This is a genomic window from Tahibacter sp. (assembly GCF_032229445.1).
In the GTDB taxonomy this organism is placed as follows: domain Bacteria; phylum Pseudomonadota; class Gammaproteobacteria; order Xanthomonadales; family Rhodanobacteraceae; genus Tahibacter.
Genome location: NZ_JAVTWC010000017.1, coordinates 57,304 through 108,123, shown reverse-complemented (window position 1 = coordinate 108,123; position 50,820 = coordinate 57,304). Strand labels below are relative to the sequence as shown.

General features: G+C 66.4%; 38 protein-coding genes. 23 read left to right on the top strand and 15 right to left on the bottom strand.

Going from position 1 to position 50,820, the window contains the following annotated elements:
* Positions 1-388: 388 nt before the first annotated feature.
* Both RUU78_RS03865 and RUU78_RS03860 read right to left on the bottom strand, forming a co-directional pair.
* On the bottom strand, positions 389-1,534 hold the full coding sequence (locus tag RUU78_RS03865) for an integrase (RefSeq protein ID WP_313913858.1): 1,146 nt from the start codon (positions 1,532-1,534) through the stop codon (positions 389-391).
* Between the two features lie 32 nt (positions 1,535-1,566).
* The gene (locus RUU78_RS03860) at positions 1,567-1,779 is read right to left on the bottom strand and encodes a hypothetical protein (protein ID WP_313913856.1); all 213 of its coding nucleotides are present in this window, start codon (positions 1,777-1,779) and stop codon (positions 1,567-1,569) included.
* A gap of 58 nt (positions 1,780-1,837) precedes the next feature.
* Here RUU78_RS03860 and RUU78_RS03855 point away from each other — a divergent pair, with 58 nt between their 5' ends.
* Positions 1,838-2,557, top strand: coding sequence for a hypothetical protein (locus tag RUU78_RS03855; protein WP_313913854.1), 720 nt, complete (start codon positions 1,838-1,840; stop codon positions 2,555-2,557).
* A 62-nt stretch (positions 2,558-2,619) separates the two neighbouring features.
* Here RUU78_RS03855 and RUU78_RS03850 read toward each other — a convergent pair whose 3' ends face one another.
* Entirely contained in the window at positions 2,620-3,036 is a 417-nt protein-coding gene (locus RUU78_RS03850; protein ID WP_313913852.1) for an ASCH domain-containing protein, read from the bottom strand.
* Positions 3,037-3,328: 292 nt separating this feature from the next.
* Between RUU78_RS03850 and RUU78_RS03845 the strand changes: the two genes are divergently transcribed.
* Positions 3,329-3,901 carry a hypothetical protein gene (locus RUU78_RS03845; protein ID WP_313913849.1) on the top strand — a complete coding sequence of 191 codons (573 nt, stop codon included), beginning with the start codon at positions 3,329-3,331 and terminating at the stop codon, positions 3,899-3,901.
* A gap of 11 nt (positions 3,902-3,912) precedes the next feature.
* Here RUU78_RS03845 and RUU78_RS03840 read toward each other — a convergent pair whose 3' ends face one another.
* Positions 3,913-4,128 (bottom strand): hypothetical protein, encoded by a 216-nt coding sequence (locus RUU78_RS03840; protein ID WP_313913847.1) that lies wholly within the window; start codon positions 4,126-4,128, stop codon positions 3,913-3,915.
* A complete protein-coding gene (locus tag RUU78_RS03835; protein WP_313913846.1) occupies positions 4,128-4,889 on the bottom strand; it encodes a hypothetical protein in 762 nt (253 codons plus the stop codon). The genes RUU78_RS03840 and RUU78_RS03835 overlap by 1 nt, the downstream gene beginning before the upstream one ends.
* A 157-nt stretch (positions 4,890-5,046) precedes the next feature.
* On the opposite strand from RUU78_RS03835, the gene RUU78_RS03830 reads away from it, so the two are divergent.
* From RUU78_RS03830 to RUU78_RS03820, 3 genes are all read left to right on the top strand, one after another.
* Positions 5,047-6,126, top strand: coding sequence for a right-handed parallel beta-helix repeat-containing protein (locus RUU78_RS03830; protein ID WP_313913844.1), 1,080 nt, complete (start codon positions 5,047-5,049; stop codon positions 6,124-6,126).
* An 86-nt stretch (positions 6,127-6,212) separates the two neighbouring features.
* On the top strand, positions 6,213-7,895 hold the full coding sequence (locus RUU78_RS03825) for a GAF domain-containing sensor histidine kinase (RefSeq protein WP_313913842.1): 1,683 nt from the start codon (positions 6,213-6,215) through the stop codon (positions 7,893-7,895).
* On the top strand, positions 7,892-8,536 hold the full coding sequence (locus RUU78_RS03820) for a response regulator transcription factor (RefSeq protein ID WP_313913840.1): 645 nt from the start codon (positions 7,892-7,894) through the stop codon (positions 8,534-8,536). Before RUU78_RS03825 ends, RUU78_RS03820 begins: the two co-directional genes overlap by 4 nt.
* A gap of 287 nt (positions 8,537-8,823) precedes the next feature.
* Here RUU78_RS03820 and RUU78_RS03815 read toward each other — a convergent pair whose 3' ends face one another.
* Both RUU78_RS03815 and RUU78_RS03810 read right to left on the bottom strand, forming a co-directional pair.
* Complete coding sequence (locus tag RUU78_RS03815; RefSeq protein WP_313913838.1) at positions 8,824-9,981, bottom strand: c-type cytochrome; 1,158 nt, start codon at positions 9,979-9,981, stop codon at positions 8,824-8,826.
* The gene (locus RUU78_RS03810) at positions 9,978-10,586 is read right to left on the bottom strand and encodes an SCO family protein (RefSeq protein ID WP_313913836.1); all 609 of its coding nucleotides are present in this window, start codon (positions 10,584-10,586) and stop codon (positions 9,978-9,980) included. Before RUU78_RS03810 ends, RUU78_RS03815 begins: the two co-directional genes overlap by 4 nt.
* A 442-nt stretch (positions 10,587-11,028) precedes the next feature.
* On the opposite strand from RUU78_RS03810, the gene RUU78_RS03805 reads away from it, so the two are divergent.
* The 10 genes from RUU78_RS03805 to RUU78_RS03760 all read left to right on the top strand — a co-directional run bounded on the left by RUU78_RS03805 (position 11,029) and on the right by RUU78_RS03760 (position 27,486).
* Positions 11,029-16,596, top strand: a complete 5,568-nt coding sequence (locus tag RUU78_RS03805) for a hypothetical protein (protein WP_313913834.1) — start codon at positions 11,029-11,031, stop codon at positions 16,594-16,596.
* The gene (locus RUU78_RS03800; protein WP_313913833.1) at positions 16,593-18,386 is read left to right on the top strand and encodes a YncE family protein; all 1,794 of its coding nucleotides are present in this window, start codon (positions 16,593-16,595) and stop codon (positions 18,384-18,386) included. Before RUU78_RS03805 ends, RUU78_RS03800 begins: the two co-directional genes overlap by 4 nt.
* A 20-nt stretch (positions 18,387-18,406) precedes the next feature.
* Positions 18,407-20,326: a hypothetical protein gene (locus tag RUU78_RS03795; RefSeq protein WP_313913831.1), complete on the top strand. Its 1,920-nt coding sequence runs from the start codon at positions 18,407-18,409 to the stop codon at positions 20,324-20,326.
* Between the two features lie 10 nt (positions 20,327-20,336).
* Positions 20,337-21,911: a hypothetical protein gene (locus RUU78_RS03790; protein WP_313913829.1), complete on the top strand. Its 1,575-nt coding sequence runs from the start codon at positions 20,337-20,339 to the stop codon at positions 21,909-21,911.
* Between the two features lie 10 nt (positions 21,912-21,921).
* Positions 21,922-22,749 carry a hypothetical protein gene (locus RUU78_RS03785; protein WP_313913827.1) on the top strand — a complete coding sequence of 276 codons (828 nt, stop codon included), beginning with the start codon at positions 21,922-21,924 and terminating at the stop codon, positions 22,747-22,749.
* A 98-nt stretch (positions 22,750-22,847) separates the two neighbouring features.
* Positions 22,848-24,563, top strand: coding sequence for a hypothetical protein (locus tag RUU78_RS03780; RefSeq protein WP_313913825.1), 1,716 nt, complete (start codon positions 22,848-22,850; stop codon positions 24,561-24,563).
* A 214-nt stretch (positions 24,564-24,777) separates the two neighbouring features.
* Positions 24,778-25,530, top strand: a complete 753-nt coding sequence (locus RUU78_RS03775; RefSeq protein ID WP_313913823.1) for an SCO family protein — start codon at positions 24,778-24,780, stop codon at positions 25,528-25,530.
* A 118-nt stretch (positions 25,531-25,648) separates the two neighbouring features.
* Positions 25,649-26,083, top strand: coding sequence for a hypothetical protein (locus RUU78_RS03770; RefSeq protein ID WP_313913821.1), 435 nt, complete (start codon positions 25,649-25,651; stop codon positions 26,081-26,083).
* A gap of 255 nt (positions 26,084-26,338) precedes the next feature.
* On the top strand, positions 26,339-26,701 hold the full coding sequence (locus tag RUU78_RS03765) for a hypothetical protein (RefSeq protein WP_313913820.1): 363 nt from the start codon (positions 26,339-26,341) through the stop codon (positions 26,699-26,701).
* 164 nt (positions 26,702-26,865) lie between these two features.
* Entirely contained in the window at positions 26,866-27,486 is a 621-nt protein-coding gene (locus RUU78_RS03760; protein ID WP_313913818.1) for a dihydrofolate reductase family protein, read from the top strand.
* Between the two features lie 108 nt (positions 27,487-27,594).
* On the opposite strand, the gene paoC is transcribed toward RUU78_RS03760, so the two are convergent.
* Genes paoC through paoA form a run of 3 tightly spaced genes read right to left on the bottom strand, consistent with a single transcriptional unit; the run spans position 27,595 to position 31,408 of the window.
* Entirely contained in the window at positions 27,595-29,814 is a 2,220-nt protein-coding gene (gene paoC / locus RUU78_RS03755) for an aldehyde oxidoreductase molybdenum-binding subunit PaoC (protein ID WP_313913816.1), read from the bottom strand.
* A complete protein-coding gene (locus RUU78_RS03750; protein ID WP_313913814.1) occupies positions 29,811-30,767 on the bottom strand; it encodes a xanthine dehydrogenase family protein subunit M in 957 nt (318 codons plus the stop codon). Before RUU78_RS03750 ends, paoC begins: the two co-directional genes overlap by 4 nt.
* Positions 30,764-31,408: an aldehyde dehydrogenase iron-sulfur subunit PaoA gene (gene paoA, locus RUU78_RS03745; protein ID WP_313913812.1), complete on the bottom strand. Its 645-nt coding sequence runs from the start codon at positions 31,406-31,408 to the stop codon at positions 30,764-30,766. Before paoA ends, RUU78_RS03750 begins: the two co-directional genes overlap by 4 nt.
* Before the next feature lie 609 nt (positions 31,409-32,017).
* Here paoA and RUU78_RS03740 point away from each other — a divergent pair.
* On the top strand, positions 32,018-33,439 hold the full coding sequence (locus RUU78_RS03740) for an MAC/perforin domain-containing protein (RefSeq protein WP_313913810.1): 1,422 nt from the start codon (positions 32,018-32,020) through the stop codon (positions 33,437-33,439).
* Positions 33,440-33,526: 87 nt separating this feature from the next.
* Here RUU78_RS03740 and RUU78_RS03735 read toward each other — a convergent pair whose 3' ends face one another.
* Positions 33,527-34,519, bottom strand: coding sequence for an aldo/keto reductase (locus RUU78_RS03735; RefSeq protein WP_313913808.1), 993 nt, complete (start codon positions 34,517-34,519; stop codon positions 33,527-33,529).
* Between the two features lie 445 nt (positions 34,520-34,964).
* On the opposite strand from RUU78_RS03735, the gene RUU78_RS03730 reads away from it, so the two are divergent.
* Genes RUU78_RS03730 through cydC form a run of 5 tightly spaced genes read left to right on the top strand, consistent with a single transcriptional unit; the run spans position 34,965 to position 41,280 of the window.
* Positions 34,965-36,581 carry a cytochrome ubiquinol oxidase subunit I gene (locus RUU78_RS03730; protein ID WP_313913806.1) on the top strand — a complete coding sequence of 539 codons (1,617 nt, stop codon included), beginning with the start codon at positions 34,965-34,967 and terminating at the stop codon, positions 36,579-36,581.
* Positions 36,582-36,603: 22 nt separating this feature from the next.
* Positions 36,604-37,746: a cytochrome d ubiquinol oxidase subunit II gene (gene cydB / locus RUU78_RS03725; protein WP_313913861.1), complete on the top strand. Its 1,143-nt coding sequence runs from the start codon at positions 36,604-36,606 to the stop codon at positions 37,744-37,746.
* Positions 37,747-37,758: 12 nt separating this feature from the next.
* Positions 37,759-37,872, top strand: a complete 114-nt coding sequence (gene cydX / locus RUU78_RS03720) for a cytochrome bd-I oxidase subunit CydX (protein ID WP_313913803.1) — start codon at positions 37,759-37,761, stop codon at positions 37,870-37,872.
* A gap of 19 nt (positions 37,873-37,891) precedes the next feature.
* Complete coding sequence (gene cydD, locus RUU78_RS03715; protein WP_313913801.1) at positions 37,892-39,625, top strand: thiol reductant ABC exporter subunit CydD; 1,734 nt, start codon at positions 37,892-37,894, stop codon at positions 39,623-39,625.
* A complete protein-coding gene (cydC, locus tag RUU78_RS03710; RefSeq protein ID WP_313913799.1) occupies positions 39,622-41,280 on the top strand; it encodes a thiol reductant ABC exporter subunit CydC in 1,659 nt (552 codons plus the stop codon). Before cydD ends, cydC begins: the two co-directional genes overlap by 4 nt.
* A gap of 2 nt (positions 41,281-41,282) precedes the next feature.
* On the opposite strand, the gene RUU78_RS03705 is transcribed toward cydC, so the two are convergent.
* On the bottom strand, positions 41,283-42,110 hold the full coding sequence (locus RUU78_RS03705) for an exodeoxyribonuclease III (protein WP_313913798.1): 828 nt from the start codon (positions 42,108-42,110) through the stop codon (positions 41,283-41,285).
* 151 nt (positions 42,111-42,261) lie between these two features.
* On the opposite strand from RUU78_RS03705, the gene RUU78_RS03700 reads away from it, so the two are divergent.
* Positions 42,262-42,516, top strand: coding sequence for a DUF2188 domain-containing protein (locus RUU78_RS03700; protein WP_313913796.1), 255 nt, complete (start codon positions 42,262-42,264; stop codon positions 42,514-42,516).
* A gap of 121 nt (positions 42,517-42,637) precedes the next feature.
* Positions 42,638-43,057: a response regulator gene (locus RUU78_RS03695; protein ID WP_313913794.1), complete on the top strand. Its 420-nt coding sequence runs from the start codon at positions 42,638-42,640 to the stop codon at positions 43,055-43,057.
* Between the two features lie 125 nt (positions 43,058-43,182).
* Here RUU78_RS03695 and RUU78_RS03690 read toward each other — a convergent pair whose 3' ends face one another.
* The 3 genes from RUU78_RS03690 to RUU78_RS03680 form a co-directional block, all read right to left on the bottom strand.
* Positions 43,183-48,069: a GEVED domain-containing protein gene (locus tag RUU78_RS03690; protein WP_313913793.1), complete on the bottom strand. Its 4,887-nt coding sequence runs from the start codon at positions 48,067-48,069 to the stop codon at positions 43,183-43,185.
* 88 nt (positions 48,070-48,157) lie between these two features.
* The gene (locus RUU78_RS03685) at positions 48,158-50,191 is read right to left on the bottom strand and encodes a hypothetical protein (protein WP_313913791.1); all 2,034 of its coding nucleotides are present in this window, start codon (positions 50,189-50,191) and stop codon (positions 48,158-48,160) included.
* Between the two features lie 290 nt (positions 50,192-50,481).
* The coding region (locus tag RUU78_RS03680) for an EF-hand domain-containing protein (RefSeq protein WP_313913789.1) at positions 50,482-50,820 on the bottom strand (339 nt) is incomplete at its 5' end.

Here is a 50,820-nt window from a genome sequence, read left to right as displayed (position 1 = left end):
ACGTGACAGCAACTACTGGATGCCGGAATCACCCACACGATTCCGCGATGAGCCGGTTTTCCAGCCAGCTCCATACCGCAACGACTGCGAATGAGTGTAGGTGTGGAAAGCCTGCGGTGACCTCGGTTGAAGCAAGCCGTGCCTCTTCCTCCGCTTGCAGAATTCGCGGATCGTCCTCAGCTGATCCCTTAACGGCCAGCAGTGCCCTGGTGAGGTTGGGCATTGCAGTAGCTCGCGAAATACCGACGCGGCTTAGATGAATTATCTGGAAAAGCCGTTGGTGCGAATCAAACGCTTCTTGAAAATGATCGGTAAGGTACTTGGGAACTGGCTGCGACACGATAGCTCGGCCCTTTCATATCGACGCGTGAATGGCTGGACAATACTGTCAGGGAGACTCGTCGTTGGCGTCCGCGGATGCGACCAAAGCAATACTGTGATCGTAGGTGTCCAGCATAGCGGCGGATCTGAGTCCCGACGCATCTTGTTTATCCGCCCCCCTGCCGCGCGTATCTGTTATTCCCCGATGCTTGTAGCCATGTGGAGCAAAGCGCTGTTCTTGCGTGATGACGCCTGCGCGGATCGCGCTGTGGATAATGCGCTGCCACGCGCTATCGAAACCGCTCTTTGTGAGCGGTCCGCCGTTCTCGTTGACGATGGCCAGGCGCTTGCCGGGATTGATCGGCGCCGGCGCCGAAGGTGGGGTTACCCGCTTGCGGTAGTCGAGCGCGGCATCCCACGCGGCGCGCAGCCGGGGCGTCCAGCGCACGGTATTGCCCTTGCTGCCCTTGCTGCCCTTGCTGCCCTTGCTGCCCTTGAGGCGGTTCACGGCCAGGCCGTTCGGGGTTTCGCAGGCATCGGTCAGGGTGATCGCCTCAGCGCCGCGCAGCCGGCACAGGTGAGCGAGTTCGGATACAAACCAGAGGTACGGCGAAACCGAGCCCTTGCTGTGTGCGGGCAGCGCTCTGCGGACGCGCGCGAACGCGATGACCTTGTCCATGACCTCGGGTGTCGGTACTGCGACGCGCCCGCGCTCTTTCGCCTGCTCGACACGCTTGGCCGGGTTTGCCTCGCAGTGGCCGCGGCGAACGCCCCAACTAAACACCAGTCGCAGGTAGCGGTGCAAGTGATTCGCCTTCGTTTGGTGCCTTTCGGCACTCTTGTCAATGATCCTTTGTATGCCCGCCGTCGTGAGCTTTCGAAAGCCGAGCGCGCCAAGTGCGCCGAGCTTCGTCGGGTACTCGATCAGCGCGAGCCGGTAGCTTTCGCGATCCTTCTGCGTCCGCGGTGACTGTCCCTTGAGTTTGGGGCTGGCGTGGTACTGGTCCAGCAGCCATTGCAGGCTGCCCGTGTCGACGCTGCCGCGATCCTCGATGATCGAGTGCAGTTCCGAAGTGCGAGCGGTCGGGCCGGTAACCTTGCGCCGTACGCGCTTCCCTTTCGTACTTTTCTCGAACACGTACCAGTGGCCGGCGCGGCTGCGATCCCAGTAGATCCCTCGCGGCAGTGCCGCCTGGTCGATGTGCTTCGGCATCGACGGATCGTGTTTGCGCTTCCTACCGCGGGTCATACCAAGTCCTCCGGACGGTAGGTTTCGGTCTGCGCGGCGGGCGCCAGCAGGCCGCCGGCTGCGTTAATGAGTTCCAGGGTGGTCCAAGGGCCGTCCTTTCCATCAAACACCCGTATGCACTGGGCGCGCAAGCAACGGGCGGCGTCGCCTGCCCCGGCATAGCCGGTGATCGCGAGTAGATCGGAGGTGTCGAGAACGGAGCCGCGCATACTAAGCTCGCCTCCGGACAATCCGAACCACACGGGCGCCAGCTACAGGGGGAAAATCATGTTCACACGCGCAAAAATTGCAATTTGGGAGTACGTTCTGGGTGGTCTTGCGGTGCTCGCGCCCTTGGCTGCAGGAGTGGTTTACTGGAGCCGGTTTCACGCAAGCCCGCCGGGAAACCCTGACGCTTGGGGTCAGTTCGGCGACTTCGTTGGCGGCACGGTGAACCCTTTGATCGGAATAATTACGGTCATTTTTGTTCTGGTGACGCTCAACGAAACTCGTTCCCAGGTGGAAAGGGCTCGGGTAGATGCCGAGGCGGCCGATATTCGACGCAAGGTCGAAGGGATTCTTGAGACTTGGAACCAGCACATCACGGCGGCACGCTTTAACGGAGTTATCGGGGTAGACCTCGGCGATGGCCCGGTTGACGTGGACCTGACGTTGTCGCGCTTGTTCGAGGACGACAGTTATACGCTGCTCATGCAGCGGGCGAGGGAGACGGATCAGCGTCTGATTATCCGAAGCTGGCATGCTCGCTTCGACCGCGCTGTAAATTTGCTGATCGAGTTCGAAAACGCATTGCTTGAGTATCAAGATTATGCTGACAGTAGAAGTTTGACCGACTACTACCGGCGAAGGGTCTCGACCGCTGCTGTATTTCTGAAAAAGTGCGGTCTGCTTCCTGATGAAACGGCGAAGGGACTGTCGGTCCTGAGCATCAGAGACGCGAAGGAAAGGGCCGCTCGAATCCTTGGCACTCAGTGGCAGGAAGGCTGATCGCTTCATGGCTGCAGAGATTTGACGTAGCGCGCGCCCTTCGCGCGCAAGCTGTTCCGCGACTACGTCTTCCGCCACGTCAAGCAGTCCGAGTGCGCCCGTAAAGGGGACGGGGCTTCAAAAGCTCGACGATTGCCCAGCAGCCAGCACCACGGCCCGCCGGTGTGGTCGTGGTCGCGCAGCCAGGGGAAGCGCTTGTCGTGGCGGCCTGCGCGGATTGTGTCGATGTGGACGCAGTCGATGACGACGGCGGCGCCGACAATGGCGCCGAAGGGCATGTCGGAAAGTGGAATGTTGTAGTACGCGTCAATCGGCGTGCCGTCTGTCGCCCGGCCGACGTCGAGCCACTTCCGCGACATGCCGGCGTGGATCAGCAGCGGGCCGCGGAACCGCGTCGCCCAGGTGCGGTTTTCGATGCGCTTTTCGCGCTTCGCGCAGATCAGGTGCGCATACGGTTGGCAGATCGTGAGGGCTTTCATGGGCGCGCCCTCGGCTGCCCCGTCGTTTCTGCCTCGGATGCCAGCCGGCTGTACGCCGCTGACGTCCGGCTCAGTGATCGAGCTGTGGCGCGGAATTCCGCAACCAACGCGGCTGCCGCCGTCGCCGGTTTTTCGTTCGGGTTGTACTTCGCAATCTTGGCTTCGAGTCTGCACGCCGCAGCGCGGAGCGCGCATGCTTCGGCCATGCCTCAGAAGTATCGCGCCGCGTTCATTGGCCGCTCCCTGGAGCTGCGAGTAGTATTGGATGGGAATGCGCTAGGAGGTTCGGGACATGGCAAACGTCGATAGCCGCGACAAAGCCGTCCACCTGCGGTCGCCGGTGGACTTGTTCAAAAAGCTGCTCTGGGAAGTGGACGGAATCAGCAAGACCGTGATCAAGAATCCCGTAGCGCAGGCAAATCTGACGATAGGCGCCGCGCTGAGTCTTTGGCATCTCTGCGACTGGCTTGCGGTCGACCTCGGCAACGACGGCGCGCGATGGAAAGCTGTTTCGGCGCACCTGCGCGCAAAGGTTTCGAACCATCGCGAGCTGCAGGACGTGGCGCGTGCCGTGCGTAGCGTCCGCGCCGCGGAACAGATCGCTAACGCTTCGAAGCACGTCCAGTTGTGGAGTAACGTCGCGGATGCGGGCGTTTCGTCCGAACTTCGAACTTTGAAAGGGGCGGCCATCAACCTCGATGACGACAGCCCGACTGTGAAATTTGAGCACCAGATTGTGTTGATCGAAATTGACGGCGACTTTTTCAGTCCGCTGCAAATAAGTGACGAGGGTGCCGATTGGTGGCGCGGAGTGCTTGCCGCTGCCGGCTACGATGTGCCGCCGGGTCCGAATTTCATCGAGTAGGGGTGTGCGGTTCATGCTGCCTCGACCGTTGTGGGCTGCAGTTCGCTCATACCGCCGGACGTCGTCCTTTCGACGGTCACAGTGGCCGCGGCGGCCTGGGGCTGGTTGCGGCTCCAGATCGAGTGCGCGCGCTGACGTGAAAAGCCGAAGGCGGCGCCGATGCTGGAAAAGGTTTCGCTCGCACTCCGGCCGGCGAGGATGAGCTTTTCGCGGTTCCAGTCGCGCATCACGCCATTGCTAGTTCGAGATCGCGCTGCACCTTGAAGCTCGACGCCTGGGCGTGTCCGCCGCCGCCGTACTGCGCGGCGATGGTGCTGACGTCGGTGCCGCTCTCGATGGTGCTGCGCAGGCTGAAAACGTGACCTTCCGGCGTGTCCCAGTAGCACGCCGCGAACGGCTCGCCTTCCGCCATCAGCAGCCCGGCATCGCTGGTCAGCTTGTAGGGCAGGCTTGCGACGGGCACATCTCGGCCGGCGATGGTCATGCGCCGTTTGCAAACCTTGACCAGCTCGAACACGTCCTTGTGGTGCTTGCGCTCGATCGCCGCGCCGGAGACGACGAGGACCGACGGGCTTACCGTATTCAGGTATTCCCAGTGTGCAAACGTATATTCGTATCTGAACACGGCGGCCTGAAACTCGCGCGCGCCGGGCAGTTCGAAGCGCAACAGGTCGCGGTCCTCGACGTGGTTGACCAGCGCCGGCCGCTGCACGCTTGGGCGGAAAAAATCCCAGGTGATGCCGGCGCCGCTGCGCTCCATGTCGAAAAGCGCGTACACGTTCGCGAACCAAAGGCCATCACGGCCACCACATTTTTGTTTGACTTCGATGTTCTGCACAGCTCGCGTCATTGAGCTATTCGCTTGGGCGTCCACAGCTCCGACATCGCCCCGGTGCCGGACGACCGCTTCCGAGCGACATGACGCCGGAAGAAACCATGGGCAACCAGTCTGGCCGAGCCGAACAAATGTTTCCCGTTGTGGGTGCATGGGGCGAATGCGGGCCGAAGAAGACAGTGCGTTCTTCGCGCGGTGCTCCGGTCGCCGACCACTAACTTTAGTCAGTGCTGCCCCCTGACTTCGTCAAGTTCTGGCGAAGCGGGCCTGTCCCTACAGTGCCGCCTCCTTCACGACAACGGCTCCGCTCATGGACATCCGCTATCTCGTCCGCGCATTCGTATCGGCAGGCGCGCTGCTCGCTGCTCCTTCGGTATCCCATGCCGACTCCGCGCAAGCGCGGGGCTGCGCCACGACCGTACAGGTGGAAAACGCAAACAATGCTGGCGCCGGTTCGCTGCGCGACGCCGTGCTTGCGGTCTGCGCTGGCGGCACGATCACGTTTGCCAACCGTTTCGTGATCGACCTGGAAAGCCCGCTCACGATCAGTTCGACGCTGACGATCGACGGCAGCAGCCAGGCGCGCGACGCGTCCACGGGTGACGGCAACCTCGTGCAGATCATCGGCGGCCCTGCGCATCGCAGCTTCGTCGTCAACGCTGGCGGCAGCCTGACGCTGCGGCGCGTGCGGATCAGCAACAGCACGACCAACGATCGCGGCGGCGCGATCCTCAGCCAAGGGCATCTTGCCGTGCACGATAGCCGCTTCGACGGCAACTCGACCGGCACCGCGGGCGGTGGCGCGATCAACGCCCAGTTCGGATCGACGCTGCTGGTCGTGGGCAGCACGTTCGATGCGAACAGCTCGTTCCGCGGCGCGGCGATCTACAACGAAGGCGATGCGCAACTGGAGAACAGCACGTTCAGCGGCAACGCCGGCGCGACCAGCGAAGGTGCGATCCAGAACCGCGGCCACCTGGTCGCGATCCACATCACCGTCGCCAACAACGGCGGGCCCAACGCGAGCAGTGGCGGCCTGTTCGCGTTCAACGCCGACACGGTGCTGATCAACAGCGTGATCGCCGACAACGTCGGCCAGAACTGCCGCATCAACAGCGGCACGGTGACCGCGATCGCGCTGCTCGCCGAGTCGGGCACCTGCACGCCACAGTTCACTGCCGATCCGCAGCTCCTGCCGCTGGCTGCGCGCGGTGGCGTCACCAGGACCCATGGCCTTGCGGCGACAAGCCCGGCCATCGATGCCGGCGACGCCGAGTTCTGCCTGGCGACGGACCAGCGCGGTGTGCTGAGGCCGTTGCAAGCCGGCTGCGATCTCGGTGCGATCGAGAACGAGGACATCTTCGGCGACGGCTTTGACGGTCCACTCTGACGGGTCGGTTTAAATGCCGCTGTCGACGCGCATCGGCGAAGGCTGTCCGATATGCTCGCAGGCTCGCACGTCTGACAGTTCCGCGCATGAACGACCCCACGCCGACCGTTCCGGACTCGCCGCAGGAGTTACTGCGACATTTCGTCGAAGAAATGAGCAGTGAGCTGCAGCTCCAGCCGCTGCTGTCGCGAATCGTCGAATACGCGTGCCGCCTTATCGGCGCCGACGACGGCACCATCGGCCTGTACGACTGGCGGCGCGATGTCATCCGCACCGCGGCGGTCTATCACATGCCGGACGGCGAGCTCGGCTCGGAGATGGGACGCGGTGTCGGCCTCGCCGGCAAGGTGTTGCAGACCGGCGAGCCGGTCGTCGCGCGGTATGGCGACATCGCTGGCATAACGCTACCCGAGCTTGCTGACAATCAGGTAATCGGTATGCCGATCCACTGGAAGGGCGAGCTGACGGGTTTCTTCGGCATCGGCGTGGCTCCCCCGCGTACATTCGCCGACGACGCGGCGGAGTCCCTCCAGGTGTTCGCCCGGCATGCCGGTATCGCGATCGAGAACGCACGCCGTTACGAACACGCGCGCCGTCGCACCGCGCGCTTTGAACTGATCGCGCGTGTCGCCCAGATCATCAACGCCGGTGCCGAACTCAAGTCGATGCTGCAGCAGACTGCCGATGCGATCCACGACGTGCTGGAGTTTCCGAACGTGGACATTCCATTGATCGATCCCGACGATCCGGGCGTGCTGATCGTCGAGATCCGCGGCGGTGGCTACAAGCACCGGATCCAGGGCATCGACCGATTGCCGGTCAGCGAGGGTGTGATGGGCGCCGCGGTGCGCGAGCGCCGCGCGCAGCGTGTCGACAGTGTGCACGCCGACCCGCGCTACGTGACGCCGCGCACGACCCAGGGTGCGCGCGCCGAGCTCGCGGTGCCGATCCTCGCCGCGGGCGACGTCGTCGGCGTCGTCAACGTCGAGGGTGACCAGGTGTACGACGAACTCGACCAGCGCACGATCGAGATCATCGCCGACCACCTCGGCATAGCGATCCAGAACGCGCGCCTGCACGAGCAGAATCGCAAGGCAGCGGTCTGGCAGGAACGTGCGCGCCTGCGCCGGGAGCTGCACGACTCGGTGACCCAGATCCTCTCGAGCATCAGCTTGCTCTCGCAGGCGCTGCCCTCTGCTTGGCGTAACAGTCCCGAAGAAGGCGAGCGGCGCGCGCGGCGGTTGGCCGAGCTCGCGCAGACCGCGTTCGCGGAAATGCGAGCCTTGCTGCGTGAGCTCCAGCCCCCGCACGAGAACGACACGTCGATTTCGCGGCAGGGGCGCAGTTTTCTCGGCCTGGAGCGTCTGCGCGACGGCGGTCTCGGCGCGGCGCTGCCGCGCCTGCTCGATGCGATGATTCCCGAGACGCTTGCGCGACGCTATCGCTTCGATCGCTACGTACCGCAACACTTGCCGCACGAGGAAGCGCTCTACCGGGTCTGCCAGGAGGCCGTCTCCAACGTGATTCGCCATTCCGGCGCCCGCAACGTGACCGTCGAGGCGCACATCGATCATTCTCGCGCCTGGCTGTTCGTGCGCGACGACGGCGGAGGGCTGCCGTCGGAATCCCAGGGCGGCATCGGGCTCAGAAGCATGCGCGAGCGTCTTGCGCGACTCGGCGGCGATCTCGCGCTGCGACCAGTTCAGCCCCATGGCCTCGAAGTGCTCGCGCGGCTCCCACGCCGCGACCGGCCGCTGGAGGAGTCATGAGCGAGGACGCGTTGCGTCTCATGCTGATCGACGACCATGCGATCGTTCGCGAGGGTCTGCGTGCCGTGCTGGAAGACGACAACGGCTTCGTCGTCGTCGCAGAGGCGGGCTGTGGCAACGACGCGCTGCGCCAGTTCGCCGCGGCCACGCCCGACGTCGTGTTGATCGACCTCGTCATGCCGGGGCTGTCTGCGGCCGAGACCATTCGCCTCCTCAAGCGAATCGACCCACGCTGCAACTTCATCGTTTTCACCAGTTTCGCTGAGGGCGAGATGCTGCGCGAGACGGTACAGGCCGGCGCGATCGGCTACCTGCTCAAGGATGCGTCGCGGGACGATCTGGTCAGCGCGGTACGCGCGGTGGCGCTAGGCCAGCCTTGGCTGCACGAATCGACGCAACGTCTGCTGGTGGACCTGTTGCGCAAACCGCTGCCGTCCGATCCGTTTGCCGCACTTACGCCGAGAGAACTCAGCGTGTTGGAGCTGATCGGCGAAGGGCTCAGCAACCGGCGCATCGCGCAGCGGCTGAACCTCACGGAGGGTACTGTGAAGGGCTATGTCAGCACGGTGCTCGAGAAGCTCGATGTCGCCGACCGCACCCAGGCGGCGTTGTATTTCACGCGCCAAGCGGCGCGCGACTGAGCGGCGCCAGATTCCTGTCGTAGCGATCGACGACAAGCGCGGGGGCGCCGCCGAACGATGTACAAAGGCCGATCACAGAAACTCATGAAGGTGCCCGCGTGGTGCGCCGGCGTCGACAGCGGTCCTCAACACGACTGAGGCAACGGTTCCAGGCGGAAAGCCGCGGTCGATAAAAGTAGACAAAACATCACATGTTGCGCTGCGATGTTGGGCCTCGACGACGAACCTGCCGCCGACGCGCGACCTTTCGAGACCACGTCTACCCGCGGAGCGCCACGCACATCCCCCTACGGCACCGCAAGCCATCCGGGCGCCGGCATCAGCCGGCCATCCGCGCTATCCAGCCGCAGCACCCAGACCTGATCCAGCCCATACCGCCGCGCGGCGCTCCAGCGCAGCGGGGGCAGCGTTGCCAGCGAGATGTCGCGGACGGTCTGGAGTCTGGCAACCAGTCCTGCGCGTGTGATCTCGCGGCCTGTCTGCTGTAACAGCGCCACCACCTGAGCCAGTACTTGCTCGGCCACGGCCTCGCGCAGCGATGCGTCGGGCGGCGCCGGTAGTGCGATGCGCAGGCTTTGTCCTGCGGGCCAGGCCAGCTGTGTCACGTCGCAGCGGGCGGCGACGCGATCGGTCAGCAGCACCGTGTGTGCCGTCGTCAGTGTCGCGGCCTCGTCGCAGTCTTCGATCAGCAGCGGTGCCGGCACGGATGCGGCCAGTGCTTCGAGCGCGCGTTGGCGCGTAGCTGGCGATGCGGTGATGACGAAGCCGCTGTGGCCGGGATCGCCGTTGTCGGCGGCGAACACGATGGCGGGGAGGTCCTCGGCTGCCGCTGCGGGCAGGCTGTCGCTGCCGTCGGCGCGGGTGTCGATCAGCAGCAGCAGATCGTCGCTGCGCTGCGGCGGCCGTGACAGTTGCACCAGTTCCACGCGCCGGCCGTAGATTTCCTGCGTCGGCGCGGTCAGCGCCGCGCCGCGTACGCCGATACGCAGTCGCTCTGTCCCGACGCCGGCTTCATGTCGCTGCTCCAGGGCAGCCAGATAGGCGAGCAGATCGTCCGCATCGGCCAGGCTCAGGGCGTAGCGCGGCATCGCGGTGTCCAGCAGCTGGCCGCCAGCGTCCATGCCCAGGGTGATGGCGCGGCGCAGGCGCGAGCTATCGTAGGCGGGCCGTCGGCGGCGTTCGTTGTGCAGCGGCCGCCGCAACGCGGATGGGCTGATATCGGCCGGACGCACGCCGCCTTCGCTGCGGCCGCGGCCGTCGGCGCCGTGGCAGGTCACGCAGGGCAGCAGCGTTGCAGGCACCGCATCGTTCGCTCCCAGCGTCGCCACGATGGGCGTGCCGCGTGGCGAGAGTCCTTCGCGGAAAATCTTCTCGCCGCCTTCGGTCGAGCCGGCGCCGGCTTGCAGGGCGATCAGCGCTGTAGCGAGGAGGGCGGCAAGATTCATTCGACCGGCTGTGCCATCGCGCCGCGCAGCGCCGCGGTCAGCACCGTGGCGTCGGCCAGCCCGTCGAGCCGGCGCCAGGGCCGCGGCTTGCCGCGTTCGTCGATCAGCAGCACCAGGGGAACATGGGACGCTGGATCGGCGGCTGATGCGCCCAGCGAGCGCGCCAACTGGTCGATATCGGCGCGCGCGCCGGTGACCAGGCTCCAGCCGGGTGCGGCACCGAAGGCGCGGCCCCAGCGTGCCAGCTCCTGCGGCGTGTCGTTGGCGGGGTCTATGCTGACCGAGATCAGGGCGACGCGGCCGGCATCGTCGCCCAGCTGCTTCTGTACCTGGGCGAAGCGTGCGCCCAGCAGCGGGCATACCGTGGTGCAGCGGGTGAAGACGAAATTGATCGCGACCAGCCGGCCCTGCACCAGGTCGCGATGGAAATGCAGGCTGCGCCCCGACTGGTCCTGCACAGGCACATCGGCGACCGTGCCGGCGGCGGACTCTCCCTGCAGGGACTGCGCCTGCGCGGCGGCGTGTGCCGCATGCGCCGCATGGTCCTGCGCCTGCGCGCCGACGGCGCCGAGCAGCAGCACCGCCGCCCAAATCCCCTTGCCCATGAGCAGACCCCGGTTGCTATCGAGCGCGAACTTATCCCGCCGCCTACAGGCTGGCAACAACAGGCCGGACACTTTGCCGCGTTGAAGCCGCCCGACGGCACGGTCGACTTTTCCTGATAGGCGGAAGCAGTGTTTTGCGCCTGCCTCTGCAGGCTTCTGAACAAATGCACTTCTGACTGGGGAGTCCGAAGACCAGCTAGCCAGCGAGAGCCGGTTGCCGCGCGCCGGTGACCGGTGCGGCCGCGTCGCCAGGATGCGCCGGCGTCGCGCGACCGGCCTGTGTCGGCACGGGCCGACATAAAAAAGTTCCGCAAATCGGGTATTGTCCAGCCCGGTACTTGTAAACAAAATTCCTGGCCAGTCGCCAGCTTTGCCCTTTGCGAGGTGGACCATGCGTTTGCCGTTGCGGTCTTGGTCGTGTGCCCTTGCCCTGTTGATCCCCATGCTCTGCGCAACACCGCTATCGGCGGCCGAGATGCCGGCGCGTGGGCATTGCGACAGCACCGTGCAGGCCGATGTCGTCGCGCTGGACCACGCCTTCCAGGTCAACCGCCTGGGCACCACGCGCACCGACGGCGAGATCTACGCCTTGCGCGCCGACGTGGTCTCCACCGACGAAGCCAGCGCGGACCTGAAGCCCGGCAAAGTGATGCTGAGGCCGGACAAGCGCCCGCGTCCGCTGGTACTGCGCGTCAACGCCGGCAGCTGCCTGGAGATCCGCTTTACCAATCTGCTCGCGCCCACGCCCAAGGACGTGATGCAGCCGGTCACGCGCACGGCGTCGATCCACGTGGCGGGCCTGCAGCCGCTCGACACCATTGCCAGCGACGGCACCTGGGCAGGGCAGAACCCGGAAATCGGCAACGGCCAGCACTCCGGCCTGGTGCAGCCCGGCGCGGGCATCACCTATCGGCTCTACGCCCAGGAGGAGGGCAGCAATCTCCTCTACAGCACGGCCGGGCAATACAACAATTTCAATGAAATGCAGTTGTCCACGGGCCTGTTCGGTGCGGTCAATGTCCAGCCGCGCGGCAGCGAGTGGTATCGCAGCCAGGTCGGCGAGGAGGATCTGCGCCTGGCCAGCACCGGCACATTGCCATCGGGCCATCCGCGTCTCGACTACGACGCCGTCTATCCGCCGGGCCACGCTCACGCGGGTCTGCCGATACTGCGCATGCACGATCGCGACAACCGGATCGTGCACACGGATCTGACCGCGCTGATCACCGGTCCCGGCCGTGGCCCGCTGACCATCCCCGCGGGCGACAACCCGATGCTGCCGGAGCGCAATCGCCCGTTCCGCGAAGTGACGGTGATCTACCACGAATCGCAGGACGTGGTGCAGGCGTTCCCTGACTTCATGTCGGCCAGGAACAGTCAGGTGCCGCGCGAGGACGCCGGTGCCGATACGTTCGCGATCAACTACGGCATCGGCGGGATCGCGCCGCAGGTGCTCGCCAATCGCATCGGCGTTGGGCCGGCGGCCGACTGCCCGGAATGCAAGTTCGAGGAATTCTTCCTGAGCTCCTGGGCCATCGGTGACCCCGCTCTGGTGGTCGATGTGCCGGCCAACGCGCCCTGCACCACGGCGGAACTGCAGGACCTCACCGTCAAATTCAACGCCGACCCGCTGACTTTCGAGCCGACCAACCCGTGCAAGCCACGGCCGGGACGCAAGGCGAGCAAGGCGTTCTATCCGGACGATCCGTCGAACGTCTATCACGCCTACCTCGGCGACCACGTGCGCTTCCGTGTGCTGCATTCCGGCGCTGCGGTGCATCACGTCCATCACCACCACGCGCACCAGTGGCTGCGTTCGCCCGAGACCAGCCAGAGCAACTACCTCGATTCCCAGGCCATAGGTCCGGGTTCGTCGTTCACCGCGGAACTCGTGTTCGGCGGCAGCGGCAACCGCAATCTGACCACGGGCGATTCGATCTTCCATTGCCACTTCTATCCGCATTTCGCCGCCGGCATGTGGGCGCTGTATCGCGTCCACGACGTGTTCGAGGCCGGCACCGCGCTCGACGCCGACGGCCGCCCGCGCCCGGATGCGCGCGCGCTGCCGGACGGGGAAATCCAGCGCGGTACGCCGATTCCCGCCATTGTGCCGCTGCCGCAGTACGCGATGGCGCCGCTGCCGGCCAAGGTGCGCATCGTCGAGGGTCAGGCCCAGGTCGACGGCGAAGGGCATCCGGGCTTTCCGTTCTTCGTTCCGGGCGTGGCCGGACACCGGCCGCCGCATCCGCCACTGGATTTCGCCGTCGACCAGAGAACCGGCGAACGCCTGGACGGCGGCCTGCCGCGCCACCTGATCAGTGACGCGACGATTGCGAACGAACAACACACGGCGCTGGACTGGTCCAAGGATCTGCACACGATCAAGGCCTACGAGCTGCCCGAAGACGGCACACCCGCCGAGAAGCGCGCCATGGCGTTTTTCGGTCAGCCGCAGCATGCGAGCTATACGCCGGAAGCCACGCCGGCACCGTTCAAGGTCAACGGCTTGCCGCGCGGTCCGCAACCGGGTGCGCCGTTCGCCGATCCGGCCGTCGTCGACGGCGAGGCCGTGGGCAACGAATTGCGCCGTTACAAAGGTGCAAATCTGCAATTGGACGCCGTGTTCAACAAGGCGGGCTGGCACTACCCGCAGCAGCGCATCCTGTCGCTGTGGGGCGACGTCAAGGACTACGTCGAAGGCCGCCGCCCGCCCGAGCCGCTGTTTTTCCGCGCGCACAACAACGATGTGATCGAGTACTGGCACACCAATCTGGTGCCCGCTTATTTCGAACTCGACGATTTCGAGGTGCGCACGCCCACCGACATACTCGGCCAGCACATCCATCTGGTGAAGTTCGACGTGATGGCCTCCGACGGCGCGGCCAACGGCTTCAACTACGAGGACGGCACCTTCAGTCCCGAGGAAGTGCGCGAGCGCATCGAAGGCATCAACAAGACCGGCGGCCTCTGGGATCCGGCGCGGCGCAGGCAGCGCCTGCTGCATCCCAAGGCCATTGCCGAACTGGGCAACGGTCCCGGCGGTGAGAGCCGCGCCTGGGTCGGCGCCCAGGCCACCGTGCAGCGCTGGTGGCTGGACCCGCTGATGCAGCAGCCCGCCGCGGTCGGCGAGAAGGACCGCACCTACATGACCGTGTTCACGCACGATCATTTCGGCCCTTCCACGCACCAGATGATCGGCCTCTACGGCGGCCTGCTGATCGAGCCGGCCGGTTCGACCTGGACTTCGCTCGACGGCAAGACCGAATTCGGCGTGCGCGACGATGGCGGCCCTACCAGCTATGCCGCCAACATCCTGTTCAAGTCGCCGGCCAGCCAGGGCGACAACTACCGCGAGTTCGCGCTGGAATGGGGCGATACCCAGCATGCCTACACCGCCGGCAGCCGCCACCGGCCGGACTGCTATCGCTATACCGATCCCGACGGCCACGTCGTTGAACAACGCCCGCCGGATTTCAACTGCATTCCGCTTGCGCCCAACCAGAGCTACTACGGCTGGGCCGACCCGGCTCATGTGCTGAATTGCCTCAACTGCCCGCCCCAGCCCACGGCGCAGCTGCCGCAGTCGCTGATTCCCAATCTGCCCGGTTCGGCGCCGTGGCCGCCGCAGCCGCTGCTGGTGTCGGACTTCGGCGCCGGCATGATCTCGATGAACTATCGCGGAGAGCCGCTGCCGCTGCGCGTGTTCAAGCCGCTGGTGACGAATCCCGCCGCGGCCCCGGATGCGGCCGACCTGTCCGCCTCGTTCCGTTCGATCGAGCGGCTCGATCCGGCCTTCTCGCGCCAGCCCGTCGGCGGCGCACAGATCAATCCCATGTGCAGCGGTACCGGCTGCTTCACCTTCCCGCGCGATCCGATCGCTGCTGGCATGGGACCTACCGATCCGTACACGCCGCTGCTGCAGGCTTACGAAGGCGACAAGGTGCAGATCCGCCTGCTCGCCGGCGCGCATACCTCGATGCACGATTTCACCATGCACGGCGTGCGCTGGCTGGCCGAGCCGTTCGAGCCGGATTCGGGCTATCGCAGCACGCAGTTCATCATTTTGTCCGAGCACTACGAGCTGCTGATGCGCATGCCGCGGCTCGGTGCCAAGGCGCCGGTCGACTACCTGTACAACCCGGATGCCTCATATGAAGGCCTGACCAACGGCGCCTGGGGCCTGCTGCGGTCCTGGAACACGACGCAGCGCCAGCCTTTCCTCAAGCCACTGTACGGCGAGCCGGCGGCTGCGCCGACTGACGCCATCGGTCCGCCGCCGGGCATGACCACCGACTGCTCGGGCGGCAAGCCCTGCATCCGCGAATACGAAGTGCATGCGATGACCGTGCAGCAGGCGCTCGGCCGCAAGGACGGCGCGCTGATCTACAACAGCCGCGGTGCCAACCTCGGTCACGGCCGCAGCGACACGGCCAATCCGCTGCAGGACCCGCTGGGCCTGGTCTACGTCGCCGTGCCCAAGGGCGGCACGCACACGCCGCGCGACACGGTAGAGCCGCTGGTGCTGCGCGCCAACGCGGGCGACTGGATTCACGTCACGCTGGTCAACACCTTCAGCGGCCAGGAGCCGGCGTTCTCCGCCTACGAGGCGGCTTCGCGCTTCGGTCTCACCTATGCCTCGCCCTACAACTTCGTGCAGATCGCGCCGTCGCCCAATGTCGGCCTGCATGCCCAGCTCCTGAGCTACGACCTGCGCACCAGCGACGGCGCCAGCGTCGGCGCCAATCCGGTGCAGACCGCGCCGCCCGGCGGCCGCGCCGAGTACTGGTGGTATGCCGGCACCATCGACGGCGCCGCGCAGACGCCGGTCGAATTCGGCCCGGTCAATCTGCTGCCCTCCGATCCGCTGATGCAGGTCTACCACGGCCTGTTCGGCGCGCTCGTGGTCGAGCCGGCCGGGTCGCGCTGGCAGGCCGATCCGACCACGCAGGCACAGGCCACGGTCTGGGCTGGCGACAAGGTCTACCGCGAGTTCGTGCTGATGTATCAGAACGACGCGAACATGCTGACCAACGGCCACTCCTGGTGGGAAACCGGCAATCCGCTGGCCGGTTTCAACTACCGTTCGGAACCGGCCTGGTTGCGCTTCGGCACGGAACTCGACAGCGCCATGGGCATCGATGCGCCCAAGGACTGGCGCAACCTCAGCCAGGCCGACCTGAGCAACATCTCGCTGCTGCCGATGTCGCTGGTCGACGAGACGCGGACCACTGCCAATGTGCTGGTCGGCGCCGAACCGCAGACGCCTATTCTGCGTGCCCCGGCCGGTATGCCGTCGCGCGTGCGCCTGCTCATGCCCGGCGGCGACGGCGACAACCAGATCACCTGGGAACTGACCGGCCATCTGTGGCAGGAGGAGCCGTATACGGCCGACTCCACGCGCATAGGCCACAACCCCAAGTCGGCCACGGTCAGCACGCTGACCGGCTACGGCGCGGCCAGCGTCTACGACGTGGTGCTCGACGAAACGCCGGGCTCCACCCCGGCCGGCGGCCGCTTCCGCGTGCCTGGCGACTATCTCTACCGCGGCTGGACCGCGAACATGTTCCAGGCTGGCGCCTGGGGCCTGTTCCGCGTCGCGCCCTGGGCACCGCAGGCCGGTGGGCCGGCCTGGCCGGACACCGTGGGCATAGACGCGGTAGAGACGTTACCCAATGGAAGAAAAGTCATTCGTGGATTTGTCACGCCTTGCCCCGTCGCGGTCGACGACGCGGCGGGCCGCCGCGTCTGCGACGCTGGCGGCAGCGTGCGCCATGTGCAGCTTGGCAATGCGGGCAAAGTGCCCGTCATCGGCGGGCGCTGGAGCCTGGCCGCGCCGCGCGGCCTGCCCGATGAATTCGAGGTGCGCTCTCCGGCCGGCGGCGTAGCGCGCTGGGGCGATACCCGCGCGCCGCATGTGGGCGAGACCGGGCCCGCTGCAATGCGCGCCAAAAGCTCAGCGCCTCTGCGAGACACCATTCCGAACAGACCCAAGCGGTTGCCGCGGCAATGAGAGCGCTGTCGCTCGCCCTGGTCCTGCTGCTGCCGGCCGGCGTCGCGTCGGCCGCGTCGCCGCAGCAGGCCCTGGACCAGGGCATCCGAGTCACCTTCGACACGCAAGCCGGCACGCAGCCGGGTGATGCGACCGCATTCCACTTCGAGCTACGCGACAGCGCCAGCGGGCGGCCGCTCAGCGGCGTGCGCCCCGCCGCCTGGCTGGGCCTGCGCCGTGATCCGGCCAAGCCGGCGGCCGACTGCAAGCGGCAGATCGCCGGTTATCTCGCCGGCGATCTGTTCAGCCGTGCCGAGGTCGATCTGAACAGCTATTTCGTGCTGGCCATGAACGACGAAGCGTCGATCAGCGTGGTCGATCCGCTGTTCGGCTTCGGTGGCAGCAAGCTGCTGGCGCTGCTGGAACTGGAAAAGCCGGGCGCCGACTGGCAGTTGACGCCCGAACGCGACCGTCTGTTCGTGTCGCAGCCGCTCGCCAGCAAGGTCGCCGTGGCCGATACCAGTGGCTGGCGCGTGACGGCACAGGTGGCGACCGGGCCGAATCCCCGCCAGCTGGTACAGAACGCCGACCACATCTGGGTCGCCGATGACGCGGGCGTCACGCGTATCGACCGGCGCAGTCTCGCTTCTCAGGCGGTGCCGCTCGGCAAGGTCGCCGGCATCGCGCTGGACGGCGCCGGCGAGCGGCTGGTCGCCGCGGTGGGGGACAGCCTTCAGGTGATCGACGCGCATGATGCGCGCCGCCTCGGCAGCATCGGGCTGGATGGCCGGCCGCAGCGGCTGGCCTGGTCTGACGCGGCCAAGGCGTTCTACGCGCTGGATGCGCAGCAGGGGCGCGTTTTCGTGTTCGACGCCAGCGAACGGCGCCTGCGCGGCGAGATCGCGGTCGACAGCGGTGCCAGCCAGATCCGCTTCGCCCCCGGCGGCCGCTTCGCCCTGCTGCCCAATCCGCAGCGCAATCGGCTGCAGGTGCTGGATTCGTCCACGAATACTATTGTGCAAAATGCCGATATTTCGGGCGGCCCCGATCAGGTCAGCTTTACGCCGCTGCTGGCCTATGTGCACCGCCGCGACAGCGAGACTGTGCAGATGATTGCGCTGGAGCAGCTGGGCCAGGCCGGAAGGCCGTTGAACGTGGCCGAATTCCCGGCCGGGCAGAGCGCCCTGGGCGCGGCGCCGGAAGACGGTGCCGACAGCATCGTCGCCGCGCCCGAAGGTCCGGCCGTGCTCGTGGCCAATGCCAGCGACAAGATGATCTATCTCTACCGCGAAGGCATGGCGGCACCCGCCGGCGGCTTTCGTACCTATGGCCGCAAGCCGCGCGCGGTGCTGGTGGTCGACCACGGCCTGCGCGAGGGCCGCCGCGGTGAATACACCACGCGCATGCCGGTCGTGCGGCCCGGCACCTATGACGTGGCGCTGTTCGCCGATTCGCCGCGGCTGGCCGTCTGCTTTCCGTTCACGCTGGCCGACACGCAGCCCAGGCCCGACGTGCCACGCGTCGTCGCGCTGGCGCCGCCGGCTGAACTCACCGTCGGTCAGCCGGCGCAGTTGCGCTTCGCGCTGCTCGATGCCGCCGGCGGCCGGCGCGAAAGCGCCGACCTGCACGCGCTGGCGCTGCTGGCTCCGGGCATCTGGCAGCGCCGCAGCGCACTGACTGCCCGCAGCGACGGTAGCTACGAACTCGCCTTCACTCCGCCGCAGCCGGGCATCTACTACGTCTGGATCGAGTCCAACGCACTCGGTCTGGCGCGCCGGCACCGGCAATTCCTGATCTACGAAGCCAGATAGCCCAACCCGGGAGCACAGCCATGTCGAGTACAGCAGGAAACGGCGGCGGTAGTCCGCTGATGCAGACCACGGCCACACCAGTGACGCCGAACTACGTCTTCGATCCGGCCAGCAACAGCTACCGGCTGCAGGCTTTCACCACACCGGGCTGCAACAACGACTTTCCGGATGATCCGGCCAGCTATGCGCGGCTCGCCGCGCTGTGGAGCCAGAACGTCGATGGCTTCACCCGGCAGGCGATCACGGGCAATCCGTGGAATTCCCTGTTCTCATCCGCGCAGACGGCGTACTACAACCCGCTGGTCACGTCCATCCCCAAGGGCAACGGTGCCGTGGACGTGGCCTGGATCGCGTTCCCGAACCGCCTGATCCAGTACCTGGGCCAGAACCAGGTGCCGCCGAATCCGTACAACTTGCCGCAAAGTGCACTGTTTCCGCTGGCCGATTCGGGCGAGCTGTCGCGCTACCCGATTCCCGAAGTGCGCTGCCCGCAGCCGGACTGGGGCGGTGAGCTGCAGCCGTTCGGTCCGTACGGCCCGCGTGGCTGGCTCGACGAATACTGCGAGTTCGCCGTCGTGCGCAATGCGCAGAACAAGATCACGCGCATCGACTTCACCTGCGAAAACCCGGAGTACTTCCAGACCCTGTGGCGGGTCAGTCCCGAACGCGTCTGCGCGGTCTACGAACAGGCGCTCAACAGCGGCGCGCCGCAGGACCAGTGGATCACGGTCAGCGTCGCCGATCTGCAGCTGCTCGACCCGGTCAGCGGCCAGCCGGTGATCGACCCGGAAACCAATCGCCCGGCCTACAACCCGCTCAACCGCTTCAACAGCGGCACGATCTGCGTGCGCAGCGGCACGCCAGCGCAGCGCAGCGGCGGCGCGATGCACCTCACCGCCACGCCCAACACCTTGCAGACCGAACTGGGCCTTGGCGCCGGTGCCACCGTGCAGCGTAGCGCCGGCAACACCGATCCGCAGGCGCTGATCTGCTGCGGCCAGTACGGCCAGAACTTCCGCAACAGCGATCCGCATATCGGCCAGAGCATCAACCTCGCCGTCGGCGCGGGGACCAATATCTCGCTGGCCGATCCGCCCGGCCTCTACATCCAGATGCCCAGTTTCGCCCAGTACGCGCTGCCGGCCGATCCCAAGCTGCCGCCCGGCGCCAGCGCCGCCGACTGCTGGCACATCATCCGCGGCTTCGAGCACATCACCGACGAGATCACCGGTACGCGCTTCCCCGGTTCCTTCATCCTGCATGCGGCCTTCCAGATTCCGCAGGCCTGGATCGACGCCGGTGTCAGTTTCACGGTCGGCGACATCACGATTGGTGGCGCGCCGATCGAGTACGGTTCCCAGGTGCAGGCGACCCTGGAAATCGCCCTGTTCGGCCGTCCCATCGTGCCGCCGCCGCAACCGGCTCCGGCGCTGGCCTGCGTCACTTCGCCCGCCGTCGTCACCGAGGCGCAGCCGCTGCAGATCCTGTTCCAGAATGTCTGGGACGCCTACTACGGCACCACGGTCAACACGCCCTCGGGCGTGACCATGTCGCTGGCCAGCAACTCCAGCATCATTCCGCCGACCCTCTATCCGGGCGAAAAGAAGGTTGCGCTCGCGCTGACCTATGCCGCCCCGAGCGGCGAGAAAGCGCTGCCGCCCGAGCAATGGCCTACGGTGTATTTCACCGACGCCGACGGCAGCGTAGACAGCAGCGTCAGCACGCAGGTGACGGGCTTCTCGCCGACGGTCACCTACGCCGTGCCCGGCAATACCTATCCCAGCCCCAGCCAACTGCTGAACCTGTCGGTCAGCGTGGCGGCCACGGCAGCCGCCGGTGTGCGCGGAGTGGTCATCGTGCCCGCCGGCCAGCAGTTCTCCAGCGCACTCACCGCGGCACCGGCCTTCCTGGTCGTGGCTGCTTCCAGCACCGCCGCCTGAGGAAATGACAATGAACATGTCTACAAAGACACTGATCCTCGGCCTGCTGGCCGCGGCCGTCACCCTGGCCGCCTGTAACCGCGAGACACGGCGTGCCGACGACAGCAAGGCGAGTGCGGAAAGCGCAGCGCCGGCGCCAGTCGCCGCGCCGCCGCCAGCCGCCGCGCCGCCGATGAAAGGCTCGACCAGCAACTGCCTGGCGCCGCCGTTCCTGGTCTCGGCCACGCCGGGCCAGTACGGCTACACCGTGCCCAAGGACTTCGCGCTGACCCGGCAGGCCGATGCGAACTGCTTCGCCTGGCAGCAATTCCTGGCGTTGAACTGGGCCGCTTCGTCGACCCAGCGCGGCCAGCCCGACACCAGCGTGCCGGCCACGCAGTTCGGCGACCCCAACGACCAGCGCGCCAGCGTATGGGAAACCTATAAGGAATCCGACGAGGTGTTCCTGGCCAACGCGCAGAACCCGGGCCCGTGGAACAGCGGCTTCGGCGGCACGCCCAGCGTCAAGGTGCTGGGCGGCATGAAATCGGAAATCGCGCCGGAGCCGACGCTGGACCTCAGCGCCATCGGCCAGGCCTCGCAGGGCAGCCCGTGGCTGACGGCGCAGAGCGGCATCCTGACGCTGTACGAGCGCCGCATGAACGAGGACGAATACAACTACATCGTGCAGAACAAGCTCTATAACGCCGATGTGCAACAGAAGTTCGTGGTCTCGCCCGGCATCAACCTGCCCGACGGCACGGAGGCGAGTTCGGCCTATGGCAGCGTGGGCGCGATCGAGACCAAGGCTGCGTGGCTGGAACTGCCCAACGCCGCCGACTGGCCGTACTACAAGATTTCCAAGGCGGTAGTGACCTATCCGGGCCAGAAACCCAAGACCGTCGTCGTTGGCCTGGTCGGCCTGCACATCATCCACAAGACCGCGCTCGGCCAGCAGTTCATCTGGGCCACGTTCGAGCACAAGCGCAATGCGCCCAGCAAGAGCGCGGTCGCCGCCGGCGCATTCACGCCGCCGTATACCTATTACAACCCGGACTGCGACCCGGCCACCGACCACTACAAGTGCACCGTCAACGCCAACCCGTCCACGTATAACGGCGGCAAGAATCCGTTGACCGCACCGATCCAGACGGTACGCGTGACCGACATCCCGACGCGGCCGAACAACGACGTGGTCGGTCTCAACGAATACGTCTGGGCGCAGGTGATCACGCCGCAGAATCCGGACTCGGTGTTCCTCAACTACGAGCTGGTCAACACGCTGTGGTCGAATCAGAACACGCCCATCGCCGCGGGCTCGCGCACGCCGCTGCCGACGCCGCAGCTGTCGCCCGGTCCGAGCCAGGAACCCGTCGCGAACACCACGATGGAAACCTACGTGCAGAACCTCACCTGCCTGGACTGCCACGCCTCGGCGCCGATCGCCAGCGTCAAGCCGGTGAAGAGCACGACGATCTTCGATCCGGCCACCGCGGGCAGCGCGGCCACGGCGACCAATCCGTACGCGTCCGACTACTCGTTCCTGCTCAACAACGCCCAGCAGCCCAAGGGCGGCAAATCCCGGGCCCACCAGGGCAACCGCTGAGGAGCCACCGATGAGCACACCCGTACCGTCCTGGCTCACCGCTTCCTGGGAGCGCCTCTGGGTCATCAACAACAACCAGGGGCCGCCGGAAAACACCGTCAACGTGCGCAACATCCAGACGCCGACCCTGTTCGGCGACTGCCGCATTCCCAAGGACCGGCCGAGCTTTCCCAACGCGCATTCACTGGCTGATCTGAGCAACGCGGAGCTCGCGACGCTGTATCCGCAGGAAGGATTTTCCGGCTACACCACGAATGACGGCTACATCATTACCTGGCACCACGAGATCGATTACCAGCCGCCCGATGGTTCCATCGACATAGGCCGCTTCGAAATCCTCGGCGGCCGCAATGTCTTCGAGCACGGCGTGCAGGCCGTCTATCTCGAGCACTGGTGGCGGCTGGAAGACGCCGGCGGCTATTTCCTCGGCATCAAGGTCATGCGCAACCTCGGCGACAACCGCCAGCGCGTGCATGAAATCCTCTCCGTCGCCGGCGACCATTTCATCTACGCACGCAATCGCGCGTTCGACCTGCCGATGGCCAACAACCTGGCCGATCTGATCAAAAAGGAAAAATATACGCGCAAGCAGATCCTCGCCGTACTCGACTGCGAGGTCTCGCACGGCTTCGTGCTCGGCGGCCGGCAGCCGTGGGAAGTGCAGTTTTCCACCTTGCCGTTCAAGGAAGGCAAGCCGCTGGAGTTCGCCCAGCGTATCCAGGTCGATCCGCGCACCGGTCAGCTGACCGAGCGCAGGCTCGCGCCGGACCTGATCTGGTCGGTGCCGATCAACACGCTGGGGATCGAGGATCTGCTGGTGCTGTTTCCGCCGGCTTGAAGTCGCAATCCTGCGCAGCGCGGTCGCCATCACGCTCTGCTCTCGGCGCTGCGCCGCCAAGACGGTGCAGCGCACTGAACACACTTGGGGAAGCCAACATGAAACTGCTGCTAGCCACCCTGCTGCTGGCCGCCGCCACGGCCCAGGCACAGAACGCGCCCGACAAGCTCCCGGGCGAACGCTGCCAGATCCAGAACAACACCTCGGGCAACGTGCTGCCGCCCGACGCCCACGACGATGCACTGTTCAAGCTGCTCAGCGCACAGCCGCGCTGTCCCGGCAACGCGCTGCAATTCCGCGCGCTGGTGCTCGCGAACGCGATGAGTTCACGGCCGGCCATGGTAGCCAATCGCGGCTTCCACAACCCGCTGCCGCAGGGCAGCTTCAGCTTCTTCGAGTCCATCGACGGCAGCTACGCGGGGCAGAAGCTGGTCCCCGGCGACTGGTTCTACGGCCACTTCACGGCAGCCTCGATCGACAACACCGCGCTGACCAGCATCCTGTCGCCGCAGCAGGCGGCGACGCCGGACAACCTGCTGCTCGAAACGCTGGTCTGGGATCCGCGCAAGCAGATGTATAACTTTTACGAAATCCGCGGCACCGGGCAGGGCGGGCAGTGGTTCTACCGGGGCGATTCGGCCGATATCCAGGCCGATATCGTCAACCTGTGGCGCGCCTACGATCCGTCCCAGTCGATCTTCATGGGCGCGCCCGACAGCAGCGGCAAGGCCACGCTGCCGCGGCTGCGCTGCTCCGGCTGCCATACGAACGGCGGGCCGATCATGAAGGAGCTGGCCTTCCCGCACGATTCCTGGTGGCGGCCCGAACGCCCGCTGCCACTGGGCGCCATGCGCATCGCGCCGGAATACGAGACCATCCTGAAGAACCTGGTCAGCTCGCAGGAGTTCTCTGGCTGGATCAAGGCCGGCAACGACAAGCTCGCGTCTTCCCCGGCCTACATGAAGCAACGCTCGGCGCTGTCGCTGCAGGAACAGCTGCGGCCGATATTCTGCGAGCAGGAAGTCAATCTCGATTCCGACCTGCTGCCGTTCGGTGGCCCGGCCCCGATCATCAAGGCCCCGGTCGGCGCCTTCGTCGATCAGCGCCTGGCCGGCGACATCCGCTACATCGAGATCGACAAGGCCCTGTATACGAATTCACTGAACCTGTTCCAGGCGCAGTTCTTCGACTACCAGAGCGGCAATTTCCAGAACTCGGTGCAGCCGATCAACCAGATCGATGCCGACCACGCGTTCGAGACACCGGTGAAGTCGCATACCGACATGCTGCTGGCGCAGAAAATGGTCGCCTCGGGCCTGATCGACGAGAAGTTCCTCTACGACGTGATCGCCATCGACCCGACCCGGCCGATGTTCTCGCCCCAGCGTTGTGGCCTGCTGCAGCTCGTACCCGGCGGCGGTCCCACGGCCGGCTGGCGCAACCAGTTCGCCCAGGCCCTGGCCAACAGCGACAAGCCCGCGGCCAAGGCGCTGCTCGCCAACATCAACGACGCCGCACGCACACCCCAGTGGCATCGCGACCAGACGAGACAGATCCTCACGCGCGTGCAGTCGCTGGCCAAGCTGCAGTTGTCGGTCAACGGCTACGTGCGCCTGCTGGCTGGCCGTCGCATCGCGGTCTACCAGGCGCAGGTCTCGCAGCATCCCCAGGGCCAGATCTTCGAACCCGGCTTCCGCTTGATCTTCCCGACCATGCAGCTGTTCCAGAAAAACCAGCAGCAGATCGCCTACGGCGGGGTGCCGGATCAGTACTGGCTGAATCCGGTGACGGGAGCGGTGGAACTGGTTCAATAGCGTTGCGACGTGCAGCGCCGGCAGGTGGGAGAAGACCTGCCGACGCGACACGGAGAAGTGGGCACGTGACGAGAATCTTTGCCGGCTCACTTCGGCGACGGAGCGGATGAGCTGGTGTCGTAGTTCTGCGAAGTGCCGCGCCGTCAGGTCGGAAGAGCTCTGGCGGCGATGCACTGTTTAGTGGATGGGTGTCCCGACAGTTTTGAAGTGGTGGGTGTCCCAAATTCTCTGCGATTCACGGCGTACTGGATGGGTGTCCCGAATTCTCCGGTGCCCTAAATTTCCGTCACGACAATTCTTGGAAAATCGCGTGATACCGAATCGGTTGCCGCTCCGCTGTCGTGCCATCGCTGCAGTCGTCGCTCTCGCTGCGGCGGCCACCGCCATCGCCGCCGACGGTGCGTCGACGGCCAACACCACGCGAGCCTCCACAGACACAGTCCCCGCAGGCGCCGCGGCGGCAGCCGGCAAAGCGCGCAACGGCGCCGCCATATACCTGGCCGATCTGCCGCTGATCGATCAGAACGGAAAAACCGTCGATCTGTACAAGGACTACATCGCCGGCCGGCACATCGTGCTGCACAGCTTCTTCGCCCGCTGCGAAGGCAGTTGCCCGGTCATGATGACCACGCTGCAGTCGCTGCAGAAACAACTGGGTGATCGACTCGGCAAGGACGTGCAAATCGTCTCCATCACCGTCGATCCCGATCACGACACGCCGCAGGTGCTGGCCGACTACGCCCGCCGCGTCCAGGCAAAGCCCGGCTGGCATTTTCTCAGCGGCAGCAACGCCCAGGTCACGACCGCCCTGCGCCGCATCGGCCAATACACCGACGCGCCGGAAAACCACATGAACCTCATCATCGTCGGCAACGACGCCAGCGGCGACTGGCGCAAGCTGCACGGGCTTGCGCCGCTCAAGGAGGTTGTCACGGCGATACTTGATGCGGTGGGGGAGGCGGGGTGATGCCAGTTGCAAACTGATGCTGGAAATCTGACGTATCGTTGATATCGGTCGCGCATGTTGCGTGCGAGACACCGCGCGATGCCCCGTGATTCGGGGATTGTATGCAGTCAGGTATCAGATGAAGCGACGCGAGGCACTGAGTAGATTTGCGGTCCTAGGTGCGACGCCGCTGATTGGCGCGTGCTCAAACGATAAGTCATCGAGTAGCATCCGCCCTATCTATTCCATCGATCTGTGCATAGATTCAAGCCCACACGATTTCGCAAACAGCGAAGTGAGTAAAATTGGCTCCGCATCTCTTAAAGAAAGTTTCGACCACATAGGTCTGATCGCTTTAGCAGCACCTTTGGCAGTCGTACTTCCTGGTGGGTTTGAGGTTCAAGTCAGCTGCGAACGCATCGCAGATGGCCACTTCCACTTCGGTCTGTCGCACGACGGCGTTCTGGCGTCTATGGGAAAGTACTTCGGTTCGTTCGCCGTTCGCATGTTTCCGCCCGGCCATCAGGCTTACATTGTCGAAGCAAAGTCAGTAGGCCCGGTGCATGGTTTCTAGCTATGCGTTCAAGTCGATTGCCGGACAAGTGTTGAAAACGTCATCAGGTTAAATATAGTGACTAATAGTTAATGTCCCTTAGTGCCGTTGTTCTCAGGCGCAGCGCCAACCACAGGTCGCTGGTCTCAGGTCTGGCGTCGCGCCATAGTTGCCCGAGTCACGTTGAATGCAAGCCGCCGGCGTCCTGTCAATTTACGACGTCTTTCGCAACGAGGGGAAGACGATTGCAGGCCCACCCGCGATCAGGAGATTGATATGGCTGAGCAAATGCGATCGGCGACTGTGATGTTGGAGAAGGCCCTCTCAAGTCCGCAGACGTTGGAGGACCTGAAGACGGATCCCGAAGCAACGCTGAAGAAGCTGGAAGCTCAGGTCATTCAGGGCCTGCCGCCGCCCGACGACAAGACTGCGGCAAGGCTTTGGCTGATCGTGGTCTCGTCGTTTGCCCTTGTGTTGCTGTTCTGCGTCGTGGTCCTGGGAATCGGCGTGTTCGCCAAGCTCGATGCCGGTGTCACCTATGCGGTCAAGGGGGACACCATTCTCACCGTGTTCACTACCGTTGTCGGCTTCCTCGCCGGGCTTCTTGCACCCAGCCCCATTTCCAAGAAAGGTGCCTAGGTGGTCGCTCTGACGGAGCGCGAGTTGCAGGTCGCCGGGACCAAACCGCAGATCTACTTAGCCTTCTCTGCGGCCCGGTGGCCCGCAGCTTTTGCATTCAGGGTTTACGGCGCATGCCGTAGCAGGCAGCTTGGATGGGATGCTGCGCGTCACACGGAGCGGCGATGGACTTCGACTACTTCTTCCGTAGTGAGAGCCCATGTCGTGTATCACGAGCGGAGGACACCATGGGACTCTTGACCTTCAGTATCAACGTCACCCTGGATGGCTGCGTCGACCATCAGGAAGGAACCGCCGACGACGAGACGCACGCCTTGTTCACCCGCCTCATGGACGAGTGCGGGGCGATGCTGTGGGGCCGCGTCACTTACGAGATGATGGAGAGCTACTGGCCAGCGGTTGCCCGCGGCGACGCGGAGGCATCGCCGTCGATGCGCGAATGGGCGGTAAAGCTGGAGGCAAAGCAGAAGCACGTTGTGTCCACGACGCGACAGGACTTCCCGTGGATCAACAGCCACCATGTCACCGGTGACCTGCGCACTGGCGTACAGAGGCTCAAGGACGCAACCCCAGACGGAGTACTCCTCGGTAGCGGCAAGCTCGCGACCGAGCTGGACCGGTTGGATCTGATCGACGAGTACAAATTGCTCGTCCATCCCAGGATCGCCGGCCACGGCCCGACCCTGTATCAGAGCGGGCTGCCCAGCACCCGACGGCTCGAGTTGATCTCGGCAAAGCCGCTCCGCTGCGGTGCGGTCGCCATGCACTACCGGCGCGCGCGATGACCCGGAGGTGGGTCATGCCACCTGCCTACGCGCTGCACTCGGTTGGGCCTCGCGTTGCTCGGCAATTTCACCGCGACTCAGAAGCTTCATGGTCGTGCGCCCACACATTCACGAATGCCTCGGCTGTTCGCCCGCCACCACAGCCGGCAATCCCTCCAGCAACTTATCCAGCGTAATCGGATATTCCCGCACCCGCACGCCAGTAGCGTTGTAGATCGCATTGGCCACCGCAGCGCCGACGCCGCAGATGCCGAGTTCGCCGACGCCCTTGGCTTTCATTGGTGAGGACATCGGATCGGTTTCGTCGAGGAAGACCACGTCCTGGTGTGGGATGTCGGCGTGTACCGGGACTTCGTAGCCGGCGAGGTCGTGGTTGACGAAGAAGCCGAGGCGTTTGTCGATGACGAGTTCTTCCATCAGGGCGGCGCCAGCGCCCATGGTCATGGCGCCGATCACCTGGCTGCGTGCGGATTTCGGGTTGAGGATGCGTCCGGCGGCGCAGACGGCGAGCATGCGGCGCACGCGGACTTCGCCCGTATAGGCGTTGACGGCGGCTTCGACGAAATGGCCACCGAAGGTGGACTGCTGGTAGCGCTCGGTCAGGTCGCCGAATTCGATGTGGTCTTCGACGACGATCTCGCCGCTCTTGGCCGCATCGGCGAGTGGTGCTGAGCGGTCGCTGTCACGCACATGGCCGTCGGAGAACTCCGCGCGGGCCGGGTCGAAGCCGAGTTTCTGCGCAACCGTCTCGCGCAGTTTGGTGCAGGCCGCGTAGACGCCCGAAGTCGAGCTGTTCGCGCCCCACTGGCCGCCCGAGCCTGCGGATACCGGGAAGCGGGAGTCGCCGAGGCGTACGACGACGTGGTCGAGCGGCACGCCCATCATCTCCGCGGCGGTCTGCGCAATGATCGTGTAGCTGCCGGTGCCGATGTCGGTCATATCGGTTTCGACCGTCACGATGCCCTTGTCATCGAGCCGCACGCGCGCGGCGGATTTCTCGACGAGGTTGTTGCGGAACGCCGCGGCGACACCCATGCCGATCAGCCATTCACCGTCGCGCACCTGCGCGGGTTTGGCCTTGCGTTTGTTCCAGCCAAAGCGTTCCGCGCCGGTACGCAGGCACTGCACGAGCTGACGCTGCGAGAACCGCCGCGCCGGTTTCATCGGATCGACCTGGGTGTCGTTGAGCACGCGGAATTCGATCGGATCGAGGTCGAGCTTCTCGGCCATCTCGTCGATCGCGATCTCCAGCGCCATCAGTCCCGGCGCTTCACCGGGCGCGCGCATCGCGTTGCCTTCGGGCAGGTCGAGCGCGGCCAGGCGCATCGCGGTCATGCGGTTGGCGCCGGCGTAGAGCAGCCAGGTCTGTTGCACAGCGAGTTCCGGCTTTCCGCCGGGCAGATCGCCGGACCAGCTCTCGTGTCCGATCGCCGTGATGCGCCCGTCTTCCGTCGCACCCAGGCGTATGCGCTGGAGGGTCGCGGGCCGGTGCACCGTGTTGTTGAACATCAGTGGACGCGTCAGGGCGACTTTCACCGGCCGGCGCGCTGCACGCGCGCCGAGCGCGGCGAGCAGGGCGTCGGCGCGCGTGAACAGTTTTCCGCCGAAGCCGCCGCCAATGTAGGGCGAGATCACATGGACCTTGTCCTTGCCGATGCCGAGGGTTTCTGCCAGATCGCTGGTGGCCCAGTCGATCATCTGGTTTGAGGTCCACACGGTGAGCTGGTCGCCGTCCCAGGACGCGATCGACGCGTGCGGTTCCATCATCGCGTGGGCGTGATCGGGCGTGGTGTAGTGCTGATCGAGCTTGACCGGCGCTGCGGCGTACGCCGTCGCAAAATCACCGAATGCCTTGTCGGGCTGGGACTTCGACGGGACCGCGCCGTCCTTGGACGTCTTCAGGTCGAAGCTGCCCTTGGCGCGCGAGTAGTCGACGCGCACGAGCGCGGCCGCGGCGGCAGCCTGCTCGAAGGTCTCCGCGACGACGAGCGCGATGGCCTGGTGGTAGTGCTGAATGTCGGGGCCGGCGAGCAGCTTCGCGGTATTGCGCTCCGACTTGCGGAGCTTGCCGGCGTTCTTCGCGGTCACGACGGCGATCACGCCGGGCGCGGCGCGCGCCGCACTGTCGTCGAGAAGCGCGATGCGTCCCTTGGCTATGCCCGCGCCGATCACATAGCCGTAGGCCTGGTTTGCGGCGACGTCGTGCCGCTCGTACGCATAGGGCGCGGTGCCGGTGGTCTTGAGCGGGCCGTCGATGCGGTCGGTGGGCTTGCCGATGATTGTGAGGCGGTCGATCGGACTGGTCGTGGCGGGCGTGTCGAATTTCATGCCTTGTCCTCCGCTTCCGCGAGCACGGCGGCGATCGTGCGGTCCACGAGCAGGCGCTTGAATGCGTTCTGCGCGGTGGTTCTCGCGCCGGCCAGCAGCGCGTCGGTGAACACCTTGGCACCGCGCGGCAGGCTGGCCTCCGCGGCTTCGACACGCCACGGCTTGGGCGCGACGCCGCCGAGCGCGACACGCCCGCTGCCGTCGGGCTGAATGATCGCGCCGACCGAGACCAGTGCGAACGCATACGACGCGCGATCACGCACCTTGCGATAGATCTGCGTGCCGCCGACGGGTTTCGGCAAGGTCACCGCAGTGATCAGTTCGCCGGCGGCCAGCACGGTCTCGATCTGCGGTGTGTTGCCGGGCAATCGGTGGAAATCGGCGATCGGAATGCTGCGCGGCGTTCCGTCCGGCCGGATCGTCTGCACGACCGCGTCGAGCGCGCGCAATGCCACGGCCATGTCGCTCGGATGCGTGGCGATGCAGGCTTCGCTGGTGCCGACGATGGCATGCTGGCGACTGAAGCCGCCGATCGCCGCGCAGCCACTACCGGGCAGGCGCTTATTACACGGCTGGTTGGTGTCGTAGAAATACGGACAGCGCGTGCGTTGCAGCAGATTGCCTGCCGTCGTCGCGCGGTTGCGCAGCTGGCCCGAGGCGCCGGCGAGCAGTGCGCGCGACAAAAGGCCATAGTCGCGTCGTATACGCGCGTCGGCGGCGAGATCGGTGTTGCGCACGAGTGCGCCGATCTTCAGCCCGCCGTCGTCGGTCGCCTCGATCGTGTCGAGCGCGAGACCGTTGACGTCGATCAGATGCGCGGGCGTCTCGATCTCGAGCTTCATGAGGTCCAGCAGGTTGGTCCCACCGGCAATGAAGCGTGCGCCCGGGACGCGCTGCGCCGCGGCTGCGGCGTCGGCCGGCGACTGCGCGCGTTCGTAGGTGAAGGCTTTCATGCGCGACTCCCGTCGACGTCGAGTATCGCCTTGACGATGTTCGAATACGCGCCGCAGCGGCAGATATTGCCGCTCATTCGCTCGCGCAACTCGGCCTCGCTGACCTGTGGCCGCGCGCCCAGGTCCGCGCTGACATGGCTCGGAATGCCTGCCTTGATCTCATCGAGTACCGCAACGGCGGAGCAGACCTGCCCCGGCGTGCAGTAGCCGCATTGATAGCCGTCGTGCCTGACGAAGGCGGCCTGCATCGGATGCAGGTTCTGCGGCGTGCCGAGCCCTTCGATCGTCGTGATCGTGTCACCTTCGTGCATAACCGCGAGCGAGAGGCAGGAATTGATGCGCCGTCCGCCGGCGATCACGGTGCACGCGCCGCATTGGCCGTGGTCGCAGCCTTTCTTGGTGCCGGTCAGCTGCAGGTTCTCGCGCAATGCGTCGAGCAGCGTGGTGCGCGTGTCGAGTTCGAGATCGCGCCGCGTGCCGTTGATCGTGAACGAGACCTTGGCCATTACCGGCTTCTTCGGTGCGTCGCCGGCCGGGGATTTCGACGCGACGCCCGGAGCAACTGCAACGGCCGCGCAGGTAGCACCTGCCTTGAGGACCTCGCGTCGGGTAAAGGTGAATGTCCCGTCATGCTCTTGCATGTCTCGCTCCTGCTCGCGTGCAGCGGCATTGGCCATTGCCTGCAATTGAAGATCCGTCGGGCCGGACCGCGTGTATTCGACCGGGCTGAGCAACGGCGCGACGCCGGCCACGGTGCGGGACACAGGCTAGGCCGCTGCCTGCGAAAATTTCGCGAACTTCAGCGGCTGTGGTTCGACCAGCTTGTGCAGCGAGGTGAGGGGAAACGACCGACCGAATCGCCGCAGATTGCTGATGCAAGCGCGGCTCGCTGCGCGGGAAATCGTTTGTGCACAGGATCATCCGGTGCGCGTCAAGCAACTGCCATTAGAACCCGACCCCGTTATTCCGCGGCGACTGGGGGCTCGTGTCAGACCGTCAGATTCCGCCTGTGCGGTCGCCACTGTCGAAAGTCAGGGATGGTTGGTGCCGTCTGGCAGTACCGGAACATTAGCAATTTTTGCACCATCGTCCACAACGCGAGCAATGCGTGGATGGATGGAACCGAAGCGCTCCGCGCGGGGCGGACCATCCGCGGCACCGGTGCCACGTTCCCGCCGGACCACCTCTACGCTGTTCGTCATCCCGTGATTCGAATGGATCGCGAACCACCAACAACCTTGAGGTAGAACATGAATGTCGAGAGCAGCTCCATCCCGTCCCCGAACACGAGCGTAGACGAGAAGATTGCGTTCATCCAGAAGCTCGCGCGGCTCGATCAGACCAGCGTCGCCCGCACAGCGGCGGACTTTCCCGAATCGCTGTTCGAGGAATCGCCGGTCGGACGCGGCTACAACATCTTCGGGGCGTTCGCCGACAATGCGTCCGTGCAAGGGGCCGTGTTGGACTTCGCAAAGATGAAGAGCGACGGGCTCATCACCGCGACGCCCATCAATGACAGCGACACGCTCATCGTGGCCGGAACGACGCTGCAGCAGGTCAGCGAGAGCATGAGCGCCAGCGTTTCGGCCAGCGGCAGCGTCGGCTTCGGGACGGCGTCCTTCGCCGGAAGCATGTCGTCGAGCTTCTCGAAAGAGACGATGTTCCGGCACGAGTACCACTACGCAAACCTCTACCAGCTCCACCGGGTGGCGCGGGTGAAGCTCCTGGCGGACATGGTGCGGCTACGCGATAGGTACATGACGCCGTTGGCCGTGGACGTCATCAATTCGCCGAGCGTCGCCGCCGAGCAGGTCATCGACTTCTTCGGCACGCACGTACTCGCCGACGCGGTGTACGGAGCGCGCTTTGAGTACAGCTCGGCTACCAACACCTGGGCTTACGCGGCCAAGACCAGCGCCGCAGTCGCGGTCGAAGTGTCGTTCCAGTCGCTTACAGGAAGCGGAAGCGGCGCGTCGGACTTCTCGTCGACGGAGGAACGACAGGAGTACGACTCCAACTCGGTGACCCGGGTGCGGGCAGCCGGTGGCGACTCCGAGCTGGCCGGCGGCCTGGATGATCTCGATGCGTGGCGTGCCTCCATCGACGACAATGACCCCGTCTTCGTTCAGTTCGCCGGTAGCCAGCCGCTCCTTCCCATCTGGGAGTTCGCCCAGAGCGAGGCGCGTCGCCGTGAGCTTCAGGTCGCAGTCGAAGACATTGCCAGCCGCATCGGTGCGGTGGTCAACGGTGATCGCGACCTCGTCATCACCGCGCAGATCAAGTGCCTCGATGCCGCCGACGAAGGCGGCGACAACATCGAGCTGTTCGGGGTGATCGACGCTGCGATCCTCGATGCGCGCGGGACCGTCGTCTGGGCGGCGAACCTGTTGTCGATACCGTCGTCGGGCGGCTACGTCGTGCTGAAGCGTAACGAGGTTTACCACTGCGGCGCGAAGAGGGCGCTGATCGAAGGCTCGTCGGATCCGACCGGATATACCCTGCGACTGCGGACCGAGCTGACCGAGCGTGACACCGGGAGTTCGGCCGACGACTACTTCGGTTTGCAGGTCGTCGAAACGAAATTCGTCGAAGGCCGCCTGCTGGGAGATCATGTGGTTCTATCGGGAGGCAACAAGGTGGGACTCACGTTCAACGTCTCCTTGGCCGACTGAGCTCGCGTCGCGTCGCGCATCGTGCCCGCCCGGAAGCGGGTCTTCGCTGCTTGGCCGCGTGGATCATCACTCGAAAGTCCGCCGTCCTCAGCGATCGACGAGTTGCTGCAGGTGTTCCGGATAGCGTGCGCCCTGCACCGTGATCGCCGCGGCGGCGGCGGTGATGTCGCGCAGGTCTTCGCTGCTGAGCTGCAGCGCGGCGGCGCCGAGGTTTTCGTCGAGCCGATGCAGCTTCGTCGTGCCGGGAATTGGCACGATCCAGGGCTTCTGTGCGAGCAGCCACGCGATCGCGATCTGGGCGCGGGTCGCGTGCCGTTGCGCGGCGATCTCGCCGAGCACGTCGACCAGTACCTGGTTGGCCTTGCGCGCTTCGGGCGAGAAACGCGGAACGCTGGCGCGGAAATCGGTGCTGTCGAAGGTCGTGAGTTCGTCGATGGCGCCGGTGAGGAAGCCGCGGCCGAGCGGGCTGAACGGGACGAAGCCGATGCCGAGCTCCTCCAGTGTCGGCAGCACGGTTTCCTCGGGCTCGCGCCACCACAAGGAGTATTCGCTCTGCAGCGCGGCCACCGGCTGTTCGGCGTGGGCGCGGCGAATCGTCTGCTCGCTGGCTTCCGACAGTCCGAAGTGCTTCACCTTGCCTTCGGCGATCAGGTCTTTCACGGTGCCTGCGACATCTTCGATCGGTACGTTCGGATCGACGCGGTGCTGGTAGAACAGATCGATGACGTCGGTCCTCAGCCGTCGCAGCGAGGCTTCCGCGACCTGCCGGATGTGTCTGGGCCGGCTGTTCAGGCCACGCTGCAGCCCGGTGCCGGGTTCGAGGTCGAAACCGAATTTTGTTGCAATGGTCACATTGCTGCGAAGGCCGGCGAACGCCTCGCCGAGTAGGTCCTCGTTCGTGAACGGACCGTAGACTTCGGCCGTATCGAAGAACGTCACGCCGCGCTCGACCGCGCCGCGCAGCAGAGCGATGGCCTGCTGCCGATCGGTGGCCGGGCCGTAGGCGAAGCTCAGGCCCATGCAGCCCAGGCCGATCGCCGAAACCTCGAGGCCGCCGTTGCCGAGCGTGCGTGTCTTCATGGGTGTCTCCTGCGGGGCCGTAGTCTGCCATTCCCGCGGCCATGACCGGCGACACGTCGGAGTTTGCCGGCGCAGCGAGCGCTGCGGCAAGTTGACGCTGCGGCAAGCTGACGCTGCGGCAGGTTGACGCTACATCCGGCATCGCTGCTCGTATCGCCTGCGAAGCCCTCATGCCGCCGAAGCCATTGATCCTGATAAATTCGCCGCGCGCGCGTTGCGGCCAAGCTGCACGCATGAAACCTGCCTGTACGCGCGCCGGGCCCGCTGCCGTGCCGCTGACACATCTTCCCTGCCGTCACGAGCATTCAGCCGCGCGCTACACTGCGCCGCGGCCATGGTGCCTTGTAGCCATTGCATCCACATCACGCGCCAGCGCCGCCGCTACCCGCTCACCTGCCGACACGCCGGCGCGTTTGCGCGTGAACCGCCGCGAAGAGGATTGCCGATGATCTCCGATACCGTAGTCGAGCTGTCCCGCCTGCAATTCGCGGCGACCGCGCTGTATCACTTCCTGTTCGTGCCGCTGACCCTCGGGCTTTCTTTCCTGCTGGCGATCATGGAGTCGGTCTATGTCATGACCGGCAACGAGGTCTACAAGCAGATGACGAAGTTCTGGGGCAAGCTGTTCGGCATCAACTTCGCGCTGGGCGTCGCCACCGGCATCACGATGGAATTCCAGTTCGGCACGAACTGGTCGTACTACTCGCAATACGTCGGCGACATCTTCGGTACGCCGCTCGCGATCGAAGGACTGATGGCGTTCTTCCTCGAGTCGACCTTCGTCGGCCTGTTCTTCTTCGGCTGGGAACGGCTGAGCAAGGTGCAGCATCTGGGCGTGACCTGGCTCGTCGCGCTGGGCTCGAATTTCTCGGCCCTGTGGATCCTCGTGGCCAACGGCTGGATGCAGTATCCGGTCGGCGCCGAGTTCAATCCCGATACGCTGCGCATGGAGCTGACCAGCTTCGCGGAGGTGTTCTTCAGCCCGGTCGCGCAGGTCAAGTTCGTGCACACGGTGTCGGCGGGTTACGTGACCGGTTCGTGCTTCGTGCTCGGCATCAGTGCCTGGTATCTGCTCAAGCGCCGGCATGTCGCGTTCGCCCAGCGATCGTTCGCGATCGCCGCAGCGTTCGGCCTGGCCTCTACGCTGTCGGTCATCACGCTCGGCGACGAGAGCGGTTACGAGCTGGGCCATGTGCAGAAGGTGAAGCTCGCGGCGATCGAGGCGATGTGGGAAACCCATCCGGCGCCGGCGCCGTTCACCGTCGTCGGGTTCATCGACCAGGAGAACATGACGACCAATCACGCGATCGAGATCCCGTGGCTCATGGGCCTGATCGCGACGCGCTCGCTGACCGAGCCGGTGACCGGGCTCAAGGATCTCGTCGCCGAGCACGAGATACGCATCCGCAGCGGCATGCAGGCCTATGCGGCCCTGCAGCAGGTACGCGCGAATCCGGCTGATACGCAGGCGCGCGCCGCGCTGCTGGAGCGGCAGCCCGATCTGGGCTACGGCCTGCTCGTGAAGCGCTATGCGCCCAATGTGGTCGACGCGACCGACGCGCAGATCGCGCGCGCCGCGCGGGACGCGATACCGCCGGTGGCGCCACTGTTCTGGGCCTTCCGCATCATGGTGGCCTGCGGCGTGTTCATGCTCGTGGTGTTCGTGGTCGCCCTCGTGTCGGCGTCACGTCGCGCGATCATGCGCCAGCGCTGGGTGCTCAAGCTTGCGGTGGTGATGATGCCGATGCCGTGGATCGCCTCGGAAATGGGCTGGATCGTGGCCGAACTCGGCCGCCAGCCCTGGACCGTCGCGGAAGTGCTGCCGACCTGGATGAGCGTGTCGTCGCTGACGGTCGGCGATCTCGTCTTCAGCCTCGTCGGATTCGTGCTGTTGTACACGGCGCTGCTCGTGGTCGAGATGTACCTGATGATCAAGTTCGCCCGCAAGGGGCCAACCGAGCCCGACGACGCGCCGGGGCACGCTGCTGCACCCGACGCCCCGGTGCCGGGTCATTCGGTAGTCATCGGTGCCGACGCACCGGCTGAACCGTCCAAGGCCTGAGGAGCACGCCATGTCCGACGCACTGACTTTCCTCATGAGCTACGAGACGCTGCGCGTGGTCTGGTGGCTGTTCCTCGGCGTGCTACTGATCGGCTTCGCGATCATGGACGGCTTCGATCTCGGCGTCGGCGTGCTGCTGCCGATCGTGGCGCGGACCGACGACGAGCGCCGCGTGCTGATCAACACGATAGGACCCACCTGGGAGGGCAACCAGGTGTGGTTCATCCTCGGCGGCGGCGCGATCTTCGCCGCGTTCCCGCTGATCTACGCCGCGGCATTCTCGGGCTTCTTCGTCGCGCTGATCCTCGTGCTGTTCGCGCTGATCCTGCGTCCGGTCGGCTTCGACTACCGCAGCAAGCTCGCCGATCCGCGCTGGCGCTCGCTGTGGGACGTCTGCCTGTTCATCGGCGGCTTCGTGCCGGCGCTGGTGTTCGGCGTCGCGTTCGGCAATCTGCTGCTCGGCGTGCCGTTCCGCTATGACGAAGCGTTGCGCGTGTACTACGACGGCAACTTCTTCGGCCTGCTCAATCCGTTCGCGCTGCTCGTCGGCGTGGTCAGTCTTTCGCTGCTCGTCATGCACGGCGCGGTATTCCTGCAGCTCAAGACCGTCGGAGAACTGCGCGCACGCGCGCGGCGCTGGCATCGCATCGCCGCGCTGGTCTTCGTCGCGAGCTTCGCCGGCGCGGGCCTGTGGATCGCATTCGGCGTCGACGGCTATCGCCTCGCCTCGTTCGCCGGCACGCAGGCGGGCTCGAATCCACTGGCCAAGACCGTGGTCGTCGAGGCCGGCGCTTGGTTCACGAATTTCCGTGCACAGCCGGTGCTGTGGCTGATCCCGCTGCTCGGCTTCGCCGGTGCCGGTGCAGCGTGGTGGCTGGCACCGCGGCGCGCGGGCTGGGCTTTCGTCGCGAGCGGTCTCGCCGTCGCCGCGACGATACTCACGGCCGGCGTGGCGATGTTTCCGTTCATGATGCCGTCGAACCTGATGCCCTCGCACAGCCTCACGGTCTGGGATTCGACCTCGAGCCTGCTGACCTTGCGCTGGATGTTCTGGATGACCGTGCTGTTCCTGCCGCTGATCATCCTTTACACGAGCTGGGTCTTCCGCGTGATGCGCGGGCCGGTCACGCTGGAGCAGGTCCGTGGTTCGGACGCGCATTACTGAGGAGCTGCGACGATGTGGTATTTCGCCTGGATACTCGGCGTGCTGATGGCCTGCTTCGCCGCGATCATCAATGCGATGTGGCTGGAGTTCAAAGGCTATCCCGCCGACGAGGAACTGAAACCCTGAGCCGCGACCGCCGCGCGCGATGAGTGCGGTAGAGCACGAGCGCGCAGGGCAGGACTGGCTCGCTGCGCGACTGCGGCCGGTGCGCGGCTGGACCTGGGCCGGCGTCGGCTGCGGCGTCGGGGCGACGCTCGCGTTCGTGGTGTTCGCTGCGGCGCTCGCGACACTCGTCGATCGCTGGATCACTCCTGCTGGACCGTCCGACGCTGAGGCCGGCAGCCTGCCGCTGCTGCTGATGCTGGCCGCGCTGCTGACGCGCGGCGCGCTGCTGGCGGTGCGTGATGCCTGCGGCGCGCGAGCCGGCGTGATCGTGCGCGCGAACGCCCGCGCCAGCGTGCTCGCGGCGCTGGAGCGTCTCGGGCCGCTGCGTCGCCGCGTCGCGGACGACGGCGCACTCGCCGCACTGGCGGTGGAGCAGGTCGACGCACTCGACGGGTACGTCGCGCGTTACGTGCCGCAGCGCTATGTCGCCGTGCTCGTACCGCTCGCACTGTGGTTCTGCGTGCTGCCGCGCAGCTGGCTTGCCGCGATGCTGCTGCTGTGCACCGCACCGCTGATACCGGTGTTCATGACCCTCGTCGGCCGCGGCGCGGCGCGCGCGAGCCGCTTGCAGGCGGCCGCGCTGGCGCGGCTCGGCGCGCAGTTCCTCGATCTGTTGCGCGGCCTGCCGACGCTGCGTCTGCTCGGCAGTGCCGACGCGGGCGCAGCGCGTCTGGCGGCCAGTGCCGGCGAATACCGCGAGCGCGCGCTCGCCGTGTTCCGGCTCGCTTTCCTGTCGTCGGCGGTGCTGGAGCTGTTCGCCTCGATCGGCATCGCGCTGGTCGCGCTGTATCTCGGGCTGGCCTTGCTCGGCCGTTTCGACCTGGGTCACTACGGTCATGCGATGCGCCTGCACGACGCGCTGTTCGTGCTGCTGCTCGCGCCGGAGTTCTATGCGCCGCTGCGCCAGCTCGGCAGCGACTATCACGCGCGCGCCGATGCGCTGGCCGCGGCCGCGGCGATCGATGCGCTGTGCGTCGCAGCGCCTGCCGGCGAGGCGACAGGCACGATCCTGCCGGCGCACACGCCGCCGGCCATCGAGTTCGACGCCGTGTCCCTGCGCTATCCCGACGGTCGCGTCGCGCTGCACCAGGTGAGCTTCCGCATCGGCGCGGGCGAACGTGTCGCGCTGCGCGGTGCGAGCGGTTCGGGCAAGAGTTCGCTGCTCGCGCTGCTCGCCGGGTTCGTCGTGCCCAGCGAGGGCACGATACGCATCGACGGCATCGATCTGGCGCAGCTCGACCGCGCGGCGTGGTGGCGCGGGCTGGCCTGGCTGGAACAGCGGCCGGAATGGTTTCGCCAGACTATCCGCGACAACGTGCTGCTCGGGCTCGACCGCGCCGACGATGCACGGTTGTGGTCCGCGCTGCAGCGTGCCGGACTCGCCGATGACGTGGCCGCGCTGCCACGCGGTGTCGACAGCGTGCCCGGCGAGGCGGACGGATCGCTGTCGGGCGGCCAGCTGCAACGCCTGGCGCTGTCGCGCGCGCTTGCCCGCGATGCGCCGCTGTGGCTGCTCGACGAACCGCTGGCGCACCTGGATCCGACCACTGCGGCGCGCCTGCGCGACAGCCTGATCGAGACCAGCCAGGGCCGCACGCTGCTGCTGGCGACGCACAGTGAAGCGGATACGCCCTGGGTCGACCGCGTGCTCGTGCTCGAGCACGGGCGCTTGCTCGATGGGCCGGCGTCGCCGCATGAGGACGTCGCCGTATGAGCGCCGCAGCGACGTCTCTGCGGCTTGGGCAACTGCTGCTGCGCTACAAGGGCCGCTTCGCACTCGCGTTGTTGCTCGGCGCGCTGGCGTTGCTCGCCGGACTCGGACTGCTCGCGTTCGCCGGTCATTTCATCACCGCCGCGGCGATCGCCGGTACGGGCGCGGCGAGCGCCGCGGCCTTCGACATCTTCCGTCCCGGGGCCACGATCCGCCTGTTCGCGCTCGTGCGCACGGCCGGCCGCTACGGCGAGCGGATCGTGGCGCACGACGCCGTGCTGCGGCTCATGGCCGGACTGCGCAGTCGTGTCTACGCGCAGCTCGTCGTGCTGACCCCGGAACCGCTCGCGCGCTGGAGCGAAGGCGAGGTGCTGCAGCGTCTCGTCGGCGACGTGGATGCGCTCAACGAAGCGCCGCTGCGTGCGGGCCTGCCGCTGATCGGCAGCGCGATCGTCGTGGCCGTCGCGATCACGATCGTCGCCTGCGCCGACGCGCGACTGATGCTGCCGGCGGTGATCGGCCTGTTCGCCGCCGCGGTTGCGGTGCCGCTGCTGACCGCGCGGCACGCCCTGCGCGACGGCCGTGCACTTGCGCAGCGAGCGGGCCTGCGGCGCGAAGCGCTCGTCGATTCGCTGCGCGGCCTGACCACGCTCGCGCTCTGCGGCGCCTGGCCAGCGTGGCGCGAAACCTGGCTGCGCGATGACCGTGCATTGCTCGCCGCACAGTTGCACCAGCGCCTTCGCGAGAGCGCAGGACAGGCGACCGTCGTGCTACTGGTCGGCGGCACGGCCTGGACGATGCTGCTGCAACGCCAGGCGATGTCCGTCATCGATCCGGCGCAGGTGCCGTGGCTCGCCGCCGCCGTGCTCGGCGTGCTCGCGACGCTCGAGGCGCTAGCCCCGGCTACCGGCGCGTGGCTGGCCTGGGGCCGCGCGCGCGCAGCGGCGCGGCGACTCGATGACGTGCTCGCGACACCGGCACTGCTCACGTTTCCCGCCGCTGCCGAACGGCCTCGGGCGCGCGGCGCCGTGCGCGTGCACGACGCGAGCTACCGTTATCCAGGCCGCGAGGCCGGAGTCGACGGCGTGAGCTTCGAACTGCAGCCCGGTGCGCGCCTGTGCGTGCGCGGCGCGTCCGGCGCCGGCAAGAGCACACTCGCCGCGCTGCTCGCCCGCAGCATGGATCCGGTTCGTGGCGAGATCCAGCTCGACGGTTGCGATCTGCGCCGCTACGACGAAGCCAGCCTGCGTGCGCGCGTCGCGCTGCTGCCGCAGCGTCCGCACTTGTTCGCTTCGAGTGTTGCCGACAACCTGCGCGTGGCCGATGCGCAGGCCGACGACGCGCGGCTGCGTGCGGTGCTGCAGGCCGTCGCGCTCGATGCCTGGCTGGCGCAACTGCCGCAGGGACTCGATACGCCGCTCGGCGAATACGGTGTCGGTCTCTCGGGCGGCGAGGCGCGCCGGCTGGCGATTGCGCGCACCCTGCTGCGGCCGGCCGTGCTGTTCGTCCTCGACGAACCGTTCGAGGGACTGGATGCCGCGCTGCGCGTGCGCGTCGCCGACGGCATCGATCGCTGGGTGGGCGCGGCCAGCCTGGTCGTGATCTCGCATCATGAGGTTGTTTGTGGCGATGCGATGGAAACGCTCGTGCTGGACTGATTTCAGGTCTTGCGCGCGCGTGCGCGCGCCGTCGTCGCCTGCGGCGCGTCGATCTCGATCCAGGCAGGCGCGTGATCGCTGGCGTGCGCTTGCTCGCGCACCCAGCGGTCGACACCGCCGCCGCGCAGTTTCACCGCGGCATTGAGCAGCAGATGGTCGATGCGTAGGCCCGCATCGCGCTGCCAGTGCTGGCGGAAATAATCCCAGAAGGTGTAGAGGCGCTGTTCCGGATACAGCGCGCGTAGCGCATCGGTCCAGCCCTGTCGTAGCAGCTGCGCGTACAGCGCACGGCTTTCCGGTTGCAGCAGCGCGTCGCGGCGCCAGGAATCCGGCTTGTAGATGTCGAAATCCGTTGGCACGACGTTGTAGTCGCCGGCCAGTACCACCGGATGCGGCGCGTCGACGAGACTCGCGGCATGCGCGTCGAGGCGCTTCATCCATGCGAGCTTGCCGTCGAACTTCGGGCCGGGCTGGGGGTTGCCGTTGGGTGCGTAAAGGCAGCCGACGATCACACCCTTGACCGCGGCCTCGAGATAGCGGCTATCGCGGTCGCTGCGCGAGCCCGGGAGCCTGCGCCGGATTTCTAGCGGTTCGGAGCCTTTGGACAGGATGGCCACGCCATTCCACGCGGACTGCCCAGCCCACAGCGACCAATAGCCGGCGTGTTCGAGCGCCGCTTGCGGGAACGCCGCATCGACGGCCTTGAGTTCCTGCAGGCAGACGATGTCCGGGGCTTCGCGCGCGAGCCACTCCAGCAGGTTGCTCTGGCGCGCGCGAATGCCGTTGACGTTGTAGGTCGCGATGCGCAGCGTCTTGCGTCGCGCGGCCATGGCGCAGTCCTTGCGGCGCCTTGCGGCGTTGCGTGCAGTGTTGCATGCCGGCGTGGCGGCGGCGTCAAGGTCTCCCGGCGTGGTTCTGTTCGCTTATGCGTTCAGCGCCGCGTTCCTATAGTGCCCGCAGGTCACTGCAGGAGAGCTGCGCATGAATACGGCAAATGGGCGCACCGTCTATCACCTCGTGCATCGCAATGCCGACAGCCGCTGGCACCTCGCGGTCGAGAACGGCAAGGACGTGTCGGACTGGACGACGAAGCACGAGGCCGAACAGGAAGGCGAGCGACTCGGTAACGCGCATCAGCAGCGCGGTGAACTCGCGCAGCTCATCGTGCATCGTCAGGACGGCTCGATCGAGCGCGAATACACCTACGGCAAGGATCCGCGCCGCACGCCGGGCTGATCGCCCGAGGGCCATCGCAGCGAATCGCCGACGCCGCGGCAACCGGGCGTCGGCGCGTCTTCGCCGTTTCATTACGCCGGGTCTGCTGGGATGTGCGTCTGATTCGACGCGGAGCACTCCCATGCCACAACTCATGATCGACGAGCTGCCTGCCTGGCAGGGCGGCAAGGTCGTCGTTGTCGACGACAACGGTGCATCGGCGCACATGCTCGCCGATTTCCTGCGCATGATCGGCCACGGTGCGGAGGTCGTTACGGCCGATACCGTCGAAGGCCTCGCTGACGGCATTCTCTCGGCCCAGCCGGACGTGGTTTTCCTCGACATCATGCTCGGCCGCCTCGACGGCCATGACGTCGCGCTGGCGTTGCGCCAACGCGGCTGTAACGCGTATCTCGTCGCGGTCACCGGCTGGGGCGAGCCCGATGATGCGCGTTACTCGCTGGAAACCGGCTTCGACGAGCACTGGACCAAGCCGCTGGATACCAGCCGCGTCGAGGTGTTCATGCGCGTGCGGCCGGAGCGGATCGCCGCCGCGGCCTGAGCGGGATTTGAGACAGCGTAAACGACAACGGCGCAACCGAAGGGTTGCGCCGTTGTCGTTTACGTAGAACGCATTGTGTATAAAAAGGCAACTTGCGGCGACTGCCGCAAGTTGCCTCGGTTGCCTCAGGCCAGCCGCCGGCGCTGCTGCACGATCAGCACGAGGCCGGCGAGCAGCAGCAGGATGGCCGGCAGCGACAGCGCCGGTATCGACGTGCTGCCGAGCTGGATGACCGTGCCCTCGTTGTCGCTGCCCGGATTGCCGTTCGGTGCCGGATTGGTGCCGTTCTGCGACAGGTCGCTGACGGGGGCGGTGCCGACCAGACCGGTGCCCAGCACCTGGTTGGTATAGCGCCGGCCCGGTTCGAACTGCAGGTTCACGGTGAGGCGGATCGTGGCCGTCGCGCCGGCCGCGAGCGTGTCGCCGCCGCTGAGCAGGTTCGTTGCGCCGCGGCCGTCGTAGGCCGGGTTCACGCTCAGGGTCGGCGAGGTCAGGCCGGTGACGCTCCAGTTCGCGCCGCTGCCGAAGGTCGCGACGAGATTCTCGACCACCTGCAGGCTGGTGATGGCCTGGGTCGAGTAGTTGCGCACGAGCACGATGTAGGCGATGTCGGCATTGGGTGCCGCGCCGCCGCCGCCGTAGCCGCCGCCACCGGTGCTGCCGAGTATCTGCGCCGCCTTGGCGACGCCGAGTACCGCGCTGCCGCTGCCGACCGGAATGGCCGCGGGATCCGCGTCGTCCTCGTCGCCGTTCGGATCGATGCCGCCGGGTGTGTCGCTGCCGTTGCCGCCGGTCGCATCGTCGGACGGCGTGTTCGGTGCGCCGCCGCCGTCGTTGCCGGGATTGCCGTCGGGCGTCGAATCGATATCGGTCGGCGGCGTGTTCGACGGATCGCCGTCGTCGTCGGCGCTGCCGATCTCGGCACGATTGACCAGTGGCGACACACTCGTGTCCGTCACCCGCAGCAGGATCGTCGTGACCAGGCTGGCGCCGGGCGCGAGCGGGCCGGCCAGCGTGCGCGTGGCCAGCGTTGGCGATACCGCCGTCCAGTTCGTCTCGAGCGGGCTCAGGACCAGGCCGGCCGGGATGTAGTCGTTGACGAGGATCGTCGTCGCCGCGATCGCTCCCTGGTTGAACACGGTGATGTCGAAGCGCACGTCCTGGCCGACGATGAACGGACCGGTCTGGCCGGTGCTGAGCTGCTTGATCAGCGCGAGATCGAAGTTGCCGAGCAGGCCGAAGTCGACGCTGAGGTTGCCGTTGTTGCCGTCGCCGTCGTTGGTCGGCTCGCCGCCCACGGTCAGCGTGACCGGACCCGAGCGGATCGTGACACCGGCCGCCGTGCCGTTGTCATCGTTGTCGATGTCGTTGTCCGGATCGGCTGCGGGTTCACAGGTTCCGCTTGCCGCATACGGCAGGCCCGTGCAGGTGCTGCCCAGGTAACCGGCCGGTGGCACGATCTCGACGAGGTAGGTGTCCGGATTGAGATTCTGGAACAGGTAGTTGCCGCCGGCGTTGGTGCTCGTCGTCGCGACCGCGGCGCCATCGGGCACGCCGTTGTTGTCGCTGTCGGCGTAGAGCGCGACCGCGATGCCGGCGAGTCCGGGTTCGCCCGCATCGACCGTGCCGTCGTTGTCGCGATCGTTCCAGACCAGGTTGCCGAGGCTCAGGATGCCGTCGCCGATGTTGACCGGATAGTCCTCGACTTCACCGTCGGGCGCGCCGCCATTGGGCGAGCATGCGTCGGTGCGGATGCGGAAGCGCGCGTAGCTCGTCGTCGCCGCCGTGTTCGGCACGGCGCCGAAGGTCAGCTGCACGGCGAAGTTCGTGACACCGCTGGGCAGTGCCGTGGTCGAGGTCTCGCCCGCGTCGGCGAAGTCTCCGTCGGCGTTGGTGTCGATGTAGCCGCAGACCTGCGCGGTCGTGCCGGTGTTGTTGGTCGCGGTCAGGTTCACGACCGGCGTGACGCCGCGCTGCAGCGACAGGTCAGCGGGATTGACGCCATCCTCGTCGTCGGGCGTGCCGTTCGCATCGTCGCCGTTCGCGCCAGCGCCGGGCTGGCTGTCGGCTTCGGCATCGACGCCGGCACCGAAGTACAGCGTCGGCACGATGACGTGGCGTGCGCCGCCGTCGGCGAGTAGCGTCGCGTAGTTGCCCGGACCGCTGCCGGCACCGGTGTCGGGCAGGTCGCCCCAGTCGACGAGGGCGATGCCGACCGGATAGTCCTCGACCTCGCCGTCGGGCGCCGCACCGTTGGCGTTGCAGGCGCCGGTGGCCGTGCTCAGGCGGAAGCGCGCATAGGTGCTGCGCGCCGCGTTTGCGGGCACGGTGCCGAAGTTCAGCGTGAACTGCGCGGTGCTGCCGGCCGGTATGCTGACCGCGGGTGCGGTTTCGCCCGCATCGGCGAAGTCGCCGTCGCCGTTGAAATCGACGAAGCCGCAGAGCTGCGCCGCGACCGGCGGCTGCACGGTATTGACCGTGTCGACGCGCACCTGCGCCGGCAGGCCCGCGGTCATCGTCAGGTCGGCGATCTGCACGCCGTCCTCGTCGTCCGGTGTGCCGGTGCTGTCGTCGCCGTTGGCGGCCACGTTGGGCTGGCCGTCGCTCTCGCTGTCGACGCCCAGGCCCATGTGCAGGTTCGGCACGATGGAATGGCTCGCGCCGCTGTCGGCGAACAGCGTCGAATAATTGCCGATACCCGTACCCGCGCCCGTGTCCGGCAGGTCGCCGAAGTCGAATTGCACGATGCCGACGGGGTAGTCCTCCACTTCGCCGCTCGCGATCGCGCCCGTCGGCGTGCACTGGCCGGGCGAGTTGTCGAGGCGGAAGCGCGCGTAGGTACTGGCTGGCGCGTTCAGTGGCACGTTGGGGAAGGTCAGCGTGAACGTCAGGTTGTTGCTGCCGATCGGCGGCAGTGCGAGTGCGCTTTCGCCCGCGTCGAGGAAATCGCCGTCGCCGTTGAAATCCACGTATCCACACAGTTTCGAACCGCTGAGGGTCGTATTGGTCACGCTGACGCGGATGCTGGCACTGGTGCCGCCGCGCAGCGTCAGGTCGGCGATGTTGACGCCGTCCTCGTCGTCGGGCGTCAGCGCCGTGTCGTCGCCGTTCGCCGCGGCATTGGGCTGGCCGTCGCCTTCGGCATCGACACCCGCGCCCATGAACAGGCCCGGTACGATGACATGGCTCGCGCCGTTGTCGGCTTCACGCGTGTTGTAGTCGCCGGTCGTCGTGCCGGCGGCCGCGTCGGGCAGGTCGCCGAAATCGAGCGACGCAATGGCGACCGGATAGTCTTCCACTTCGCCATTTGCGGCCGCACCGCTCGCGCTGCAGGCACCCGTGTCCGTGCTCAGGCGGAAGCGCGCGTAGGTGGTCGCGGATGCACCCGGCGGTACGGTGCCGAAGTTCAGCGCGAACGCGGCACCCGTGGCGCCGTTCGCCACGGCGACGCTGGTGCTTTCACCGGCATCGGCGAAATCGCCGTCGCCGTTGAAGTCGACGAAGCCGCAGAGCTGGGCCGCGCTGCCTGTAGTGTTCGTCGCGGTCGCAGTGACGATGGCTGCGGTACCGGTGCGCAGGCTCAGGTCGGCGAGTGTGATGCCGTCCTCGTCGTCCGGCGTACCGGCCGTGTCGTCGCCGTCGGCCGCCACGTTGGGCTGGCCGTCGACTTCCGCGTCGACGCCCGCGCCGAGGAACAGTCCGGGCACGATGCCGTGGCTCGCGCCGTTGTCGGCCGACAGCGTGGCGTAGTTGCCCGCGCCGGTGCCTGCACCCGTATCGGGCAGGTCGCCGAAATCGACTGCGCCGAAACCGAAGTCGATGGTGTGGTCATTGCTGCCTGCGCCGGCCAGCGTGAACGCGGCGCCGAGCGTGGCCGGATTACCCGGAATGGTCACCGCGACGCCGTTGGAGTCGCGCAGCAGGCCGGTGCCGGGGCCGGCGTTGGTGGCGATGGTCGGACGGCGGTTCGCGAGCGGCCCGCCGGCCGTGAAGTTCGCCGGCATCACGCCGATGGTGTAGCTCGACGCGTAGGGATTCGGCGCGACGATGAGGTTGTCGGTCGTGCTCGCGTCCGTGGCGCCCTGGTTGAAGACGAAGTAGTACTCGCCGTTCGTGTTCGTCGTCGCGGCGCCGAGCGCGGTGCCGGCGACGCTGTACAGCGTCAGCGCGACGTTCGCGATCGGCGGCTCGCCGGGGTCCATGACGCCATTGCGGTTGAGATCGTCCCAGACGTAGTTGCCGACCTCGACCGGGGCGGCGCGGCACAGGGCGTTGAGGTCGCCCAGGCCGTTGGCCTTGGAGAAGCCGGCCGCACCGGTCTGGAAGATCTCGTAGCCGCGCGTCGTGGCGACATTGTTCGGTGTTGCATTGTTATACCAGCGCAGTCCGCCGGTATTGAAGCGGAACGGATCCATCGACGTAATTGCGACCTGCGGGAAGCCCGGCACCTGGTTCAGTGCGCCCTGTGCGTTCTCGTCGTGGCGGCCGTTGTAGTCCGGCGGCGTGTCATTGATGAAGAACGGCGGCGTCGTGTCGGAATAGTGTTCGAGTCCGTAGAACTCGCCGCCGCGCGTGTTGCCGACGGAATTCGGGCCGCGCGCCTGGTTGGTCGCGGTGCCGGCCGCGCCGATCACGCCACCGCAGCTGCCGTTCTGTTCGAGATCCCAGCCGCCGCTGCCGTTGGCGCAGGCGCGCAGGATCTCGCCGCCGGTGATGCCGCGGATCGTGCCGACATTGCCCGTGCCGGTGTGGTCGCCGTGACGATCACGGAAGCCGAGCACGAGATCGGCGCCGTCGAACACCACATCGGAAAACATCGGCTCCGGATAGACCGAATTGTTCGTGGCTGCCGGCGTGCCCGCGACCGAACTCCAGGCGTGCCAGATCGCGTCGCCGGTGGGGTCGTTGATTGCGTCGGAATTGCCGGCTGCCAGTGACCGAGTAGGCGAAGCGCACGACCGAATCGACTGCGGCATACGGAACTGGCTTACGACATCCACGCGCAGGTGCATGGATGAGTCCGAAGCATGGGCGGACTTCCGTCGACCAGTTCCTGCAATGTTGTAAACAACGCCGCACTTGCCGCGGTTTTCCCGTTAACTAATGTGTCTGCCGCTGCGGAAGCTGGACGTTCGTGTCCCGCGTCAGCAGCGGTTCGAAAAAGTCGGCGAACAGCCGGTCGGTGTCGCGCGGACCCGGCGCGAGGCTGGCGAACGCCGGACCGGCGCGATCGGCTGCAACGCCGAGCCAGCTGTGCAGCGTGGCCGGCACAGGCGCGGCATCGGCGACCAGCGAGTAGCGCATCAGGCTGCCCCAGCGCAGGAACTGCGCCGTGCGCATGTGCCAGCGCAGGCTCGGCGCGGAATACTGCAGATCCCAGTCGTTGGCCGGATCGGTATCGCCATCGGCGACTGCGCTCGCGAGGATGCGCGTATCGGCCGGCAGCGCGAGACTGACCGCGGCGATTCCGCTGCTGTCGAGTAGACGCTCGTTGGGCGCAGTGCCGGTGAGCGTCGTCTCGGCGAAATCGAAGTTCATCAGCGCGTAGTCGTAGCGCCAGCGCCCACCGGGCAGGGCGTGGACGCGCGTGGCGAGGCGCAGGTGGCCGCGCGTGTCGGCCACGCTGTCGATTTGCTGCAACGCGCCGTTGGCTGCCGGGTCGGTCCAGGCGTCGAGCGCGGCGCCGCGCCGGAAGCCGCCGCCGCTGGCGCGCGGCAGGTTCCAGACGCCGGCCCACTGTGGTTCCACTTCGATAAAACCCATCGAGTTGTAAATGTTCATGTCGTCGCGGACCAGGTACCAGGCTTCGAACAGGTAGCGCGCACCGGCGTGCTGCGCCGGGTCGAGCTGCGATTCGCGCACGGTCAGGCGCTGGCTCCAGACGGTATTGCCGGACGCATCGCGCACGCCGTCGCAGCCGCCGAAATCGGGGTTGGGCGGCACGACCTCGTCGTCGTCGAGCGCGCCGCAGCGCGCCCAGAGCGTCTGCACCGGTACGATTTCGCTGCGCGGACCCAGCGCGACGTTGTTGTCGTTGTTGTTGCTGGCGTAGACGTCGCCGCAGCCGCGACCGAGGATCTGCGCATCGGCGCAGTCGCAGCCGGTATTGAGCGCGACGAAGGCGTGCTTGACGCCGGAGCGGCCGATCTGCGCGATGCCGCCGTCCGCGTCGAGCCGATAGAGATTCCAGATCAGCAACGGATGCTGGTCGTTGCCGTAGGGCGGACGCGGCACGGAGAACTTCGCATTCCACGGGATATCGGCGCTGCACGGATCCTGCGGCGTGCACGGCAGGCCGCCGTTGTCGTCGTCGGTGTTCGACAGCTCGGCACGCGGCGCGATGACGACGGCCGCGTCGTCGCCGCCGGGTCCGTCGCAGGTGCAGGCCGCACCGCTGCAGCCGGGTTCGCCGCAACGCATCATCTGCGCGCTGATGTCGTCGAGCTGCAGGTCGGCGACGTAGGCGCCGCCGTCGCTGCCGGGCCAATGCGGCAGCGCACAGCTCGACGGTGCGGGCGCAGACACGGGCGCGACGGCGAAACGGCCCTGCGCGTCGGCGATGGTCAGGCCGGCCCAGGCCGCATTGCCGAGCCGCAGCGCGGCGGCTTCGCCCAGACGCAGATCCGCCGCCAGCAACTGCACCTGGCGGCCGTCGGTCGAGGGCACGGCCATCAGCGCGTCGGCGTACAGATACGCGCTGCCGTCGGCGGCAATGAAATCCAGCCCGGTGGTTCCGTGGCGCGTGCGCAGCCTGAAGGAACGGTAGTCGAGGACGATGCGTCCCGCGGGATCGACGAGCACGAATCCGGCGCTGCCGGTCTGCGAAAGCTCACCCGCGTGCCAGGCCTGCAGCGAAGCGCCGCGCCACTGCGCCGACACGCTGCCGCGAGACTCCAGTGCGATCGGTATCAGATCAATCGACGGCGGACCGGTCAAAGTCCGGTTCGCCGTATCGTCGTCGATACGTGCTGCCTGCACTCGAAGGCCGAGCTGCGCCAGCACTTCATGATTGAAGCGCAGATCGAGCGCGTTCGCAGCGGTCTGCGCGCCAGTCGACGGCGCCTGCCACAGCACTGCGGCAGGCGCGTCGGCCGATGCCCAGAACAGGAACAGTGCGAACAATGCCGCGGGCATCGACCCCATCCGGCGGCCTTTCGCGAGGCAAGCGAAGAGGCACGCAGGATCGGGTTCCGGTTGAACGACCACAACGGCTCCCCTGGCGCCGCCGGACTCCGGCGGCTATGCCCTGCGTACGGATTGATATCGGCCGGAGTATAGCCAGCACGAGTCAGCCAAATGCCTTGATCGCAGCGGGGTGGACAAATTTTCACGACCCGGGAAGACGATGCCCCGCACTACGGCGGGGCATCGGGAAACCGCATGGCTGGAGCAGCGCAGACATCCGGCGCGAACTCCAATCTCCGCTACTTTTGCTGGTTGTTGACGCAGGACGAGTATTCGTAGCTCGCAATCTTGCCGTCGCGGTCGGTGTCGCAATCCGCGACGACGGTGCGGGCCTGGCTGTTGCTGGTCAGCTCTTCCGCCGAAATATAGCCGTCGCGATTGCGGTCGAGCACGCTCAGACTTTCCGTTCGGGTCGGCACGTTGTTCGGCGTTCCGGTGACCGCGGAAGAAGGTAGCGGTGCTGTTGGCGCAGCCACATTGGGCGCGTTCGTGGTCGCGGCCGGGCTGTTCGGATTCAACGGATTGTTCGGGTTGGCCGGGTTGTTCGGATTCAACGGGCTGTTCGGGTTGGCCGGGTT

Bases quoted from the DNA above. Each gene is read 5' to 3' on its own strand.
- RUU78_RS03740 (WP_313913810.1), top strand. From the start codon at position 32,018: ATGAATGTCGAGAGCAGCTCCATCCCGTCCCCGAACACGAGCGTAGAC.
- RUU78_RS03790 (WP_313913829.1), top strand. From the start codon at position 20,337: ATGAACATGTCTACAAAGACACTGATCCTCGGCCTGCTGGCCGCGGCC.
- RUU78_RS03850 (WP_313913852.1), bottom strand. From the start codon at position 3,036: ATGAAAGCCCTCACGATCTGCCAACCGTATGCGCACCTGATCTGCGCG.
- RUU78_RS03810 (WP_313913836.1), bottom strand. From the start codon at position 10,586: ATGGGCAAGGGGATTTGGGCGGCGGTGCTGCTGCTCGGCGCCGTCGGC.
- RUU78_RS03805 (WP_313913834.1), top strand. From the start codon at position 11,029: ATGCTCTGCGCAACACCGCTATCGGCGGCCGAGATGCCGGCGCGTGGG.
- RUU78_RS03860 (WP_313913856.1), bottom strand. From the start codon at position 1,779: ATGCGCGGCTCCGTTCTCGACACCTCCGATCTACTCGCGATCACCGGC.
- RUU78_RS03765 (WP_313913820.1), top strand. From the start codon at position 26,339: ATGGCTGAGCAAATGCGATCGGCGACTGTGATGTTGGAGAAGGCCCTC.
- RUU78_RS03700 (WP_313913796.1), top strand. From the start codon at position 42,262: ATGAATACGGCAAATGGGCGCACCGTCTATCACCTCGTGCATCGCAAT.
- RUU78_RS03760 (WP_313913818.1), top strand. From the start codon at position 26,866: ATGGACTTCGACTACTTCTTCCGTAGTGAGAGCCCATGTCGTGTATCA.
- RUU78_RS03785 (WP_313913827.1), top strand. From the start codon at position 21,922: ATGAGCACACCCGTACCGTCCTGGCTCACCGCTTCCTGGGAGCGCCTC.
- RUU78_RS03830 (WP_313913844.1), top strand. From the start codon at position 5,047: ATGGACATCCGCTATCTCGTCCGCGCATTCGTATCGGCAGGCGCGCTG.
- RUU78_RS03800 (WP_313913833.1), top strand. From the start codon at position 16,593: ATGAGAGCGCTGTCGCTCGCCCTGGTCCTGCTGCTGCCGGCCGGCGTC.
- RUU78_RS03835 (WP_313913846.1), bottom strand. From the start codon at position 4,889: ATGCACCCACAACGGGAAACATTTGTTCGGCTCGGCCAGACTGGTTGC.
- RUU78_RS03735 (WP_313913808.1), bottom strand. From the start codon at position 34,519: ATGAAGACACGCACGCTCGGCAACGGCGGCCTCGAGGTTTCGGCGATC.
- RUU78_RS03780 (WP_313913825.1), top strand. From the start codon at position 22,848: ATGAAACTGCTGCTAGCCACCCTGCTGCTGGCCGCCGCCACGGCCCAG.
- paoC (WP_313913816.1), bottom strand. From the start codon at position 29,814: ATGAAATTCGACACGCCCGCCACGACCAGTCCGATCGACCGCCTCACA.
- RUU78_RS03865 (WP_313913858.1), bottom strand. From the start codon at position 1,534: ATGCCGAAGCACATCGACCAGGCGGCACTGCCGCGAGGGATCTACTGG.
- RUU78_RS03690 (WP_313913793.1), bottom strand. From the start codon at position 48,069: ATGCACCTGCGCGTGGATGTCGTAAGCCAGTTCCGTATGCCGCAGTCG.
- paoA (WP_313913812.1), bottom strand. From the start codon at position 31,408: ATGCAAGAGCATGACGGGACATTCACCTTTACCCGACGCGAGGTCCTC.
- RUU78_RS03685 (WP_313913791.1), bottom strand. From the start codon at position 50,191: ATGCCCGCGGCATTGTTCGCACTGTTCCTGTTCTGGGCATCGGCCGAC.
- RUU78_RS03840 (WP_313913847.1), bottom strand. From the start codon at position 4,128: ATGCGCGACTGGAACCGCGAAAAGCTCATCCTCGCCGGCCGGAGTGCG.
- RUU78_RS03795 (WP_313913831.1), top strand. From the start codon at position 18,407: ATGTCGAGTACAGCAGGAAACGGCGGCGGTAGTCCGCTGATGCAGACC.
- cydX (WP_313913803.1), top strand. From the start codon at position 37,759: ATGTGGTATTTCGCCTGGATACTCGGCGTGCTGATGGCCTGCTTCGCC.
- RUU78_RS03815 (WP_313913838.1), bottom strand. From the start codon at position 9,981: ATGAATCTTGCCGCCCTCCTCGCTACAGCGCTGATCGCCCTGCAAGCC.
- RUU78_RS03825 (WP_313913842.1), top strand. From the start codon at position 6,213: ATGAACGACCCCACGCCGACCGTTCCGGACTCGCCGCAGGAGTTACTG.
- cydC (WP_313913799.1), top strand. From the start codon at position 39,622: ATGAGCGCCGCAGCGACGTCTCTGCGGCTTGGGCAACTGCTGCTGCGC.
- RUU78_RS03845 (WP_313913849.1), top strand. From the start codon at position 3,329: ATGGCAAACGTCGATAGCCGCGACAAAGCCGTCCACCTGCGGTCGCCG.
- RUU78_RS03695 (WP_313913794.1), top strand. From the start codon at position 42,638: ATGCCACAACTCATGATCGACGAGCTGCCTGCCTGGCAGGGCGGCAAG.
- RUU78_RS03820 (WP_313913840.1), top strand. From the start codon at position 7,892: ATGAGCGAGGACGCGTTGCGTCTCATGCTGATCGACGACCATGCGATC.
- cydD (WP_313913801.1), top strand. From the start codon at position 37,892: ATGAGTGCGGTAGAGCACGAGCGCGCAGGGCAGGACTGGCTCGCTGCG.
- RUU78_RS03730 (WP_313913806.1), top strand. From the start codon at position 34,965: ATGATCTCCGATACCGTAGTCGAGCTGTCCCGCCTGCAATTCGCGGCG.
- RUU78_RS03770 (WP_313913821.1), top strand. From the start codon at position 25,649: ATGAAGCGACGCGAGGCACTGAGTAGATTTGCGGTCCTAGGTGCGACG.
- RUU78_RS03750 (WP_313913814.1), bottom strand. From the start codon at position 30,767: ATGAAAGCCTTCACCTACGAACGCGCGCAGTCGCCGGCCGACGCCGCA.
- RUU78_RS03705 (WP_313913798.1), bottom strand. From the start codon at position 42,110: ATGGCCGCGCGACGCAAGACGCTGCGCATCGCGACCTACAACGTCAAC.
- RUU78_RS03855 (WP_313913854.1), top strand. From the start codon at position 1,838: ATGTTCACACGCGCAAAAATTGCAATTTGGGAGTACGTTCTGGGTGGT.